This is a genomic window from Agrobacterium sp. LR_9 (assembly GCF_041954855.1).
GTDB classification, from domain to species: Bacteria; Pseudomonadota; Alphaproteobacteria; order Rhizobiales; family Rhizobiaceae; genus Agrobacterium; species Agrobacterium leguminum.
In genome coordinates, this window is the sequence record NZ_JAVAYA010000023.1 from 1 (window position 1) to 56,927 (window position 56,927).

General features: G+C 61.1%; 51 protein-coding genes (1 of these 51 running past the window's edge). 30 read left to right on the top strand and 21 right to left on the bottom strand.

Annotated elements, in window-relative coordinates; all coding sequences use genetic code 11:
• Window positions 1-90: 90 nt before the first annotated feature.
• Complete coding sequence (locus RAC79_RS21055; RefSeq protein WP_374997495.1) at window positions 91-537, top strand: TonB-dependent receptor domain-containing protein; 447 nt, start codon at window positions 91-93, stop codon at window positions 535-537.
• A 37-nt stretch (window positions 538-574) separates the two neighbouring features.
• Here the strand turns inward: RAC79_RS21055 and RAC79_RS21060 are convergent, their stop codons facing one another.
• The 5 genes from RAC79_RS21060 to RAC79_RS21080 all read right to left on the bottom strand — a co-directional run bounded on the left by RAC79_RS21060 (window position 575) and on the right by RAC79_RS21080 (window position 6,424).
• The gene (locus RAC79_RS21060; protein WP_065657638.1) at window positions 575-2,641 is read right to left on the bottom strand and encodes an ATP-dependent helicase; all 2,067 of its coding nucleotides are present in this window, start codon (window positions 2,639-2,641) and stop codon (window positions 575-577) included.
• 292 nt (window positions 2,642-2,933) lie between these two features.
• On the bottom strand, window positions 2,934-3,671 hold the full coding sequence (locus RAC79_RS21065) for an ABC transporter ATP-binding protein (protein ID WP_020809290.1): 738 nt from the start codon (window positions 3,669-3,671) through the stop codon (window positions 2,934-2,936).
• Window positions 3,668-4,513: an ABC transporter ATP-binding protein gene (locus RAC79_RS21070; protein WP_065657639.1), complete on the bottom strand. Its 846-nt coding sequence runs from the start codon at window positions 4,511-4,513 to the stop codon at window positions 3,668-3,670. Before RAC79_RS21070 ends, RAC79_RS21065 begins: the two co-directional genes overlap by 4 nt.
• Window positions 4,500-5,399 carry an ABC transporter permease gene (locus RAC79_RS21075; protein ID WP_020809292.1) on the bottom strand — a complete coding sequence of 300 codons (900 nt, stop codon included), beginning with the start codon at window positions 5,397-5,399 and terminating at the stop codon, window positions 4,500-4,502. Before RAC79_RS21075 ends, RAC79_RS21070 begins: the two co-directional genes overlap by 14 nt.
• Entirely contained in the window at window positions 5,396-6,424 is a 1,029-nt protein-coding gene (locus RAC79_RS21080) for an ABC transporter permease (RefSeq protein WP_003521789.1), read from the bottom strand. Before RAC79_RS21080 ends, RAC79_RS21075 begins: the two co-directional genes overlap by 4 nt.
• A 206-nt stretch (window positions 6,425-6,630) precedes the next feature.
• Between RAC79_RS21080 and RAC79_RS21085 the strand changes: the two genes are divergently transcribed.
• The 9 genes from RAC79_RS21085 (at window position 6,631) to ligD (ending at window position 18,704) form a co-directional block, all read left to right on the top strand.
• Entirely contained in the window at window positions 6,631-7,344 is a 714-nt protein-coding gene (locus RAC79_RS21085) for a FadR/GntR family transcriptional regulator (protein ID WP_003521787.1), read from the top strand.
• 67 nt (window positions 7,345-7,411) lie between these two features.
• Entirely contained in the window at window positions 7,412-8,392 is a 981-nt protein-coding gene (locus RAC79_RS21090; RefSeq protein ID WP_065657640.1) for a mannonate dehydratase, read from the top strand.
• A gap of 126 nt (window positions 8,393-8,518) precedes the next feature.
• Window positions 8,519-10,057, top strand: coding sequence for an ABC transporter substrate-binding protein (locus RAC79_RS21095; protein ID WP_223215586.1), 1,539 nt, complete (start codon window positions 8,519-8,521; stop codon window positions 10,055-10,057).
• 279 nt (window positions 10,058-10,336) lie between these two features.
• Window positions 10,337-11,440 carry a hypothetical protein gene (locus RAC79_RS21100; protein ID WP_065657762.1) on the top strand — a complete coding sequence of 368 codons (1,104 nt, stop codon included), beginning with the start codon at window positions 10,337-10,339 and terminating at the stop codon, window positions 11,438-11,440.
• 189 nt (window positions 11,441-11,629) lie between these two features.
• Window positions 11,630-13,969, top strand: coding sequence for an EAL domain-containing protein (locus RAC79_RS21105; RefSeq protein ID WP_065657641.1), 2,340 nt, complete (start codon window positions 11,630-11,632; stop codon window positions 13,967-13,969).
• A 184-nt stretch (window positions 13,970-14,153) separates the two neighbouring features.
• Complete coding sequence (locus RAC79_RS21110) at window positions 14,154-15,047, top strand: SDR family oxidoreductase (protein ID WP_065657642.1); 894 nt, start codon at window positions 14,154-14,156, stop codon at window positions 15,045-15,047.
• A 43-nt stretch (window positions 15,048-15,090) separates the two neighbouring features.
• Window positions 15,091-15,378: a hypothetical protein gene (locus RAC79_RS21115; RefSeq protein ID WP_065657763.1), complete on the top strand. Its 288-nt coding sequence runs from the start codon at window positions 15,091-15,093 to the stop codon at window positions 15,376-15,378.
• On the top strand, window positions 15,375-16,208 hold the full coding sequence (locus RAC79_RS21120) for a Ku protein (RefSeq protein WP_065657643.1): 834 nt from the start codon (window positions 15,375-15,377) through the stop codon (window positions 16,206-16,208). Before RAC79_RS21115 ends, RAC79_RS21120 begins: the two co-directional genes overlap by 4 nt.
• A gap of 3 nt (window positions 16,209-16,211) precedes the next feature.
• Entirely contained in the window at window positions 16,212-18,704 is a 2,493-nt protein-coding gene (ligD, locus tag RAC79_RS21125; protein ID WP_374997496.1) for a DNA ligase D, read from the top strand.
• A gap of 12 nt (window positions 18,705-18,716) precedes the next feature.
• Here the strand turns inward: ligD and RAC79_RS21130 are convergent, their stop codons facing one another.
• The 3 genes from RAC79_RS21130 to RAC79_RS21140 all read right to left on the bottom strand — a co-directional run bounded on the left by RAC79_RS21130 (window position 18,717) and on the right by RAC79_RS21140 (window position 21,246).
• On the bottom strand, window positions 18,717-19,508 hold the full coding sequence (locus RAC79_RS21130) for a Ku protein (protein WP_174037837.1): 792 nt from the start codon (window positions 19,506-19,508) through the stop codon (window positions 18,717-18,719).
• A gap of 89 nt (window positions 19,509-19,597) precedes the next feature.
• A complete protein-coding gene (locus tag RAC79_RS21135) occupies window positions 19,598-20,602 on the bottom strand; it encodes an inorganic phosphate transporter (RefSeq protein WP_003521775.1) in 1,005 nt (334 codons plus the stop codon).
• On the bottom strand, window positions 20,602-21,246 hold the full coding sequence (locus RAC79_RS21140; protein ID WP_080858014.1) for a DUF47 domain-containing protein: 645 nt from the start codon (window positions 21,244-21,246) through the stop codon (window positions 20,602-20,604). Before RAC79_RS21140 ends, RAC79_RS21135 begins: the two co-directional genes overlap by 1 nt.
• A gap of 113 nt (window positions 21,247-21,359) precedes the next feature.
• Here RAC79_RS21140 and RAC79_RS21145 point away from each other — a divergent pair, with 113 nt between their 5' ends.
• A complete protein-coding gene (locus tag RAC79_RS21145) occupies window positions 21,360-21,902 on the top strand; it encodes an NUDIX hydrolase (protein WP_059758602.1) in 543 nt (180 codons plus the stop codon).
• Between the two features lie 237 nt (window positions 21,903-22,139).
• On the opposite strand, the gene RAC79_RS21150 is transcribed toward RAC79_RS21145, so the two are convergent.
• On the bottom strand, window positions 22,140-25,292 hold the full coding sequence (locus tag RAC79_RS21150; protein WP_374997497.1) for an efflux RND transporter permease subunit: 3,153 nt from the start codon (window positions 25,290-25,292) through the stop codon (window positions 22,140-22,142).
• A gap of 1 nt (window position 25,293) precedes the next feature.
• Window positions 25,294-26,454, bottom strand: coding sequence for an efflux RND transporter periplasmic adaptor subunit (locus RAC79_RS21155; RefSeq protein ID WP_374997498.1), 1,161 nt, complete (start codon window positions 26,452-26,454; stop codon window positions 25,294-25,296).
• A gap of 276 nt (window positions 26,455-26,730) precedes the next feature.
• On the opposite strand from RAC79_RS21155, the gene RAC79_RS21160 reads away from it, so the two are divergent.
• The 3 genes from RAC79_RS21160 (at window position 26,731) to RAC79_RS21170 (ending at window position 29,723) form a co-directional block, all read left to right on the top strand.
• A complete protein-coding gene (locus tag RAC79_RS21160) occupies window positions 26,731-27,405 on the top strand; it encodes a response regulator transcription factor (protein ID WP_125146890.1) in 675 nt (224 codons plus the stop codon).
• A complete protein-coding gene (locus RAC79_RS21165) occupies window positions 27,402-28,736 on the top strand; it encodes a sensor histidine kinase (RefSeq protein WP_374997499.1) in 1,335 nt (444 codons plus the stop codon). Before RAC79_RS21160 ends, RAC79_RS21165 begins: the two co-directional genes overlap by 4 nt.
• A 108-nt stretch (window positions 28,737-28,844) precedes the next feature.
• Window positions 28,845-29,723, top strand: a complete 879-nt coding sequence (locus tag RAC79_RS21170) for a DUF3313 domain-containing protein (protein ID WP_374997500.1) — start codon at window positions 28,845-28,847, stop codon at window positions 29,721-29,723.
• A 2-nt stretch (window positions 29,724-29,725) separates the two neighbouring features.
• On the opposite strand, the gene RAC79_RS21175 is transcribed toward RAC79_RS21170, so the two are convergent.
• The 7 genes from RAC79_RS21175 to RAC79_RS21205 form a co-directional block, all read right to left on the bottom strand.
• On the bottom strand, window positions 29,726-30,598 hold the full coding sequence (locus RAC79_RS21175) for a sugar phosphate isomerase/epimerase (protein WP_338808859.1): 873 nt from the start codon (window positions 30,596-30,598) through the stop codon (window positions 29,726-29,728).
• On the bottom strand, window positions 30,598-31,803 hold the full coding sequence (locus RAC79_RS21180) for an NAD(P)/FAD-dependent oxidoreductase (protein ID WP_374997501.1): 1,206 nt from the start codon (window positions 31,801-31,803) through the stop codon (window positions 30,598-30,600). Before RAC79_RS21180 ends, RAC79_RS21175 begins: the two co-directional genes overlap by 1 nt.
• Before the next feature lie 57 nt (window positions 31,804-31,860).
• The gene (locus tag RAC79_RS21185; RefSeq protein WP_374997502.1) at window positions 31,861-32,805 is read right to left on the bottom strand and encodes a substrate-binding domain-containing protein; all 945 of its coding nucleotides are present in this window, start codon (window positions 32,803-32,805) and stop codon (window positions 31,861-31,863) included.
• A 75-nt stretch (window positions 32,806-32,880) separates the two neighbouring features.
• The gene (locus RAC79_RS21190) at window positions 32,881-33,192 is read right to left on the bottom strand and encodes a MocE family 2Fe-2S type ferredoxin (RefSeq protein WP_020809312.1); all 312 of its coding nucleotides are present in this window, start codon (window positions 33,190-33,192) and stop codon (window positions 32,881-32,883) included.
• Window positions 33,189-34,223 (bottom strand): sterol desaturase family protein, encoded by a 1,035-nt coding sequence (locus tag RAC79_RS21195; protein WP_065657654.1) that lies wholly within the window; start codon window positions 34,221-34,223, stop codon window positions 33,189-33,191. Before RAC79_RS21195 ends, RAC79_RS21190 begins: the two co-directional genes overlap by 4 nt.
• A 171-nt stretch (window positions 34,224-34,394) precedes the next feature.
• Window positions 34,395-35,396, bottom strand: coding sequence for a LacI family DNA-binding transcriptional regulator (locus RAC79_RS21200; protein ID WP_374997503.1), 1,002 nt, complete (start codon window positions 35,394-35,396; stop codon window positions 34,395-34,397).
• Between the two features lie 34 nt (window positions 35,397-35,430).
• Window positions 35,431-36,336, bottom strand: coding sequence for a hydrogen peroxide-inducible genes activator (locus RAC79_RS21205; RefSeq protein ID WP_142846416.1), 906 nt, complete (start codon window positions 36,334-36,336; stop codon window positions 35,431-35,433).
• Window positions 36,337-36,546: 210 nt separating this feature from the next.
• Here RAC79_RS21205 and katG point away from each other — a divergent pair, with 210 nt between their 5' ends.
• Window positions 36,547-38,718, top strand: a complete 2,172-nt coding sequence (gene katG / locus RAC79_RS21210) for a catalase/peroxidase HPI (RefSeq protein WP_374997504.1) — start codon at window positions 36,547-36,549, stop codon at window positions 38,716-38,718.
• Between the two features lie 107 nt (window positions 38,719-38,825).
• Here katG and RAC79_RS21215 read toward each other — a convergent pair whose 3' ends face one another.
• Window positions 38,826-39,002 (bottom strand): hypothetical protein, encoded by a 177-nt coding sequence (locus RAC79_RS21215; RefSeq protein WP_003521762.1) that lies wholly within the window; start codon window positions 39,000-39,002, stop codon window positions 38,826-38,828.
• 219 nt (window positions 39,003-39,221) lie between these two features.
• On the opposite strand from RAC79_RS21215, the gene RAC79_RS21220 reads away from it, so the two are divergent.
• A complete protein-coding gene (locus tag RAC79_RS21220; protein WP_374997505.1) occupies window positions 39,222-40,115 on the top strand; it encodes a helix-turn-helix domain-containing protein in 894 nt (297 codons plus the stop codon).
• 194 nt (window positions 40,116-40,309) lie between these two features.
• On the opposite strand, the gene RAC79_RS21225 is transcribed toward RAC79_RS21220, so the two are convergent.
• Window positions 40,310-42,430, bottom strand: coding sequence for a TonB-dependent siderophore receptor (locus RAC79_RS21225; RefSeq protein WP_374997506.1), 2,121 nt, complete (start codon window positions 42,428-42,430; stop codon window positions 40,310-40,312).
• Window positions 42,431-42,651: 221 nt separating this feature from the next.
• On the opposite strand from RAC79_RS21225, the gene RAC79_RS21230 reads away from it, so the two are divergent.
• The 6 genes from RAC79_RS21230 to RAC79_RS21255 all read left to right on the top strand — a co-directional run bounded on the left by RAC79_RS21230 (window position 42,652) and on the right by RAC79_RS21255 (window position 47,258).
• A complete protein-coding gene (locus RAC79_RS21230; RefSeq protein ID WP_374997507.1) occupies window positions 42,652-43,662 on the top strand; it encodes an iron-siderophore ABC transporter substrate-binding protein in 1,011 nt (336 codons plus the stop codon).
• A 2-nt stretch (window positions 43,663-43,664) separates the two neighbouring features.
• The gene (locus RAC79_RS21235) at window positions 43,665-44,702 is read left to right on the top strand and encodes a FecCD family ABC transporter permease (protein WP_374997519.1); all 1,038 of its coding nucleotides are present in this window, start codon (window positions 43,665-43,667) and stop codon (window positions 44,700-44,702) included.
• Between the two features lie 2 nt (window positions 44,703-44,704).
• Window positions 44,705-45,739 (top strand): FecCD family ABC transporter permease, encoded by a 1,035-nt coding sequence (locus RAC79_RS21240; RefSeq protein ID WP_374997520.1) that lies wholly within the window; start codon window positions 44,705-44,707, stop codon window positions 45,737-45,739.
• On the top strand, window positions 45,736-46,560 hold the full coding sequence (locus RAC79_RS21245; RefSeq protein WP_374997508.1) for an ABC transporter ATP-binding protein: 825 nt from the start codon (window positions 45,736-45,738) through the stop codon (window positions 46,558-46,560). Before RAC79_RS21240 ends, RAC79_RS21245 begins: the two co-directional genes overlap by 4 nt.
• Window positions 46,561-46,621: 61 nt before the next feature.
• Complete coding sequence (locus RAC79_RS21250) at window positions 46,622-46,903, top strand: type II toxin-antitoxin system RelE/ParE family toxin (protein WP_125146192.1); 282 nt, start codon at window positions 46,622-46,624, stop codon at window positions 46,901-46,903.
• A gap of 55 nt (window positions 46,904-46,958) precedes the next feature.
• A complete protein-coding gene (locus RAC79_RS21255) occupies window positions 46,959-47,258 on the top strand; it encodes a HigA family addiction module antitoxin (RefSeq protein WP_174000690.1) in 300 nt (99 codons plus the stop codon).
• 19 nt (window positions 47,259-47,277) lie between these two features.
• Here RAC79_RS21255 and RAC79_RS21260 read toward each other — a convergent pair whose 3' ends face one another.
• Window positions 47,278-48,150 carry a helix-turn-helix transcriptional regulator gene (locus RAC79_RS21260; RefSeq protein WP_374997509.1) on the bottom strand — a complete coding sequence of 291 codons (873 nt, stop codon included), beginning with the start codon at window positions 48,148-48,150 and terminating at the stop codon, window positions 47,278-47,280.
• A gap of 133 nt (window positions 48,151-48,283) precedes the next feature.
• On the opposite strand from RAC79_RS21260, the gene RAC79_RS21265 reads away from it, so the two are divergent.
• The 6 genes from RAC79_RS21265 (at window position 48,284) to RAC79_RS21290 (ending at window position 54,254) form a co-directional block, all read left to right on the top strand.
• The gene (locus RAC79_RS21265) at window positions 48,284-49,498 is read left to right on the top strand and encodes an amino acid ABC transporter substrate-binding protein (RefSeq protein ID WP_374997510.1); all 1,215 of its coding nucleotides are present in this window, start codon (window positions 48,284-48,286) and stop codon (window positions 49,496-49,498) included.
• A 70-nt stretch (window positions 49,499-49,568) separates the two neighbouring features.
• Window positions 49,569-50,441, top strand: coding sequence for a branched-chain amino acid ABC transporter permease (locus tag RAC79_RS21270; protein WP_020811624.1), 873 nt, complete (start codon window positions 49,569-49,571; stop codon window positions 50,439-50,441).
• A complete protein-coding gene (locus RAC79_RS21275; protein ID WP_065657666.1) occupies window positions 50,438-51,346 on the top strand; it encodes a branched-chain amino acid ABC transporter permease in 909 nt (302 codons plus the stop codon). Before RAC79_RS21270 ends, RAC79_RS21275 begins: the two co-directional genes overlap by 4 nt.
• Window positions 51,343-52,071: an ABC transporter ATP-binding protein gene (locus RAC79_RS21280; protein ID WP_374997511.1), complete on the top strand. Its 729-nt coding sequence runs from the start codon at window positions 51,343-51,345 to the stop codon at window positions 52,069-52,071. Before RAC79_RS21275 ends, RAC79_RS21280 begins: the two co-directional genes overlap by 4 nt.
• Complete coding sequence (locus RAC79_RS21285; protein WP_374997512.1) at window positions 52,064-52,786, top strand: ABC transporter ATP-binding protein; 723 nt, start codon at window positions 52,064-52,066, stop codon at window positions 52,784-52,786. Before RAC79_RS21280 ends, RAC79_RS21285 begins: the two co-directional genes overlap by 8 nt.
• Before the next feature lie 16 nt (window positions 52,787-52,802).
• The gene (locus tag RAC79_RS21290) at window positions 52,803-54,254 is read left to right on the top strand and encodes an aldehyde dehydrogenase (protein WP_125146199.1); all 1,452 of its coding nucleotides are present in this window, start codon (window positions 52,803-52,805) and stop codon (window positions 54,252-54,254) included.
• Window positions 54,255-54,284: 30 nt separating this feature from the next.
• Here the strand turns inward: RAC79_RS21290 and RAC79_RS21295 are convergent, their stop codons facing one another.
• Window positions 54,285-55,181 (bottom strand): choline sulfate utilization transcriptional regulator, encoded by an 897-nt coding sequence (locus RAC79_RS21295; protein ID WP_065657670.1) that lies wholly within the window; start codon window positions 55,179-55,181, stop codon window positions 54,285-54,287.
• Window positions 55,182-55,275: 94 nt separating this feature from the next.
• Here RAC79_RS21295 and choX point away from each other — a divergent pair, with 94 nt between their 5' ends.
• Window positions 55,276-56,229, top strand: coding sequence for a choline ABC transporter substrate-binding protein (gene choX, locus RAC79_RS21300; RefSeq protein WP_142846082.1), 954 nt, complete (start codon window positions 55,276-55,278; stop codon window positions 56,227-56,229).
• A gap of 14 nt (window positions 56,230-56,243) precedes the next feature.
• On the top strand, window positions 56,244-56,927 hold the 5' end (the start) of the coding sequence (gene betC, locus RAC79_RS21305) for a choline-sulfatase (RefSeq protein WP_374997513.1). Its footprint extends 831 nt past the window's final position; 684 of the gene's 1,515 nt are visible here — the first part of the coding sequence; its start codon is at window positions 56,244-56,246; its stop codon lies off the right edge, out of view.

A 56,927-nucleotide genomic window follows, 5' to 3' on the forward strand; every position in this document is an offset into this window, starting at 1 on the left:
AGAAAACCCAGGACTCTCCCGAAAACTGGAGGGAGATTGGGTCTCAGGTCAGGCGCTTGTGAGTGATCGCGATCTGGATATGTTCAGCGGATGAGAATCGCTTCGTGCCGGGTCTACCTATTTAGAAGCTCAGGTTTCGTCGCGTCCGGCGATACCGTGGATCCACTCGCGCTTGAGGGTCCCACCTATGCCGGCAAGCGCCTGCCGAATGTGGCGCGCCACACCGGCTCGCTCTTCCTTGCCTACGATGTCGGCGAGGTCGGTCCGAACGGCAATACGCTGCGCGTCGGCGGCGGTGTGCGGGCGGTGGGTGAGCGCGCCGGCATCAACGATAATTCATACAATCTGCCGGGCTATGCGGTCTTCGACGCCTTCGCCACTTACACGCTTCAGTTCGAAAAGCCGGTGACGCTGCAGCTCAATCTGAAGAACATCTTCGACAAGACCTATTACACCTCGTCCATCGGCTCCACCAGCTATGCCAATGCCGTAGGCGAGCCCTTCAATGTCAGCCTGACGGCCAGCGTGAAGTTCTGACATCGCCAGTCATGAGAGCGGGGTGAGCGCCCCGCTTTTACTTCCACATGGCGCGCATCCGCGCACCCACATCAATGCGGATCTGCTGCGCGCTGCGCTCGGAAGCGGCGGCCGACACCAGTGGCCAGGTTGCCGTTTCGAAGAATTGCAGCAATGTCGCCGGGATGAAGCGGGTTCTTGCGGCGTAGACATGCCTGTCGCCCTGCTGGTTCTGCCCGCCGGTGAAGAAACGTTGCGGCGTGATCAGCGCGAGACTGTCCTTGGCGCGCGTCATGGCGACATAGAGCAGCCGGCGTTCTTCCTCCAGTTCCTGGGTGGTGCCGACCCCGAGATCGGAGGGAATGCAGCCGTCGACCACATTCAGGATGAAGACGGAACGCCATTCCTGGCCTTTTGCCGAATGGATGGTGGAGAGGCTGAGATAGTCCTCGTCAAGAAGCGGCACGCCGGCCTGATCGCTGGTGGCGTCCGGCGGATCAAGTGTCAGCTCGGTCAGGAAGCGCTCGCGTGAGGGGTAGCCGCCGGCGATCTGCTCGAGTTGCAGCAAATCGGCCTTGCGGGTGTCCGCATCCTCATGGATGCGTTCCAGATGCGGTTCGTACCACAGCCGCGCCTGCCCGATCTGGCCCGGCCAGTCGTTCGGCGCCTGTCGCAGGCCCACCAGCATTTGCGTGAAGGTTGTCCAGTCGTCGCCGGTCTTCGGCGGCGGCGGAATTTCGGCAAGGGCAAGCAGCGGCTCGGGGTCTGTCGCAATCGCATCGAGAATATTGCCGGCCTTCTTCGGACCGATGCCGGGCAGCATCTGCAGCAGCCGGAAACCGGCGACGCGGTCGCGCGGGTTCTGCGCGAAGCGCAGCACGGCCAGCATGTCCTTCACATGGGCGCTGTCGAGGAATTTCAGGCCGCCGAATTTGACGAAGGGGATGTTGCGGCGGGTCAGTTCCACCTCGAGCGGGCCGCTATGGCTGGAGGTGCGGAACAGCACGGCCTGCTGTTTCAGCGTCATACCGGTTTCGCGGTTGGCGAGAATCTGGTCGATGATGAAATTCGCCTGTTCGGTCTCGTCCTTCACCGTCACGAGTTTCGGGCGATCCAGCGACTGCCGCTCGGTCCAGAGGTTCTTGGTGAACCGCTCGCGCGCCAGATCGATGACGCCGTTGGCGGCCGCAAGGATCGGCTGCGTCGAGCGATAATTGCGGTCAAGCGTGATGATGTCGGCAGCAGGGCTGAAGGAAGCCGGAAAATCGAGGATGTTTCGCACCGTCGCCGCCCGGAAGGAATAGATCGATTGCGCATCGTCACCCACCACGGTCAACCCGCGGCCACCGGGTTTGAGCGCCATCAGCACCGAGGCCTGTAGCCGGTTGGTATCCTGATATTCGTCGACCATCACATGGTCGAAGCGGTTGCCGATATCGTCTGCAAGGACGGGATCGCTGACCATCTGGGCCCAGTAGAGCAGGAGATCGTCGTAATCCAGCACGTTCTGGACCTGCTTGGCCTCCACATAGGCTGCAAACAGTTCCTTAAGTTCGTTCTCCCAGTTGGCGACCCAGGGATAATGCTGGCGCAATATCTCCTTGAGCGGCGTCTGGGAATTTACCACGCGCGAATAGATCGCGAGACACGTACCCTTCGTTGGAAAGCGGCTTTCGGTTTTGGAAAAGCCCAGCTCGTGCCGGGCGAGGTTCATCAGGTCGGCGCTATCCTCGCGGTCGTGGATGGTGAAATCGATGTTGAGCCCGATCTGCTCGGCATAGATGCGCAACAGGCGCGCGCCGATGCCGTGAAACGTGCCGGACCAGGCCAGCGCGTCTGTCATGATTGCCGAATTCGCCCCGATAACGTGTTTGCAGATACGCTCGACCCGTCGCGACATTTCCGTGGCGGCACGTCTGGAAAACGTCATCAGCAGAATGCGGCGGGGATCGGCGCCATTCACAATCAGATGCGCAACACGGTGGGCGAGCGTATTGGTCTTGCCCGAACCGGCCCCGGCGATGATCAGCAGCGGCCCAGCCGTGTGCCCGTCTGCCAGCCCAACGCCATGCTCCACCGCCCTGCGCTGCTGTTCGTTGAGCTTTTCCAGATAGGCAACCGCCATGCCAGCAATCCTTAGATAACCTGCCTGTCCTCACGGGTGAGAACCTTCTTGTTCAGAGATGGCAGTCGTCGGAATGTCCGGCCATTGTCTGCCCTGTCGTCGCAATGATTAGCAAAGACTCAAACAGCAATCCAGAACAAATGCTGAACGCATTGTTCCGGTGGTTTGAACGCAGTCGGTGGTGAAATTTATCGGCCCAAAAGGTCGCCCGCGAAATCCCCGAAATTGCGCCACGGGAGAAGGCGGGGCGGCCGTGGATGGGCCGCCCGGTGTTGCCGTCGGGCGGTGATCGTTACAGGAAACTGCTTTCGAACAGCTCGCCTGAATAGGCCGAATGGGTAACGCCTGCTTCAAGGTCGGCCTTGGTCAGCTCATCGACAAAATCGCCGTTCTGCATGACCAGCACACGGTCGCACATATGGGCGATCACCGCGAGGTCGTGGCTGACGAGAACGAAGGTGAGGTCGCGTTCTTCGCGCTGGTCGGCAAGCAGGTTCAGGATTTCCGCCTGGATGGAGACGTCGAGCGCGGATGTCGGCTCGTCGAGCAGCAGGATCGGCGGTTCGAGGATCAGCGCGCGGGCGATTGCCACGCGCTGGCGCTGGCCACCGGAAAGTTCATGCGGGAAGCGCTCGGCGAAATGTGCGGGCAGGCCCACCTGTTGCAGGGCGGCAGGCACTTTCGACCAGCCATCGCCAAGTCCCATGGCGCGGATCGGTTCGGCGAGCGCCCGGCCGATGCGGTGGCGCGGGTGCAGCGAACCGTAAGGGTCCTGAAACACCATCTGCGCCAGTTTCAGTTCGTCGCGACTGCGGGTCTTGCCAACCGGTTTGCCGTTAAAGCTGATGGAGCCGGTCCAGCCGGCCTCCAGCCCCGCCAGCGACCGCAGCAAGGTCGACTTGCCGCAGCCGCTTTCGCCGACGATGCCGAGCGTTTCACCCCTGTTGACCGTGAGGCTGACGCCGCGCACGACGTGATTGCGGTTTTCCTTCGCGCCATAGACGACGTCGAGCTTGTCTACCGTGATCATCGCATCACCTCCGCATCGATGGCCTGACGGTCCAGCACCTTGAGACGCCGCACCGGATTGCGGGGATCGGGCATCGCCGCGATCAGGCCCCGCGTATAGGGATGTTGCGCATTCTCCAGCTTCGTCAGCGTTTCCACGACGCGCCCGCCATACATTACCAGCACGCGCTCGCAGAAGGCCGCGACCATGCGGATGTCATGGCTGATGAGGATCAGGCCGGAATTATTCTCCCGCACCATCTCGTCCAGAAGCAAAAGCACATCCTTGCGGACGCTGACATCGAGGGCCGAGGTTGGTTCGTCGGCGATGACCAGCTTCGGCTTGGCGAGCAGCATCATGGCGATCATCACGCGCTGGCCCATGCCGCCCGATATCTGGTGCGGATAAAGCGCCATCACGCGGTCGGGATCGTTGATGCGCACTCGCAGCAACATGTCCCGTGCTGCACCTCTCGCTGCCTTTCCGGTCAGCGCCAGATGCAGTTCGGCGGCCTCTGCCACCTGCTTTCCGATGGGCAGCACCGGGTTCAGCGAATAACGCGGGTCCTGCATGATAAGCGCCATTTCGCTGCCGCGGATTGCGCCCATCTGCCGCTCGGATTTTTCGAGCAGCGGCTCGGACAGGAAATCCATCCGCTCCGCTGTCACCGTGGCGCTTTTCGGCAGGAGCCGCATGGCGGCCCGGCCGGTGGTGGATTTTCCCGAGCCGGACTCACCGACGATGCCGACCCTTTCGCGCCCGACATCGAAATTGACGTTGGACACCGCCGGAATGGTGTTGCGGCCGAAACGGACATTGAGGTCGCGGACCGAGAGGATGGGGGAACTATCAGGAACGGGCATGACGCGGATCCAGAAGGTCGCGCAGCGTATCGCCGGCGATGTTGAAGGCAAGGCTCGTCAGCAGGATGGCGATACCGGGCATGACGGCGACCCACCAGTAGTCGAGCATGAACTTGCGGCCGCTGGAGATCATCGCGCCCCATTCCGGCAGCGGCGGCTGGGCTCCGAGACCAAGGAAGCCGAGTGAAGCGGCCGTCAGGATGATGCCGGCCATGTTCAGCGTCAGGCGAACGATGACGGAGGGAATGCACATCGGCGCAATGTACAGAAACAGGATGCGCAGCGGCGAGGCGCCATAGAGACGGGCGGCGGCGACGTAGTCTGTATTGCGCACGACAAGCGCTTCCGCACGGGCAAGACGCGCAATCGGCGGCCATGCCGTCAGCGAGATCGCGATGATCGCCGTGCCGAGGCCGGCGCCCATGGCGGCCGCAAAGGCAAGCGCCAGCACGAGCGAGGGGAAGGACAGGACGATATCGGTCGCGCGCATGAGGATCGCGTCGGTTCGTCCGCCGAAGAAACCGGCCATCACGCCAATGGCAAGGCCGATAGGGCCGACGATGACCGAGACCGACAGTACCGTCTGGATGGTGATGCGGGTGCCGTAAACAAGCCGGCTGAAAATGTCGCGGCCGAATTCGTCGGTTCCGGCCAGATGTGTCCAGCTGGGAGGCTGGAGCGCGTTTTCGAGCGCCTGGCGCGCAGGATCGTAAGGCGCGATGAGCGGTGCGAAAATGGCGACCAGAACCAGAATGGCCAGAATGGCAAAGCCGAACATTCCAAGCGGTTCGTCCGCGAGCTTTCGAAGTGTCCGCGCGGTGGTAGTCGAGATGCGCGACAGGGCGCTGGGACGGTCAACGGTATTGTTGTGCGCGATATCGGTCATCGTGCGGCCTCCCGTGTACGGGGATCGAGCGTGGTGTAGGCCAGATCGGCGAGGAAGTTGAGCAACATGAAAATGAAGCCGATGACGATTGTGGCGGCCAGAATCGCATTCATGTCGCCGATGAGCAGTGCATTCGTCATGTATTGGCCGATGCCGGGCCAGGAGAAGACGATCTCCGTGACCACGGCGCCTTCCAGCAGGTTGCCATAGGAGATCGCCAGCACGGTGATGAGCTGCACGGCGATGTTGGGCAGCACATGGCGGGTTATGGTGCGTGCGGGGCTGACACCCTTGGCCCGTGCCGCGATGACATAATCCTGGCTGAGCTGTTCGAGGGTGAAAGCCCTCGTCATGCGGGTAATATAGGCCATGGCCATATAGGCGAGGATGATCGCCGGCAGGATGATGTGTCCAAGCGCGTTCCAGAAGATTTCCGTCTCGCCCGCAAGGAGGGTGTCGACGAGCATCAATCCCGTCTTCGGCTCAACGAGGCCTTCGTAAAAGACATCGACCCGGCCGGGGCCGGCGACAAGGTTGAGATTCGCGTAGAAAATCACCAGCCCGACGATGCCGAACCAGAAGACCGGTATCGAATGTCCCACCAGCGCAAACACGCGCGCGAACTTGTCGATGAAGGTGTCGCGGAAGAGGGCGGCGGCGAGACCGAGTGGGACGCCGACGACCGTCGAGATGATGATCGCCAGCGTGGCGAGTTCGAAAGTGGCGGGGAAAGCCTGCGCCAGATCGCGGGTAACGGGGTTGCCGGTCAGGATTGCAATGCCGAAATCGCCATGCAGCAGCCCGCGCAGATAGATGAAGAATTGCTGGTAAAGCGGCAGGTCGAGCCCCAGCCGCGCTCGCATGGCCTCATAGGCCTTGGGGTCGGCAAGTTCGCCGACGATTGCCCCGACCGGATCGCTCGGCATGACCCGGCCGATGATGAAGGTGATGCAGAGCAGGATGAAGAGGCTGACAATCAGTTGCAGAAAACGATGTCCAAGCCCGCGCAGTGAGATTTCCGTCATTGCTGGCCGCACTTCCCTGTGAGAACGCCGTCAGCGGCCGAGGCCTTGCGCGCTGCTCGCGGCAGACGCGCAATTCTCCTTTGCAAAAACTCTTGATGGTACTTCATCCCAACTCCTCCCTGAGCTAACATGAAAACATATGATGTGCGGCTATGTCATAATATGAGTAGCGAAGGGATTCGCATTCTGCAAGGGGGAAGAGTGGCATGATGGGCGACAAAGCAAGGCCGCGGGAGAGGCGGGCACAACAGATCATCGATAATCTCAGCGCAGAAATTCGCAGTGGAAAACTGAAAAACGGTGATCAACTTCCTACCGAACCAGAGCTTGAACGCAGCTACGGCGTGAGCCGCACCGTGGTTCGCGAGGCGATCGCGGATTTGCGTTCCGCCGGCTATGTCGTTCCCATCCAGGGCAAGGGTGTTTTCGTCAGCAATGCCAGCGAATGGGCCGGCGTGAAACTGACGCAATCCGAAGTCGGAACCATTGCCGAAACGCTGGAAATGCTGGAGTTCCGGCTTGCGACGGAAGGGGAGGCGGCGGCAATCGCCGCCTATCGCCGCACCGCCCAGCAGGAGGCCGCAATCTCTGCGGCGCATCGGAAAATGGCCCGCGCCATCGATGCGCGTGAAACCACCGTCGATGCCGATTACGAGTTTCACACGGCCATCGCGATCGCCACGAATAACCGCTTTTATCTGGAGGCTCTGCGTCAGTTCGGCTCGCGCTCCATACCGCGCGGGCAGTTCCCGACGCTGCCGGAAACCGGCGATGCGAATTATCTTCGCAAAGTGCAGGCCGAGCACGAGGCAATCCTGCGCGCCATCGTCGAACAGGATCCGGAAGCGGCGCGAAAAGCCATGCGCGAACATATGCTTGCGAGCCAGCGCCGATACAGGTTGCTATCTGAGGCGCAATAGCATCTCGACACTCATCTTATTTCATGCGATGTCATATGATGACTTGCATGGAGAGAGGAGAGAATCGATGTATGTCGGCACCCAGGTTGCTGCGCGCGATGACGAGGATTTTAAGGTTTGGGCGCAGCTCGGCGTCAAAAATATCAACGCGGATCCACCCGGAAAGCCCGCGAGCTGGACTTTCGAAGACTTTGAGCGCCACCGTGACAAGGTCGAAAGCTTTGGCCTCGTTCTCGACATGGTGCAATTGCCGCTGCCGTCACGGCCCATCGAGCAGGCGTCGTATCCCGATATCTTGCTTGCCGGCCCTGATCGCGACCGGCAGATCGATGCCGTCTGCACGATGATAGAGAATATCGCCAGGGCCGGAATCCCTGCTGCGAAATACAATCTCAACCTCATCGGCATTCCGCGCACAGAAATGGAGCGCGGCCGCGGCGGCTCGCTCAATGAAGCCTGGCGCTGGGACAAGGCGGACCATGATGCACCGCCGGGTCTCGCGGGCGTTCTTTCCGAAGACGAGAACTGGGAACGCATCGACTATTTCCTCGAGCGTGTGGTGCCGGTGGCCGAAAGCAACCGCGTGCGCCTGGCATGCCATCCGCATGATCCCTATACCCCGCCGGGCTACAGGGGCGTCACCCGCGTTCTCGGCACGGTCGAAGGGCTGAAGAAATTCGTGCAGATGCGCGAGAGCCCCTATCACGGCCTGAATTTCTGCCAGGGGTCGATCGGCGAAATGCTCGACAATCCGCGCGAGGAAATCGACGACATCATCAGGTGGTTCGGCAGCCGCGACAAGATCTTCAACGTCCATTTCCGCAATATCAGCGGCGGCAAACTCTCCTTCATGGAAACATTCCCCGATGAGGGCGACATGGACATGGTGCGTTCGCTGAAACTCTATCACGAACTCGGCTATCGCTACATGATCATGCCAGACCATGTGCCGACGATTGCCGGGCGCGATGCCGTCGGTGTCGCTTTCGCCTTCTGCTACGGCTACATCGCCGCGCTTATAGAAGCGCTTGATAACAAACATCTTTGACCGTTCTGGCCCGCGACGCCCCGCTGCGTCGCGGGCTTTTTCCCAAACGTGAATTACCGATCTGTAGGAGGAGCAGGTATGAGAAAATCATTGATCCGTCTCGCATTCACCACGGCCCTTGGCGCCATGCTGGTGCAGGCAGCGCCGGCCGTGGCCAAAACACCGAATGACCAGCTTGTCATCGGAACCTCGCTGGCTCAGGTGCTGTCGCTTGATCCGCATCAGGCCACCGAAGGAAAAGCCAACGAAATCATGTCCAACCTCTATGACCGTCTGATTTCGGTCGATGGTTCGGGCAAGGTTTCACCGCAGCTTGCCGAGCGCTGGGAGATAGATGACAAGGGCATCACCTTCCATCTTCGCGAGGCCAATTTCGCCTCGGGCAATCCGGTAACCTCGGCAGATGTCGTCTATTCGCTCAGCCGGCTGTTGAAGATGAACCAGGCGGCCGCAGCCAACCTCAAGCGCGTTGGTTATAATGCCGATAATGTCGACAAGCTGGTGAGCGCGCCGGATGAAAAAACGGTACGCATCGATCTTTCCGGCGAAACGACGTCCGAGCTGCTTCTTTACCGTCTGGCCATGGTCATCGCCAGCGTCGTCGACAGCAAGGAACTCAAGTCGCATGAAAGCAGTGGCGACTGGGGCAATGGCTGGCTGAGAACCAATTCCGCCGGCTCCGGCCCCTTTACGCTCAATCGCTGGTCACCGAATGAGATCATCATTCTCGAGGCCAACAAGAATTATGTGGCCGGCAGCCCGAAAATGCGCCGCGTCATCGTGCGGCATGTGCCGGAAAGCCAGGTGGAGCGCCTGATGCTGGAGCGTGGCGATATCGACATCGCCAGTGCGCTGACGGCTGCCGACCTTGCAACCTTCAACAACAAGGAAGGCTTCCAGATCCAGCGCGTGCCGACGGGCGGCTTTTACGTCCTGTCCATGAATGCCGGCAAGGAACCTTTGTCCAACCCCAAGGTCCGCGAAGCGATTGCCTATGGCATCGACTACAAGGGCATGGAAAAGACCATCATGGGTCCCTATGGCCGGGCGCGCACGGTGCCGGTGCCGGAAAACTTCGAATACGCCATTCCGAGCCCGGACTGGAAGCTCGATGTGGAGAAGGCGAAGGCGCTCCTCAAGGAGGCCGGTTATGAGAACGGCTTCACGCTTAATCTGAAGACGATTGCGCAAACGCCGCGTATCGATCTCGCCACCGCGATCCAGGCCTCACTCAGCCAGATCGGCATCAAGGTCAATATCCAGCAGGGTAACGGTTCGGACGTGATTGCCGCCCACCGCGCGCGGGATTTCGATCTGCTCATTCCGCAGACCGGCGCCTATATGCCGAATGTGCTGGGCTCGATGGAGCAATTCTCCAGCAACCCCGACAATTCGCTGGCCGCCAACAACGCCGGCAATTTCGTCTGGCGCTCGGCCTGGGACATTCCTGAACTGACGGCGCTCACGGCAAAGGCTTCGCTGGAGCCGGACGCCAAGAAGCGTGGAGAAATCTACACCCAGATGCAGGAAATGTTCGTCGCCCAGAAGCCGGCGGTGCTGCCGATGTTCGAGAGGTTCGAGCCGATCGTGCTGAATGCGCGCGTGAAGGATTATGTGGGCCACCCCAGCCAGACGACCCGGCTGGAAAAGGTCACGAAGGATTAAGGGCAAACTATAGTCTTTGGAACCTGCGACGGGCGGTTTTACCGCCCGTTTTTTTATCGGCGGTTAGGTCCGTACCCCTGAAAGCGTCCTCCATGACGCGCCTCCGGCTCTTCGCGGAAACGAAACTAGTCGCAGCAGGTGATTGTCGCACGCCATCCAGTAATTTCAGGGGGTTTTCTCAAGGACTTCATCGGTTTAGACCGACCGATGACTATTCCTTCCATCGGGCGAGAGTCGTGAACTCCGCTCACCCACCTCCCGAAGAATGCGTTGATGACCATGAACCTTGCACAGATAAAACTTCCGTCTCGGCCGCTGAGCCTCAAACGTGGCGTCATTTCAGTGCCGGCAGCCTATTATTTTTCCGTTCCGGTGCTTCTGGTCATCACGGCCGTCATGCTCGTCGCCGAAGGTCCGGGCATATTGCGCGACTATCAGATCAGCAAAGATCCGCTGGAGATTGAAAACGGCGATATCAGCGGTAGCTGCAAGACGCGCAAGGCAATCTTCACGACCTGTGAGGCGGATCTTTCCTATGACCATGCGGGCGTGAGCTACAAGAAGGATGTCGAGGTCATGTTCGTCGATTTCCATTCCGGCGATTATGAAACCGGACTGGTCATCTCCGCGAAGAACCCGGAGCTCGCAACGATTTCGCTGGGCCTCGACATGCTCTGGAACCGCATCATCACACTTGGGGTGTTCGTTGCCCTGCTCGGCTTCGGCAGTTTGGCGATGCTGTTCACGCTTATCCGGGTCCTGCGGGTTCGCCTGGAGCTGCGCAAGCCCGCACCGTTGACCCTCATTCCGGTGGCGCTGACGGCGGTTGCCGAAAAACGCAGCCGTCTCTTCGTCACCTATGCCGATACGGTCAGAGAAGACAAGACCAAGCGGCAGTCCTTCACCCATCTGGAGAGGGGGCGAATCCCGGTCGTCGTTGGCCATAACGGAAAACACGATGTTGCGTTGGCAGTCTGGCACGGCAAGACCGCGCTGCCGGTTCTGCTCGACGACCGGCTGGAGCGGATCGAGCTATCGGAGCAGGAAAGGGCGGAGGCTCTCGCATCGCTTGCCCCGATGCTTGCGAACCAGACACCGGAGGGCGCCTCGGCTCCGGGTGCGACGAGTGCGAAAGGGCCGAGCCTCCTGCGCAGACTGGGGACTTTCGTTGCCATCGTGGCCGTCATCGTCGTCGCGGTTATCGGTTACTGGCTGTGGTACGTCACCAGCGCCCCGTCGCAGTTCAACTCGCCCGGCATGGACCTCAACAACATGATGCCCGCAGCAATTAACGAGTGGGGATGCGCCCGTCTGCAGGAGCGTTTCTCCGATGGCCCGGCGCCTTTCGGATGCGCCGCAGCCGATTATCGAAGCTGGAAATAAACGGCTTTTCCTATAGTCCCGGCCGGGCCGCGCGCGAAAAAGCTTACGGGCTGCCGCGTGCGGCCCGTTCCTTTCTGTACGTTGCAGGACAGATCGTTCCATTTATCAATAGTTGCATTAGAGATTTATAAATAAACCACTCCCATAGTGCCACCGTGAGCGGTTCTTCAGAGGCTGGGAGAGTGCGTCATGTTCACGGTTCTGGAATGCGTTGCCGTACAACACGACCGGGCGGTCGTGCTTCTTGCGGCTGTTATCTGCCTGCTTGGCATGTTTGCTTTTTTTCATCTTTTATTGCGCGCGGAGGAAAGTCCGGCTGGCCGCAAGCCCTATTGGGTGCTGGTTGCCGCCTTTGCCGGAGGGCTCAGCGTCTGGGCCACGCATTTCGTCGCCATGCTCGCCTATAAGGGCGCGGTCCCGATCGGTTATGATTTCGCCTTCACGGCGTTTTCGGCGGTTCTTGCGGTTTTCGGTTTCTGGCTGGCGCTCACCAGCCGTTCGCAGGCCGCTTACAGCCCTGCGATCGCCGGCACGCTGGTCACGCTGTCGGTTGCTGTCATGCATTTCGTCGGCATGGCGGGAATGGATGTCGCCGCCACGATCAGCTATCGGTGGGGGCCGGTGCTGGGTGGTTTTGCGGTTGCCTGGGCGTTTTTTCTGCTGGCCTTTTTCCTTTTTCGCCGCCTCGGCTCCTGGCAGCGCATCGCCGCGCCGGCTGGATCGGCGATTTTCGCGATCTGCGCGCTGCATTTCACGGCCATGTCGGCCACGGTGCTTTCGCCGGATCCTTCCGTATCGGGGCCTGATCCCGACAATGTCGCCCGGCTGATCATGATCTGCGCCATTTCCGGCGTCACGTTCCTGATCCTGTCCACCACTGCTGCGGCTGCTCTTGTGGATCGTTACCTTGTCGATCTCAAGGGTCTTGTGGATGCGACGCTCGATGGTCTCGCCGTCGTTCGCGATGGGCGGATCGTGGAGCTTAACACCCGTTTTGCCGGCCTTCTGGGCCGGGAGGAAGCGTCGCTGGTCGGACAAAACCCCGACGATCTCTTCAAGGCCATCGACGGGCAACCCGCTTATCTGCCGCGCCATGCACCGGTGGAGGCGGTGCACGAGCGTGCCGGCCAGGCGCAAATATTCGAGCTCGGCGTACGCACGATCGAATATCGCGGCCGCCCCTGCGAGGTGATGGCCATTCGTGACCTGACGGAAAAGCGCGAAGCGCAGCGGGAAATCGAATATCTCGCCCGCCACGACGTCCTGACGGGCCTTTCCAACCGCACCATGTTCCAGACCCGTCTTCACCAGCAGATCGAGCATTGCGACGAGGAGGACGAATTCGCGCTGCTGGCGCTCGACCTCGACCGGTTCAAGGCGGTCAACGACATATTCGGCCATGCCGAGGGGGATCGCGTTCTGAAAAAGGTCGCCGCCATTCTCGATGAATGCGCAAGGGCAGGGGATGTGGTCGCCCGTCTCGGCGGCGATGAATTCGTCATCCTGACTACCCGGCACACCAGGGCGGAAGAGGCGCGCCTGCTGGCCGAGACGATCCTTGGCATGTTCGCACTGAAGATGAATGTTGCCAACGATCCGACCTCCGTTGGCGTCAGCATCGGCATCGCCGTCTTCCCGCGGGACGGAAAGGACGATGAAAGCATCATGCACGCCGCCGATCTGGCGCTCTACCGCGCCAAGATGGGCGGGCGCGGCATATTGGCCTTCTACGACCCGGTGATGGACCAGGAGGCGCGCGAACGCCGCCAGCTCGAAACGGATCTGCGGCTTGCCATCAATCGCAACGAGTTGCTGTTGAATTATCAGCCGGTGCTGTCAGTCGAATGCGGCCAGGTCGTGGGATACGAGGCGCTGGTTCGCTGGCAGCACCCGACACGGGGCGTGGTGCCGCCGGATGTCTTCATTCCGATTGCCGAAGAGAGCGGCATCATCATCTCGCTCGGCGAATGGGTGCTGCGCGAGGCCTGTCGTCAGGCGGCCGGCTGGGCGCCGCACCTGAAGATCGCGGTGAACGTTTCGCCATTGCAGTTTTCGCTGGCCAATCTCGGCCATGTCGTCTGCACCGTGCTGATGCAGACCGGGCTTTCGCCCAACCGGCTGGAACTGGAAATCACCGAAGCCGCGCTTCTGAAAGACCGAAAGGCGACATTGATCATCCTCAACCAGTTGAAGGCGCTCGGCGTCGCCATCGTCATGGATGATTTCGGCACGGGTTATTCCTCGCTCAGCAACCTGCAGAGCTTCCCCTTCGACAAGATCAAGATCGACCGCAGCTTCATCGCCGCCATGAGCGACGATGACAATGCCCGCGCCATCGTGCGCGCGGTGATCGGCCTCGGCCGCAGCCTCGATCTGCCGGTGACGGCGGAGGGAATTGAAACGGATGCGCAATACCGCATGGTGGTCGACGAGGGTTGCGCGCAGGCGCAGGGGTACCTCTTCGGCAAACCGGATGCCGCGCCCGCCCAGGTCGTCAGCGCAACCACACGGAAGAAACATTCCGTTTGATAAAAGATGCGGCGGCACAATGGTGTCGTTGCCCTCCTTTCCCATGTCCGATGGAACGAGAGCCAAGGCAGATCGTTAGGTTAGCGTGTGGCGCGTCCATGCCGCTGTCAGCCCGACCGGGCGATATGCATGCTGTGTCAGCGAATGCGCCACGGATGGACATCTATCTATGGGAGAGACCGCGATGACAGACCGCCTCGAGCCACAGGACCCGCGCAGCCAGTATCCGCGCCCGCCTTTTTCGACCCCAACCCAGGAAATGCCGGGTCTGGTAACGAATATGACGCCTTTCCCCGATCATGGCGAAAAAAGCTACAAGGGCACCGGCAAGCTTGCAGGGCGCAAGGCGCTGATAACCGGCGGCGATTCAGGCATTGGCCGTGCGGTGGCCATCGCTTTTGCAAGGGAAGGCGCGGATGTGGCGATCTCCTATCTTCCGGAAGAAGAATCCGACGCGGAGGAAGTCGTGGCGCTCGTCGAGGCGGAAGGCCGCGTGGCGGTCGCGCTGCCCGGCGATATTACCGACGAGGCCTGGTGCCGCGAACTGGTCGAGAAAGCGGCCGGTGATCTCGACGGGCTGGATATTCTGGTTATCAACGCGGCAAGGCAGCAATATCGCGACGATATAGAGGAACTGTCGACGGACGATTTCGACCGCACCATGAAAACCAATCTTTATGCCCTGCACTGGATTGCGCAGGCGGCTGTTCCCCATCTCAAGCCGGGGTCGTCGGTAATCACCACGGCGTCGATACAGGCCTATGAGCCCTCCGCCATCCTGCTGGACTACGCCACGACGAAAGCCGGTATCGTCGCCTATACGAAAGCGCTTGCAAAGCAGCTTATCGAAAAGGGTGTGCGCGCCAATTCCGTCGCTCCCGGCCCGTTCTGGACGGTTCTTCAGCCGAGCGGCGGCCAGCCGGACGAGAAGGTGAAGAATTTCGGCAAGGACAGCGATTTCGGCCGCCCGGGACAGCCGGTGGAACTGGCGCCCGTCTATGTGCTGCTGGCATCGCAGGATGCGAGCTTCATCAATGGCGAGGTTTATGGCGTGACCGGCGGCAGGGGCATTGCCTGAGGCGATGTCCGCCAATGCCGGATGGGCCTTTGAGGATTTCGAGATGAAACGGCAGGCAGAACGTGCAGACAGAAGTTTGAAGAGCTTCGATGTTCGCGACCGGCTGATACTGGCGCTTTATGCGCAGTTGAAAGCGGAGCGTCAGACCCGTGAGGCCATGGAATGGGTTATCCGCAATGGCGGGCTGTCGCCGGAGGTGCTGGAAGCCATGGCGTCCGACCCGGTGCCGGTTCTGGCGGAGGCGGATGTGCCCGCCATCGAGCGCATTCTGGCCAAGGGCCGACGCGGAGACATGTCCTCCCGCAGCGATGACGAGGGACGACGGACATGAACCGGAGAGCGAGCTGGAGGGGCCATCTGAGCTTTGCCGATTTCAACTGCGAAGTCGGTCTTTATTCCGCACTGACCTCGGCGGAGAAAATCTCCTTCAATATCGTCAACCGCAAGACCGGCCACCGCGTCGAGCGGCAATATGTCGATAGCGACACCGGCGAGGCGGTTCTTCGCGACGATCAGGTCAAGGGATACGAACTCGATAATGGCGACCATATCGTCATCGAGGGAGACGAGATTGCGAAGCTGATGCCGGAAAGCGACAAGGTCATCCGCATCAGGCACTTCCTGCCCTGTGACGAGATCGACAAGCTTTATTTCGACAAGTCCTATTATCTCGCGCCGAGCGGGGAGGACGGCGAAGAGGCGCTGACGCTTCTTGCCAGGGCAATGGACGATGAGAATGTCGCAGCTCTCGGCGAAGCGGTGCTTTTCCGCCGCAACCGTGTCCTGCTGATCCGTCCGAGCGGTAAGGCTCTCGTCGCCACGACGCTGAATTTCAGCTACGAGGTCCGTTCGCAGACATCTGTCTTCAAGTCGATCCCCGATATCGAGTTCGATGAGGAAATGCTGGAGCTGGCCGGTCACATCATCGAAAAGCGTGCGGGCACATTTGACCCGGCAGACTATAGCGATCGATATAATGATGCACTCGCAGAACTCGTGAAAGCCAAGATCGAAGGCCGGGAAATCGCCAAGCCGCCGCCGCGCAAGGAAGACAATATCATTGATCTCAAGGAGGCCCTGCGTCGCAGCGCGGGGGCCGAAGCGGGCAGCAGAAAAAGGGCGACGGCAGGGGGCCGGAAGGCCCCGCGGAAAGCGAGCTGATCCATGGGATTGCAGACCTATAACGCCAAGCGCAGTTTCGACAAGACGCCGGAGCCAAAAGGGACGACGGCCGAACAGCAGGGCTCGAGCTTTGTGATACAGAAACACGATGCCCGCCGTCTGCACTATGATTTTCGGCTGGAAATGGACGGCGTGCTGAAAAGCTGGGCGGTGACGCGCGGCCCGAGCCTCGATCCCGAGGACAAGCGCCTTGCCGTACACGTCGAGGACCATCCGCTCAGCTATGGCGATTTCGAGGGCGTCATCCCGAAAGGACAATATGGGGGCGGCACCGTGATCGTCTGGGATCGCGGCACCTGGCAGCCGATCGGCGACGCCCGGAAAGGTTATCGCAAAGGCCATCTGGAATTCGAACTGGACGGCGAAAAGCTCAAAGGCCGATGGCATCTGGTACGCATGCACGGAAAGCCCGGAGAAAGCCGGGAGAACTGGCTGCTTATCAAGGGCGATGACGAGGAGGCGAGGCATAAGGGCGGCGCAGATATTCTCGAAGAACGGCCGGAATCCGTAAAGACCGGGCGCAGTGTCGCGGAAGTTGCAGCCAAACCGAAGGATACATGGAACTCCAAAACGGTATCGAAAAAGACCGTGGCTTCTGCCTCCGGCAGGAAACAGGCGCATGCGCTGCCAAAAGGCGCACGCAAACTGGCCATGCCATCTTTCGTGCCGCCGGCGCTCGCCACGCTCAAGCCGAAACCGCCCAACGGAGATCGCTGGCTGCATGAAATCAAATTCGACGGCTATCGTCTGCAGGCGCGGGTCGATCGGGGCAAAATTCAACTGCTGACCCGCAGCGGGCTGGACTGGACGGAGAAATTCGGCCGGGCCGTGACAGGAGCGCTCAGGGCGCTGCCGGTGGAAACGGTGTTGATCGATGGCGAAATCGTCGTCGAACGGGATAACGGCGCCTCCGACTTCTCCGCCTTGCAGCAGGATCTGAGCGAAGGGCGCAGCGACCGCTTCGTATTTTATGCCTTCGACCTTCTTTACCTCGATGGCAGCGATCTGCGCGGTGCGGCATTGAGCGAGCGAAAGGCGCTGCTCGAAAAGTTGCTGCCGGCGGGTGACCCTCATCTGCGTTACAGCCAGCATTTTGAGGAAAGCGGCGCGCTTGTTCTGGACCATGCCTGTCGGCTCAGCCTCGAGGGTGTCATTTCCAAAGTCAGGAACAGCAAATATGTTTCGGGCCGCAAGGGCGAATGGGTAAAATCCAAATGCTCGATGCGACAGGAATTCGTCATCGGCGGTTATACCGTCTCCTCGACATCCGACCACGCGATCGGATCGCTGGCGCTCGGCGTTTATGAAAATGGCAAGCTGCGCCATGTCGGCCGTGTCGGGACAGGTTATACGGGTGAAGTGGCGGAGATGCTGCTCGGCCGGCTGAAGCCGCTTGAGCGCAAGGAAAGCCCGTTCGGTGAGAAACTCACCGCGCTTGCCCGCCGCGATCTTCATTTCGTCAAGCCGGAACTGGTGGCGGAAGTGGAGTTTCGTGCATGGTCTGGAGATGGCAATCTGCGTCACGCCTCCTTCCGGGGGTTGCGCGAAGATAAGCCCGCAGCAGAAATCGAACGCGAGGAGAAGGCCGTGTCCGATACCCAGGCGCCGCAATCGAAGATCAAGTTCACCCATCCGGACCGGCTTTATTGGCCGGAGGACGGCGTGACGAAGGAGGGGCTTGCCGACTATTATGCGCAGGTCTGGCGGCACATGGCGCCCTTTGTCGTTAACCGGCCGCTGGCATTGTTGCGCTGCCCGGAGGGCATAGAGGGGCAGCGATTCTTCCAGAAACACGCCTGGCGCGGCATCAACAAGGCCGTCGAGCAAATCAAGGATCCCAAGGACAAGGGCGGAGAACCGCTGATCCGCATCACCGATTTTGATGGCCTGATGGCGCTCGTGCAATCCGCCGCGCTCGAAATCCACCCATGGGGCGCGACCACTGCCAATTGGGAAAAGCCGGACATGATCACCATGGATATCGACCCCGGCGAGGATGTGGCATGGGAAGAGGTGATCGAAGCGGCGCTGGAGCTGAAGCGGCGTTTCGAAGAAGCCGGGCTTGCCGCTTTCGTCAAGACCTCCGGCGGCAAGGGGTTGCATGTTGTCGCACCCTTGAAGCCGCAGGCGGGCTGGGCTCCGGTCAAGGCCTTCGCCAAGGCCATGGCGGCGGATATGTCGAAGGCCGAGCCTGAGAAATATCTCTCCGTCGCCACCAAGGCGAAACGGCAGGGCCGCATTTTCATCGACTATCTGCGCAATGGCAGGGGCAATACGGCGGTTGCGGCCTATTCGACCCGTGCCCGGCCGGGAGCCGCCATTTCAGCACCGCTCGAATGGTCGGAACTCACTGCCGAGATCGGCCCGGCCCATTTCACCGTCAACAATATCGGAGCGCGTCTTTCCGCGCTGAAAAAAGACCCTTGGGATGGATTTTTTGCCGCTGCCGAGCCGCTTCCGAAAAAGTCCCGCTGAAGGCGTCGAGCCTCAGCTTCTCTTTTCGGAAGCAAGGCTTTTCTTCAGGGCGTCCATGATGTTGATGACATTGCCCCCGGCGCGGGCCTTCGTGCCGGTTTTCTTTTTCGAGGAGGAGACCTCGTCGCCCTTGGTCTTCAGCAGGGACTTGATCTTCTTCTGAATGGGGTCCTGCACCAAAGCCGGTTTCCAACCCGTCACCTGTTTGCCGATGCGTTTTTCCATGGCGTCCAGCAGCGGCCGGTCGATTTTCATCTTCGGCTCCAGCGCGTCAATGCTTTCGCGCACCTCTTCGCCATAATGCAGCGTCCACAGGATGATGCCTTTCCCCGACGGTTCGAGGAGCACAGCCCTTTCGCGACGGTAGATTACGAGGCGCGCAATACCGAAAACATCGTTCACCTTCATGGCTTCGCGAATGACGCTGAAGGCTTCGGTGCCGATCTTGTCTTCCGGGCGCAGAAAATGCGGACGGTCGTACCAGATCCAGTCGATCGATCCTTTTGGCACGAAGGTCTTGATATCGATCGTGCGGGTGCTTTCCAGCGCTACCGCATCGATCTCGTCATCCTCCAGAATAATGTAATCGTCCTCGGCGCGGGGAAAACCTTTTACCTGGTTTTTGGCGGCGACCGGTCGGTGGGTGATGCTGTCGACATAACGGCTTTCGACGCGATTGCCGGTTTTGCGATTGAGGATGTGGAAGGTGTATTTGTTGCCTTCCGTCGTCGCGGGTGTCAGCGAGACGGAGGCCGTCACCAGCGACAGCTTGAGATAACCCTTCCAGAAAACCTGCCGTGCCATGTCCGCGATCCGCATTGGTCCCCCGGAACAACAGCCACGGGGTGGCTTTTGTTCCGGGAGGAGCGGCAAATCGGGGCAGGGATGGAGCGTCAGCCGAACAGCGACGTCAGCCCGTAAACCGCGGCGGAGATCAGCGCAGCCGCCGGCATGGTCACGATCCAGGCGATGACGATATTGCCGGCAAGGCCCCAGCGCACCGCCGAGACGCGGCGGGCAGCGCCGACACCGACGATGGCGCCGGTGATCGTGTGGGTGGTGGAGACCGGAATGCCGAGCCATGTTGCACCGAACAGCGTCAGCGCACCGCCGGTTTCGGCGCAGAAACCCTGCATCGGGTTCAGCCGGGTGATCTTCGATCCCATCGTATGGACGATGCGCCAGCCGCCGAACAGCGTGCCGAGCGCCATGGCCGACTGGCAGGAAATCACCACCCAGAAGGGCACGTAGAAGCTCTCGCCCAGATGTCCCTGGCTGAAGAGCAGCACGGCAATGATGCCCATGGTCTTCTGCGCGTCGTTGCCGCCGTGTCCCAGCGAATAAAGCGAGGCGGAGATGAACTGCATCACGCGGAAGGTGCGGTCTACGGCAAAGGGCGTCTGCCGCACGAACAGCCAGGAGACGGTGAGCACCAGAAGCAGGGCGAGGAAGAAGCCGATGGCTGGCGACATGAAGATGGCGCCCACGGTTTTCAGCAGGCCCGACCAGACGATGGAATTGAAACCCACCTTCGCAAATCCAGCACCGACGAGCCCGCCGATCAGCGCGTGCGACGAGCTGGAGGGAATGCCGAAAATCCAGGTGACGATGTTCCAGACGATGGCGCCGATCAGCGCCGCGAAGATCACCTGCGGCGATACGATGGCCGGATCGATGATGCCGGTGCCGAGCGTTTCGGCCACATGCAGGCCGAAGAACAGGAAGGCGATGAAGTTGAAGAAGGCCGCCCAGGCGACCGCATATTGCGGGCGCAGCACACGGGTGGAGACGATGGTGGCGATGGAATTGGCGGCATCGTGCAGACCGTTCAGAAAATCGAAGAACAGCGCGATGGCGATAAGGCCGATTAGCAGCGGCAGGGCAAGTGCGACATCCATCAGACGTTCTCGATAACGATGCCGCTGATCTCGTTGGCCACATCCTCGAAGCGGTCGACGACCTTTTCGAGTTCGCCGTAGATCTCGCTGCCGATCATATAGGCCATGGCATTGCCGCTTGCGCCGTGGCGGCGGAAGAGGTCCTTGAGACCCAGATCGTGAAGTTCGTCGGAGCGGCCTTCAACGCGGGTCACCTCTTCGGAGATGGATGACAGGCGATGCGCATTCGTGCCGACCTTGTTGAGAAGCGGAATGGCTTCCGCGATGAGGCCGGCGGCGCGCACGATCTCATGACCCATTTCCTTCATCAGCGGATCGAATTCCGTTTGCTCGAAAAGACGGATGGTCTTGACTGTCTTGTGCATCATGTCGATGGCGTCATCCATCGACTGGATGAGATCCTTGATGTCGCCGCGGTCGAAGGGGGTGATGAAGCTGCGCCTGACGGCGAGCAGCACCTCGCGGGTGATGTCGTCCGCCTGATGTTCGAGGGCGACGATAAGGTCGCAGTTCTTCTCGACGTCGATGCCGCTCAAAAGTTGGTCAAGGGCCTCGGCCGCTTTGATGACGGTTTCGGAATGTTTGCTGAACATGTCGAAGAAACGGTCCTCGCGCGGCATCAGCTTGCGAAAAATACTCATCATGCGAATTGGCCCTCAATGGCGCTTTATTAGTTGTGGGGGGTGATTGTCATAAAACTGTCATAAATGCACGCGGGGCATTGATGCAACCCGGAAAATCAGCACTATCAACGGATATGAAACCCACCAAGAAAAGCCGGAAAACCCGCCCGGCTCGTGCACTGACATTGCTCCAGCAGCTTGCTGCGGTTCCGGAAAAGCTCTTCACCGGCGCTTTCCGGCAGCAATATGCCGCGCTCTGCTTCCGTTATGCCGGCAACGGCGAGGATGTCGAAATCCTCCTCGTCACGTCTCGTACCAGCGGACGCTGGATCATTCCGCGGGGCTGGCCGATGAAACGCAAGAAGCCGCACGAGGCGGCGGCAATCGAGGCGTGGGAGGAGGCCGGCGTGCGGGGCCGGGTGAAAAAGAATGCGGTTGGCCGCTATACCTATCTCAAGATGCTAGACAATGGCGATGTCGTTCCCTGCATGGTCGATGTGTTCCAGATAGAGGTGACGGAGGCGGAAACCAGTTTCAAGGAACGCGGGGAACGCCTGCTGGAATGGGTGCGCCCGGATGAGGCGGCAAGGCGCGTTCGCGATATCGAACTGAAGTCGCTTCTTGTCGATTTTCGTCCGAAGGGCAAAAAGAAGCGTCAGGGCAGCGAGAGGCCGTAACAGCACCCGTCCGGCATCCGCTGCTGTGCCCAGGACTGTAATGCCGCCGCAATGGGCGATCTCCAACCTTGCCTGATGATTGTCGTCAGGTGCCGTTGCATGAAACCATGTCGTCTCGCTCTCCGCTTTTTATTGCATTATCTCCATCCCATCATCGTCCTCGCCGTGCTTCTGGCGGGGCCAGCCGCCATTCTCCTGCTGAGATGACGGCAGTCCTTTGGATGCAAACCGGCCTTTTCAGGCCGGCTGCTTCTGGGAAGGTTGCGCCTGATGGTTCGAATGCCCCGTTCCGTCCGGCGCTTTCGGCAACAGGCGGGTAAAACGCCTGACGATGCTGTCTATATAGGACAGGATGGTCGGCACCACGATCAGGGTCAGCAGCGTGGAACTGATGAGGCCGCCAACCACCGCATGGGCCATCGGCGCACGCTGCGCGCCACCGCCGCCGACGGCGAGACCGAGCGGGATCATGCCGAAGATCATCGCGAGCGTCGTCATGATGATCGGGCGGAAGCGGATGACGCCAGCATTTTCCAGCGCCTCGTTCAGCGAAAGCCCACGCCGCCGCTCGCGATTGGCGAAATCGACCAGAAGGATGCCGTTCTTGGTCACGAGGCCCATCAGCATGATGAAGCCGATCAGCGAGAACATGTTGATCGTGCTGCCGGCCACCATCAGCCCGATGAGGACGCCGACAAGCGAAAGCGGCAGGGACGCCATGATGGCTAGCGGTTGCATGAAGCTGCCGAATTGCGAGGCGAGCACGATGTAGATGAAGATGACGGCCATGGTAAGCGCCGTGACCATGTGGCCGATGGTCTCCTGCATGGTTTCGGCGTCACCGCCGAAGCGGATGCGATAGCCGTTCGGCAGGTCACGACCGGCGGTCAGGCCCTGCAACGTCTCCGTCACCTCGCCAAGCGTGCGGCCGGCGATATTGGCCGAAACCAGTATCTCGCGGCGATTGTCGATACGGCGGATTTCGGCGAGGGCCGGCATGACGCCGATATCGGCGACTTGGTCGAGACGCACCATCAGCGGCGCGCCGTTCGCGGCCGTGCGGCCGGTTGCGATCATCAATTCACCGAGACCTGCCGCGTCGGACCGCCGCTCGACGGGCAGGCGGATGACGATATCGTAGCTGTTGCCGTCCGCATCCGTCCATTTCGACACATCCTCGCCGCCGATGAGGGGGGAAAGCGCTGCGGCAAGATCGGAGCGGGCAATGCCGAGATCGCTCGCCGCCGCGGGCTTCAGACGGACCGAAAGAATGGAGGTCACATCTTTGGCGCTGGAGGTCACATCCACGAGGCCGGGGATTTTCTTTATGTCTTCGACCAGACCGGTGGCGATTTTTTCGAGGACCGCCCGATCGTCGCCGAGGATGCTGAGCTGCACCGGGCTTTCGCCGCCGCCAAAGCCATTCTGCAGGATCGTGACCTCTATGCCCGGTATGGCTGACAGGCGTTTGCGAACCGGTTCGGCAAGGGAGAGTGGAGTCCGGCTCCGCATGTCGAGCGGCACCAGCCCCACCAATATGGCGGCCCGATGCTTGCCGGCGGCGCCGCCGGTATTGACGGTGGAATAGAGCGTCTCGACTTCCGGAAATTCCTTCAGGGCCTTCTCGACCTGCCGCACCTTCGTTGTCGTATAGTCCAGCGAGGAGCCGACCGGCGCGGTAATATTGACCTGAAAGCGGCCCTCATCGGCATTCGGAACGAATTCCGTGCCGACCAGCGGCACCATGAACAGGCTGCCGATAAAGATGCCCGACGTGACTAGCAGGGTGACGAGCCGATGCCGCAGGGTCCAGCCGATTGCCTGGCGATATTGCCCGGCCATCCATTCGAAGCCGTGGTCGAAACGGGCGATCAGGCGGCCCACCTGCCCGCGCTTCGCATCGGGCTGGGCGTCCGGATCGTACCAGACGCTGGACAGCATCGGGTCGAGCGTGAAGGCGACGAAGAGCGAAATCAGGACGGCGGCGGAAACGGTGACGCCGAATTCGTAGAAAAACCGGCCGACAATGCCGTCCATGAAGGCGACCGGCAGGAAGACTGCCACGATTGTCGCCGTTGTCGCGATTACCGCAAGCCCGATTTCATTGGTGCCGTCGAGGGCCGCACGCAGGTGGGATTTGCCCATGTGAAGATGGCGGGTGATGTTTTCGCGCACCACGATGGCGTCATCCACCAGAATGCCGATGGAAAGCGTCAGCGCCAGCAGGCTGAGCGTATTGAGCGTGAAGCCGAGGAAATGGATCACCGCGAGCGTGCCGATTATTGCGATTGGCAATGTCAGCCCGGTAATAACCGTGCTGCGCCAGGAGTTTAGAAACAGGAAGACGATGGCGACGGCGAGCGCCGCACCTTCTATCAGCGTCGTCCGTACCTGACTGACGGATTCGCGGATCGGTATCGATGAATCCGTGACGACGCGCAATTGCACGTTCTGCGAGGCAAGCTCGGCATTGAGCGCATCGAGGCGCTTCCTCACATCCGTCGCGACCTGAACCGTATTGGCGTCCTGAACCTTGACGATGTCGATCGCCAGTGCCGTCTGGCCATTATAGAGGGCGCGGTTTTCGGCATCGGCCGCTCCTTCGGAAAGTGTGGCGACATCGCGAAGCGGAATGGCCGCGCCGCCGCGCCTTGCCACGACCATATCCAGCAGCGCCTGCGGCTCCTCGATACGCCCCTGCACCTGGATCGTGCGTTCGGAGACGGGATCGACGACGCTTCCGGCCGGGCTGTTGCCGTTGCCGGTGCGCAGCGCATTCACCACCTCGTTGATGCCGATCCCGAGGGCGCGCATGCGCGTCTCGTCGATTGTCACATCGATCTGCCGTTTGCGCGCGCCGACCAGCGTTGCCTGGCCGACGCCGGCAACCGTTGTCAACTGCCGCACCACCTTCTGGTCGGCAAGGCTGGTAAGGGCGGGCACATCGAGCGATGTCGAACTGATCGCTACGGAAAGGATCGGCTCGGCGGCGGGATCGAACCTCGATATGACAGGCTTTTTGGCGTCTTCCGGAAAATTCGCCTCGATGGCGGCGATCTTGTCACGCACCTCCTGCGCGGCGGCTGAACTGCGGACCTCGAGCTTGAATTTCGCGACGACGACGGAGCGCCCCTCATAAGAGGTGGAGGTGACCTCATCGAGACCGCCAATGGCGTTCAGCGCATCCTCGACCGGGCGTGTCACCTCGGTTTCCACCGTCTCCGGCGTGGCACCGGGATAAGAGGTGACGACCACCACCACGGGAACGTCGACATTGGGATATTGGTCCAGCCCAAGCCGTTGCAGGGAGAAGGCGCCCATAACCAGAAGCGCCACCATCATCATGGTGGCGAAAACGGGATGGGTAACGGATATGCGGGTCAAGAACATTTCAGCCTGCCTTGTCGACGGTGACGGCCATATCGGACCGCAATTGTGGAAGCGGCGCGGTCAGGATGGTCTCGCCATCCTTCAACCCGGCGGCAATCTCGATCAGGTTGCCGCCGTTCCAGCGCGCTCCCACCGTGACTGTCTGGCGGCGAAGATGGCCGTCCTGCACCTTGAGCACATGATAACCGGCCTCATCCTTGCGCAGCGCGATGGCGGGAACGACGAGCGCATCGTTTTTCTCGCGCAGCAGAATCGATCCGCTGGCGAACATTCCGCCCCACAGCCGGCCGTCACGATTGGCAAGCCGCAGATAGACGGCGATGAAGCGGGTGCCGTCTTCGGCAACCGGGCTGATGCGGTCGACCGTGCCTTTGACGATCTGGCCGCCAAGGCCGTCAATTTCCAGTTCCGCCGTCTGGCCGAGGGCGACGCGCGGAACATCGCGCGTCGCGACAAGAACCTTCGCCTCCAGCACGCTGGTATCGACCAGCGTGAGAAGCTCGCCATCCGCACCGACACGCGATCCCGCCTCGGCAAGCCGCCGGGTGACGGTGCCGCCGAAGGGCGCGCGGATTTCGGCATTGCGAAGGGCGAGGCGTGCAATATCCGCCTGCGCCGAGAGGCTCTGGAGCCTTGCCGTCTTCACCGCCACATCGCTTTTCGCCTTGTCGAGCTGTTCTGCCGAAGCGATGTTTTTCAGCGCAAGCTGTTCGGTTCTCGTCAGGGCCTGCATTGCCAGCATCAGCTCGGCCTCGGCCGCATCCCGGTCGCTCTGCCGCAGCAAAAGCGTCGATTGCAGCTCGTCGGTTTCGAAACGCACGAGCAGCTCGCCCGCCTGTACCGCGTCTCCGTCGCGGACATTCATCTCGACGATCTTGCCGGCTTCACGGGCGCGGATCACCACACGGGTGATGGGCTGAAGTTCGCCGCTGATGCCAAGCCGCTCCACCATCGGGCGCGTGCCGATCTTCGCCGTTTCGGTCGCCGTCAGTTCGAACGGAGTGCCTGCCGGGCTCATCGCGGCAGTCTCGACGAGCCCGTTCACGATGCCTTTGACACGCTCATTCGCATCGACACTGCCGCGCGCCGGATCGAGAGCGGTGACAACGAGAACGCCACCTGCAAGCGCGATCCCCGCCTTGATGGTTCTCTTCACCCACATGCTGAAATCCTTTCCATACCGGTACCGCCGCTCAGGCGGTTACATTGCCTCTCTTGAGGCGTATGGCATCTGGATAGGTGTCCATAATTGCAGCAGCATTACCCTTGCGAACGCAGCTGCTTAAACAGCAGGGTCTGATGTTCCATCGCCCTGATTTCATGCCTTTTCGGAGTGGAAACGGACATGCACGGGGTTGGAAATGCTCAGGTGTCTTCTTTGCCGCAATACTGCCGCAACCTTTCTGGCAGACAAGGGAATGCGAAGGGACGGTGACGCATGAGACTCCTGTTGATCGAAGACGAAAAGGCAATGGCGGATGCGCTGACGGCGACGCTCGGCAGGCAGGGCATCGTCATCGACCATACGATGTGGCTCGGCGATGCGATGGAACTGACGCGCCAGCATGTCTATGACGCCATTCTGCTTGATCGCCGCCTGCCGGACGGGGAGGGACTTGCCTTCATTCCGCAGCTGCGCCATGCCGGCATCGACACGCCGATCATTCTTTTGACGGCATTGAACGAACCGGAAGACCGCATCGCCGGACTGGATGGCGGCGCCGACGACTATCTCGGCAAGCCGTTTCTCGTCGGTGAGCTGCTGGCGCGGGTGCGTGCGGTTCTGAGACGGCCGGCAAACCTTGCGCCGGCCGAAATCACCGCCGGCCGCATCGTTATCGATCCGCTCCATCTCAGCGTCACGATCAATTCCGCTCCCTTCGATCTGCCAAGGCGCGAGCTTGCGATTCTCGTTGCGCTGGCGAAACGCAAGGGCAAATCCGTGCTGCGTTCCACGCTTGAGGCGGCCGTCTACAATTACGAGGAAGAGATCCAGTCCAATGCGCTCGACGCGCATATATCGCGGCTGCGAAAACGCCTGTTCGATGCCTCCGCAGGCGTTGGCGTCCATAATATTCGCGGCATCGGTTATCTGTTGAAGGAAGAGGCATGAAAGCGCAGGCTACCTCCAACTCGTCCTTGTGGTGGAAGTTGAGCTGGCAGCTCAGCGTCGTCGTCTCCGCCATGATTGCCGTGGTCATCATCGGCCTCTGCTTTTATGGCATGACAATGCTTTCGCCCAATATTGCGCTGTGGGACGACCTGTCGGCAACACTCGATGAGTCGCTTTCGCTCGATCCGCAAAAAGGATTGGTCGTTACCAATGGCCCGGCATTGCAGGCCCTGAAGGCGGAGAACTCAACGCTCTGGTTCGTGGCTTCCACGCTGGACGGGCGGGTGGCGAGCTATGGCGCCGTGCCTGCCGTTTATGAGGAATTGTCGCCGTATCTGAATTTGCTGACGGATGCCGATATTCGCGGAGGAAAGGGCGTCTCCGAGGTCGCCCTGGTTGAAAGCATGGAGACGAAGTTGGGTTCCGTCAGGGTCATGTTCGGCGGAACCACGCATATGAGGGGGCAGTTTTTGGCGCTCCTTGCCGGAACCTACAAGATTTACGTTCCCCTCCTGGCTGTCATCTTGCCTGCCGTGTTCTTCTCGGTTCCCCGCATCGTGCGCGAGGCGCTTGCCGGCCTCAATTCCGTCGTCAAAAAGGCTCCCGAGATCGACCCGCGCCGGCCGGGCTCGAAGCTTCCGGTCGAGGATGTGCCGCGGGAGGTGGTGCCCCTGATCCTTGCCTTCAACGGCATCCTCGAACGGCTTGAAGAGCAGTTTCGGGCGCGGCAGCGTTTTCTCATCGATGCGGCACATGAGCTGAGAACGCCGATTGCGATCATGCAGACCCGAATAGAGGGCCTGCCCGGGCCCGAGCAGCAACGCCTGATGGAGGATGTCGCGCGGCTTGGGGAAACCACGGAACAGCTTCTCGCCTTCGAAAGAAACGATCAGGTGAACGACCGGCGCGAAACGCTGGACCTCGTCGAGACGGCGCGCACTGTCGTTGCCGATCTGGCCCCGCTCGCGCTTGCGGCGGGCTACGATATCTCCTTCGAAACGCAGGTCGCGCGATATGAAATACTGGGCAACCCGTTCACCTTGCCGCGCGCCATCAGCAACATCGTGCGCAACGCCATCGACCATGGCGGAAACAGGGGGATGATCCACGTCTCGATTCTCGCCAGTGGCGAGATCGCGGTTTCCGATGAGGGACAGGGGATAGCCGAAGATCAGCGGGAGCGGATTTTCGAGCCCTTTTATCGCGTTACGCCGCGCAGCACTGGGGCCGGCCTTGGCCTCAGCCTCGTCAAGCAGATCGTCGCCAACCATAACGGGCGAATCTTTCTGGACAGCAGCGCCTTCGGGAGCACCTTCCGGTTACGTTTCTGATCCTGCGTTGCGCGCGCTTTCAGGGGCGGGCAATTGTAATGTTGCCGCAATTTTCACTGTCGTACCGTGTGGGGCACAGGATCAACCATGCCAACTGGAGTACGTGCAGTGAAACAACAGTGTAGTCTGTTTGCCCGGGCTTCCGGCGACAGGGCCTCCCGCGGTCGCGGCGTCGCCTTCGCCACCTTGCCCTTTGCCATCATCATGTCCGGCTGCACGTCTGTGCCGCTCAAGGAAGGCGGTACGCTGACCTCCTATGCGCAACTCAGCCCGGTCAAGGGCAAGTTCACCAAATCGCGCACCTTCGTGGACGCTAACGGACTGGCCGGGGTCAAGACCGTCGCCATCGTGCCGACCACCTTCTCCTTTGCGGCCTCTTCACGGGTCACATCGGAAAAGGACCGTGTCCTTGTTTCGAATGCGCTGGATCGTGCCATCTGCGTGGCGCTCAGCGATAAATACCGGATTGCCGCGCTGGGCCAGCCGGCGGACATGACGGTGCGCACGGTCATCACCGATCTGGTGCCGACCGACAAGACCATGGCCGGGGTATCGACAGCCGTGACGCTCAGCAGCGGCTTCGTCCTGCCGGTCAGCGTGCCGCGTCTTCCATTCGGGCTTGGCGGCCTCGCCGTCGAGGCGGAGGCGGTGGACAGCACCGGCGTCCAGCGCGCCGCAGCCGTCTGGTCCAAGGGCGCGAATTCCATCACGGGCAACGCCCGCGTCTCGGAAATCGGAGATGCCTACGAGCTTGCCGCCGATTTCTCCAATTACTTCTCGCGCATTCTGGTGACAGGCAAGGTTTCGGACGGGCTGAACCTCTCTATCCCCTCCGGCCATCGAATCCGGTCCGCCCTGGGTGGAAAACCGAAATATGTCGAATGCGATGCCTATGGCCGGTCGCGCGGCCTGCAGGGCATGGTGGCCGACAAGTTCGGTGCGCCACCCGAATGGACCGACAGATCCGCAAAGGCCGCGTCGCGATAACATCAGCGGTTGATATGCGAGACGGTCGCGATCCCGCTCGCAGAATGAGCGGTTTGCGCCCATAGCGTTTGCGCCATCGTCTTGAGTTGCAGCGATTCCACCCATCTGTCGGTGGAATCGCTGCCGTCCCGGCCGGTGATGGCATAGGGGCTGGGGCCGAGTTCACAGGTGAAGACCAGCTCACCATTATCTGGCGCAAGCGATCGCCAGTGGCGGAATCCATAGTCCCACCAGTTCAGAAACAGATCGACCCATGGGCGGTGATGGGCGAAGGAAATCTCGATCTGGATTTGCTCGCAGGAGCCGATCCGTCCGTGAAAGGCCTGCGCATTGCGAAGGATGCGGCGGATCTGCCGCTGGCTTTCATCTTCGACTGGAAAGGCGAATTCGCGGGCAACGAGATAGTGGGACAGATCGGCCAGCAGCGGCAGTTCGGGCCGCCGTTCCAGAAGGTCGAGCGTGAACAGGAGATCGCTGGTCATCCGGTTGCGATGGGTTTCGATGAAGACGGGAACGCCCGCCTCTTCGGCAAGCCGCATCCAGCCGTCGAGAAGCGGCAGGCAATCTTCCACCCGGCGCGGACGGATATCCGCCTGAAGATCGATATGGCTGACGGGAAACTCCTGCGCCAGCGCCAACGTGTGGCGCAGATCCTCGATACTGCGCGGAAAGCAGACACCTTCAATCCGAAGGCCCGTGCCACGGATCGCGCTGTTGAGACGCAACACATCTGCACGGTCGGTATAATGCGCGCTGACGCCATCGAAACCGGCTGCGGCGATCCGGGCTATGTTTTCCTCAAGGCCGGGTTTATGGCTGTCGCCGGAGAGCCTTTCCATGGCCCACAGCGATTGAAAGACGAGCAGCTTCTGCATCAGGCCGCCCGTGCGCTTTTCAGCAATGATTTGAGATTGACGCCGGGGTCGGCAAGAGCCGACGGATCGGGATTGATGCCGGCGACGATCAGCATCTCGGCCAGTTTGATGTCTCTGGCGACGCTGTTGCCGACGCCCAGCCCGGCGGCGGCGACAAGGCGGCCGTCCTGAAGGTAGAATTCCAGTTCGCCATCGCCCAGCGGTCGGGTGACGCTCTGATGCTCCGGCTGCGGCAGGCCCGCGACCTGAAGGCCGAGATCATATTGATCCGACCAGAACCAAGGTAGGGCGGCGAAGGCCTCGTTTGCGCCAAGAATGTTATGCGCTGCGACCTCCGCCTGGCTGCGGGCATTGCGCCAGCTTTCAAACCGGATATGTCCGCCGGCGGCTTGCGAGACGGCCGCGCAATCGCCCGCCGCGAAGATATGGGGATCGCTGGTGCGCAGGAAAGCATCGGTCAGAATGCCGTTTCCGGTCGCAAGCCCAGCCGTTTGCGCCAATGCGACATTGGGCAGGACGCCGATGGCGGAGACGACTATATCGGCCGGTACGCGCGCGCCTTCGGTAAGCAAAACTGCTTCCGGCGTGATTTCCGAAACGCCCTTTCCCAGATGGAAATTCACGCCCTCTTCGAGATGGCGCTTGTGTATCCTTTCGGCAAAACGCGGGGGAACCGCACGGCCGAGCGGCCGTGTTGCGGCCTCGATAATGTTGACCGCAAGCCCCTTGCCGCGCAGAACCGCCGCAAGTTCCATTCCGATCAGCCCGCCGCCGATGATCGCAATCCGGGCGCCGCTATTTGTGCGGGAGAAAATCGCCTGCGCATCCGCGTGGGTGCGGAAATCCAGCGCCAGCCCCGCGCCGGGGCATGTTAATTTTCGCGGATGTGCCCCGGTTGCAAGCAGCAGCCTGTCATAGCCGAGCGCCCGCCCGTCATCAAGCGTCACAATGCGGTCTTTCACATCGATCCGGGTCGCCGATACGCCCTGACGATAGGAGATGCGGGCAGCCTCCAGTGCTCCGTCGCCGCAGATGGGTTTCATCCGCACCGCCCCTTCGAGCGGTTTGGAGAGCGGGGGCCGTTCATAGGGTGGGTGCGGCTCCGTGCCGACCAGCGTGACGTTGCCTGCAAAGCCCGCTTCGCGCAGCGCAAAGGCGGCACGTGTGCCCGCCTCGCCGGCGCCGATGATGACGATTGCGTCCATGGTATCTCCGTGAGAAGGGACCGGCGCGCTTTTCAGGGTGCACCGGCTGGGGGAGGATCAGTTTCGGCTGGCGTAGTCGGTCATGTTCTTCCGCGTCACCAGTTCGAACGGAACCATGACCTGTTTGTCGACCGGCGTGCCGCGTATCAGGGCGACGGCGGCATCGAGCGCGCTTGTCGATTGCCCCTTGGCGTTCTGGAACACCGTGGCGTCGAGATCGTCAGCGGCCATGGAGGCGAGACCGTCCGGCGTGGCGTCGATGCCGATGACGATCACATCGTCCGTCGAAACGCTGGCCGCCTTCAGCGCCTGAACCGCGCCGATCGCCATCTCGTCATTATTGGCGAAGACGACGTCGATGGGCCGGCCGGCGGTGATCCAGTTGGTCGTCATGTCCATGGCGGTTGTCCGTGTCCAGGCGGCCGATTGCTCGTCGGCGATGGTGACGGCCTTGCAGTCGCCGGATGTGAGCGCCTGCTTGAAGGACGAGGTCCGGTCACGCGATGCCTGATGGGCGAGATCGCCCATCAATATATAGGCCTGCGCGTCGGCGGCCTTTCCCTTCTCCTTGAGCAGCGAACAGGCCGCTTCGCCGGCCAGCCGCCCCGCATCGGTTTCCCGTGAGCCGACATAGGCCTGCTTTTCCGGCAGTTTGGCGACATTGTCCGGTTCGAGATTGAGGTAGACCAGCGGAATGCCCGCCTTGGCTGCGGCATCGCTGATGCCGGGTGCGGCCGAGGTGTCTGCCAGCGTCACGATGATCGCGTCGACGTTTGCGGCGATGAAATTATTGACCTGGTTGAGCTGCTTGGAAATATCGGCCTGCGCGTCCTCGACCTGGATCTTGACGCCGTCGATCTCAGACGCCCGGGCGCCAAGCCCTTCGCGCAGCAGGGTCTGGAAATTATTGTCGAAGCTCTGCATTGAAACGCCGATGGTCTCGGCCGATGCCGTGCCGGCGAAAAGGACCGCCAGAGCGGCCATGGTACAGATGGATTTCATGTTTGTCCTCCCTTGGGGCGCCGGGCCGCCCGGGTGCATTCCGGAGGCCCTTTCGGGCCTGCTCGAAAGCCCGGCCTAGCCGATGGTGATGCGTACTTCGCCGTCCACCACCTGCGCCGGATAGGTCTTCAGGTTTTCGCAGGCGGGCAGCCGCAGCGCCTCGCCGGTGCGATAATCGAAGGCGCCGGAATGCTTGGGACATTCCACCTCGAAATCCATCACCAGCCCTTCGGCGAGATGGATGGCCTCATGGGTGCAGAGGCCGGCTGTGCAATAAACGCTGTCATCCGGACCGCGGTAGATCGCATAGGTGCGTCCGGCGTGGTCGAAGCGGATCGCGCCTTCCTGTTCGATGTCTTCCAGTTTGCAGGCTGAAACCCAGTTCATTCGGCTGCCTCCCCGATGGTGTTGCGCGCCTTGCGGGCCGCGAGTTTTTCTTTGCGTTTGCGATAGCGTTCCTGCATGCGGGCTTCTCCCTCGGCCGAGCCGTCGTGCCAGGTGCCGAACCACCTATCGAGCGGGATGAGGGCGTCGCCGTAATTCACCTCGAAATATTTGTGGTGGAGGTAATGCGCATAGGCATGGCTATCGACCAGCTTGTCCTCGCCGATCTCAACCTTGTCGAAGCCGACATGGCCGGGGATCGCGCCGAAACCCGCATAATGCAGCTGGTAAAGCATGAGGACCGGGTTGGACGGCAGGACCAGGTGATAAAAGGCGGTGCCGAAATAAAGCAGATGCTCGACCGGATGCATGGATAGCGACGACCAGGGCGACGGGTTCACCGAATTGTGGTGGACGGAATGCACCCATTTATAAAGCAGCGGCGTGTGGATGAGCCGGTGAATGCAGAAGAAGTGAAATTCGTGGATGATCGGCACAACGAGCGCCACGGCTGCGAGCGTCCATGGATTTTCGGCAAAGCTGAGCCATGGCGCATAACCATTGGCATAGGCCCACAACATCGCCACTTCGATGGCGGTCCAGATCGTCACGCCGGAAAGGAAGGTGCGCAGGATGTTGTCGAGGTTCTGGCTCTCGAACCAGAAGGCCTTGCTCTTCTGTTCGGCGGGAAATTTGCCGTTATATTTGAAGCGGTTTTCCTGCCGCTTCAGAATATAGAGATGGAGTTCGAAACCGCCGTAGAAGAGAAAGACGCAGACCGCATTGACCGCATAAAGCCAGGCGATCCAGCCGAAGCCGAGCGTGGCCATGGTTTCGACGGGCGGAATGACAAAGGCCCAGTAGCCGACTGCAGAAAGCGCGAAGATCGCATTCCACGGAAAAAAATAATGCGGGAGCCACTTCAGCACCGCCACGAAGCGCGGCGGAAAGGCAAAGAGCGGTGCTGTTTCCACCGGCTGGTGGGGCGCCCAGTCGCCGCGCTTGTTACGCGTTCCATATTTCAGATCGTCCATAGCGCTCTCCTTCGGACGATCGCTCCCGATGCGCCCGCGCAAGTTTTCACGATGAAGAAGGGCGTTTACACGCCATGGCCGCCGGCACTCTCGCGCTCTGCGGCTTTCCTCCCTGAAGAGAAATTAGCAGGGCGGGCGGTGAACGCCGAAGCCTTCGTTGATCAAATCAGATCAAAGGCTTTCGGCGGTGATGGTGACGAAGCGAATGGGCGCGTTATCGGGCTCAATATCGGTGAGACCGATCCGGCGAAGGACGAGATCCAGCGCCCGGCGGGCCTGCGCCTCGGGGGCCTGATCGAGCACGATATCCATGATGCCGTCATTCAGCGCCTTGCGCGTATAATCGGTCAATTCATGGCCGACGAAGAATATCTCGCCGCCGCGCGGATGCCGGCGAAGAACGTCGATCAGGGCGGCATTCGCGCCGCCGGCATTATAGAGTCCGGCCATGTCGGGATAGAGATCGAGCGCCATGCGCAGGGCCTCGGCGCCGTAATATTCGTCGTCGCGGGTAAAGCCCAGCCATTCGAAGCGATGTTCACCGGGATGATCTCGGAAGTAATCGGAAAAGCCGCCGATACGGTCGCGGTGGACCTGATAGATCGGATGGCAGAGCGCGATGACCGGGCCGGGCTGGCGCGCCATGCGGGTGATGAAATGCGCCGCCGTCCGTCCCGCCGCGCCATTGTCGATGCCGATGAATTCGCCCTTTTCCGCCGAAGCGCGCGTGACGACATGCACGACCGGCACGCCGCGCGCCACCGCCGCCTCGACGGCGGCGCTAACCGCCGGGCTGCTCGGACTGGCGAGGATAAGGCCCGCGCGCGCCTCTGCGGCGGCGGTGATGCGGCTCGCCAGCTCGTCCGGCTTCATCTCTTCGGCGAAGCTGCGGTGGACAACGACGAGAGGGTCGAGCGTTGCCGCAATTCTTTCGAAGGCCTTGGAAAGCCGCCGGTAAAAGGTGGTGTCCGGGCGTACCATCAGCACTTCTATGCGCAAGAAGCCTCGGTGGGTCTCCGGCAGGGTGCGCGGATAATCCAGTGTGCGTGCGGCAAGAACGACCTTTTCCACGAGTTCGGCACGAACGCCGCCGCGCCCGTTTAGCACCCGCTCGACCGTGGCGGTTCCAACGCCTGCGAGGCGGGCGATATCGCGGTAATTCGGCCTGCTCACATTCGCTTTCCTGATATTGATGTGTCTTTCGTCTTCAAGACAGACCGAGTTTCTGAAGGCCGCATTCGCGGACGATTTCGGCGATATGGCTGAACTGCGCCGAGAGCGGATTGCTCTTGCGCCACACGATGCCGATGGTGCGCGACGGGCGCGGTTCCGCTAGCCGGAACACCGAGACCGTGGATTGCCGTGTCTCCATATCGACGGCCATCTGCGGAATGAGCGTGACGCCGATGCCGGCGCCGACCATCTGCACGAGGGTGGAGAGCGAGGAGCCTTCCATCAGGACGCGCGGCGGCGCATTGGTCGTGCTGCAGAAGGAAAGCGCCTGATTGCGGAAACAATGGCCTTCTTCCAGCAGCAGCAGGCGCATTTCGCCCAGCTTGTCGGCGCTCGGCACCGGCATGCCCGCATCCTCCATCGGCCGCACCAGAATGAATTCCTCCGAAAACAGCGGAACCTCCTCCAGCGCCGGTTCCGAGACGGGCAGGGCGACGATCGCCATGTCGAGCCGGGCTTCGAGAAGGTCTTCGATGAGCTTCTGTGTCACCGCCTCGCGCGGGCGTGCTTCCAGTCCGGGATAATGCCGGGTCAGCGTCTTGATCACCTGCGGCAAAAGATAGGGCGCGACGGTGGGAATGACACCGATGCGCAGGCGACCGCTGAGAGGGCCGTGCCCCGCACGCGCCAGATCCTGCAACTCGTCCACCGAACGCAATATCGAGCGGGTGCGTTCGGCGAATTCCTCGCCAAGCGCGGTCAGCCTGATCTGGCGGCTGCCGCGTTCGACGAGCGGCGCACCGATCAATTCCTCCAGTTCCCGGATCTGCAAAGATAGTGCAGGTTGGGAAATCGCGCACACCTCCGCCGCCCGACCGAAATGACCGATCTTGGCCAGAGCGTCGAAATAACGGAGATGTTTCATGGAGAGCGCAATCATAAGCTCAGCATATCGCAGCCTTTAGAATATACAATTGGAAATTATGGAACCCGGCTGTTAGTCATCTTCATGACAGAAAGAAGCTGTAGCTGTGAGAGGTTACCAGCGTCGCTGCACGGTTTTCCCATGACCTGCCGCTGGCTCTGGCTCTAACGCTGCACATGTCGAATTGATTATTTCGTTTAATTGCTAAACCCATCGGAGGGCGAAATGGACGCAACTTCAAAACCGGCTGGCAAGTGTCCTGTCATGCATGGAGGCAATACGGCCTCGGGTAAATCGGTAACCGAATGGTGGCCGAATGCGCTGAACCTCGACATCCTGCACCAGCACGACACCAAGACCAATCCGCTCGGCACCTCCTTCAACTATCGTGACGCCCTGAAGACGCTCGATGTCGAAGCGTTGAAAGCCGATCTGCGCGCGCTGATGACCGACAGCCAGGACTGGTGGCCGGCGGACTGGGGCAGCTATGTGGGCATGATGGCGCGCGTTACCTGGCATGCGGCGGGTTCTTACCGCGTGACTGACGGCCGCGGCGGCGCCAACACCGGCAACCAGCGTTTTGCGCCGCTCAATTCCTGGCCGGACAACGTGAACACCGACAAGGGCCGCCGCCTCCTGTGGCCGATCAAAAAGAAATACGGCAACAAGATTTCCTGGGCAGACCTGATCGCGCTCGCCGGCACCATTGCCTATGACGTCGCCGGTCTGAAGACCTTCGGCTTTGCTTTCGGCCGCGAAGATATCTGGGCTCCGGAAAAGGACACCTATTGGGGTGACGAAAAGGAATGGCTGGCGCCGAGCGACGGCCGTTACGGCGACGTGACCAAGCCCGCGACGCTGGAAAACCCGCTCGCTGCCGTGCAGATGGGCCTCATCTACGTCAACCCGGAAGGCGTGAACGGCAAGTCCGATCCGCTGGCGACGGCGGCGCAGATGCGCGAAACCTTCGCCCGCATGGGCATGGATGACGAGGAAACCGTCGCTCTCACCGCCGGCGGCCATACCATCGGCAAATCGCATGGCAATGGCAGCGCCGCCAACCTCAGCCCCGATCCGGAAGCAGCAGGCCCGGAATTTCAGGGTCTCGGCTGGATCAACACCAAGGGCCGCGGCATCGGTCGCGACACCGTGGTATCCGGCATCGAGGGCGCGTGGACGAGCGAGCCGACCAAGTGGGACAACGGTTTCTTCGATATGCTGTTCAAGCATGAGTGGACTTTGACGCACAGCCCCGCCGGTGCATCGCAATGGGCGCCGATCACCATTGCCGAGGAAGACAAGCCTGTCGACGTCGAGGATGCCTCGATCCGCACCATTCCGATGATGACCGATGCCGACATGGCCCTGAAGGTCGACCCGATCTACCGCGAGATTTCGCTGAAGTTCAAGGACGATCAGGACCATTTCTCCGAGGTCTTTGCCCGCGCCTGGTTCAAGCTGACCCACCGCGACATGGGGCCGAAGTCCCGTTATTTCGGCCCGGACGTTCCGGCGGAAGACCTGATCTGGCAGGATCCCATCCCCGCAGGCTCCACCAGCTACGATGTCGCCGCCGTCAAGGCGAAGATCGCGGCTTCCGGTCTTTCCGTTGCCGATCTGGTCTCGACAGCCTGGGACAGCGCCCGCACCTTCCGCGGTTCGGACAAGCGCGGCGGCGCCAATGGCGCGCGCATCCGCCTTGCACCGCAGAAGGACTGGGAAGGCAATGAGCCCGCCCGTCTGTCCCGCGTGCTTTCGGTTCTGGAACCGATTGCCCGTGAAACCGGCGCAAGCATTGCGGATGTGATCGTTCTGGCCGGCAATTACGGTGTGGAGCAGGCGGCGAAAGCGGCCGGCTTAGACATTGCCGTGCCTTTCGCGGCCGGCCGTGGCGATGCTTCCGCCGAGCAGACGGATGCTGACAGCTTTGCCCCACTTGAGCCGCTCGCGGATGGTTTCCGCAACTGGGTCAAGAAGGACTATGTCGTCAGCCCCGAAGAACTGCTTCTGGACCGCGCGCAGCTGCTCGGCCTGACCGCGCCGGAACTCACCGTCCTCATCGGCGGTCTGCGCGTCATCGGCGCCAATTATGCCGGTACGGCGCATGGCGTGTTTACCGACAAGCCCGGCGCGCTGACGACGGACTTCTTCACGACGCTGACGGACATGGCCTATTCCTGGGTCCCGACCGGCAACAACCTCTATGAGATTCGTGACCGCAAGACCGGGGCAGCCAAGTACACGGCGACCCGCGTGGACCTCGTCATCGGTTCGAACTCCATCCTGCGCGCCTATGCGGAAGTTTATGCGCAGGACGACAGCAGGGAGAAATTCGTGCGTGATTTCGTCGCCGCCTGGACCAAGGTGATGAACGCCGACCGTTTCGACCTTCTGTAAGCAAAGGCCGACTTTTTATTGATGATGCACCTCCCTGAGCGATCAGGGAGGTGTTTTCCTATTTGTAGATTGACGAAGACGCATCGGCGACCGCTCGATCCGGCATGCTATCGCCGGTCGGAAGCCGCAACTGGTTTGCCGGATGAAGATTTTTCCGCCTTTGCGGAGGGAGCTTTGCCGCTTTTTTCGTTTTCGTGCGCATCCGGCCCGGCCACGATAACGCCTCGGCCCTTTTCTTCGCGTTTCTTGTCGGCGAAGTTGCCCGGTTCCTTTTTGCTGTCCATTGATGAATCTCCCGTGTTGCGTTCCTGTCAGGAGTTCAACGGACGTTTCGCTCAGAGGTTCCAGAGCTGTCGCGTCAGCGAATGTTTCTCTTTATAATGATCTTTGCTATTAACATGAATTGATAAGTCATGTTATTGGGGCTGAAGCGCGATGACTGGCGCGGCGCGCCCGTCTTTCCATACGCTCACCCCAGACCCGACAACCGGACGGTACCCGCATTGAGTTTCTGGCATTCCATGACCTGGCACACGGAAGGGATCAGCGTCACTGCGCCGGTGAAATGGCGCCAGTTGGACGGGCTGGTCAGTGCTTTCTGGGAAGCGGAAAGCCAGATGGGAGCGAAGGGTTACTATCTGGCCGCCGATCCGCGCATCATGATCTTTTTCAACGATGTCTCCTCGCGCATCAGCATGTCCAACCGCAATGGCGAGTTCACCAACCATTCGCGGCCGATGACACGGGCGGTTTATGTGCCGGCCGGCGTGCCGATGTGGACGAGCAGCAGCGCCACGCATCGGTTCTCGCATCTCAACCTGCATATTCACAAGGACCGCCTGTTGCGTTTCCTGTCACCTTCGGTGGGCAGTTCGGCGGCGATGACGGCGCTGCGCCGTCCCGTCGAGATACAGGATATCGGCTCGGTGGAAACCCTTGCCGGCCTGCTGGTCGATGAGCTAGCTGAACCCTCGAAACATGCTGTCTATGCGGAAAGCCTCGTCGGCAGCATCGTTGCCGGCCTGCTGGATATTCCCGGCTCTTCGCCGGAGCAGGTCAATGGCAGGCTGACGCAGGCGCAGTTGAACAAGCTTCTTGCCCAGGTCGAAAAGCGTGGCGACGACCGTATGACGGTTGCCGAGATGGCCGATATTGTCGGGCTTTCGGAAAGCTGGTTCGCTACCGTATTTCGCCAGACCACCGGCAAGACGCCGCTGCAATGGCAATTGGAGCGGCGCATCAATGCCGCCCAGAAACTTCTGCTGGAAGGCGATCTGACGGTGGCCGATATCGCCGCCCAGCTCGGCTTTTCCGATCAGGCCCATCTGACCAAGGCTTTCCGCCAGTCCGTGGGAAACACACCCGCCGCCTGGCGACGGCTGCACAGGCTGCTTTGAGGCTGGGTGAGGTCGATGCGCAGTGTTTTGGTGAGGCCGCAAACCTCACCTTTCCTCATCATCGGGCTTGTCCCGAGGATCTGCGACCTTCAGACTTGATGAGGCGTGGTTAGATTCTCGGGACGAGCCCGAGGATGACGTGGTGCATTAGGGAAATTATTCAATATATTGAAAAATATTGCTAATATCGATTTTCACCATGTCTTTCGCAAAGTTACGGAAAACGCCCGGCCGGGATTGTAAAAGTCAGCGCCGAACCCGCCATAAGAGACGTGTTTTTCGTTAAAGATGTTGGAAACGTTGACGTCCAGCGAGGCGGTTTCCTGAATCTTGTAGCTGAACGCCGCATCCACGGTCACGCTGCTTCCGGTTTCGACCTTGTTGGCATTGTCGAAATAATAAGCGCCCGTATAGCGACCGCCGAGACCGAAGGTCATGTCACCGAAATGGTCGTTGCCCGCAAGCGTGTAGTTGACCCACAGCGAGGCCTGATGCTCGGGCACGAATTGCGGCCGGTTGCCAACGTTACCGCCGGTGCCGTTTTCAGTGATTTCCGCGTCGAGATAGGAATAGGCCGCCGTCAGGCTGAGATCGTCGGTCACTTCCGCCTTGGCTTCGAGATCGAGACCGCGCACACGCACCTCGCCGATGGTCGTCGGCAGGCTGGTGATCGGGCTGGTGACGGTGATGTTGTTCTTCTTCAGATCGTAGATCGACGCGGTGAACAGGGCCGGGAAAGCGTCCGGACGATATTTCACGCCGAGTTCGATCTGTTCGCCGCGTTCGGGCTCTACCGTCAGACCAGATGCCGGCACCACCGACTCGGCGTAGCTGATATAGGGCGCGATTTCATTGGTGACCTTGTAGGACACGCCGATACGCTTGGTCAGTTCGCTGATGTCGCCGCTCGCCGTCGTGCCGTTCAGCCGGTTGGTCTGGTCGGTGTCGATCCAGTCGTTGCGCAGGCCGGCGCTGACGATCAGCCTGTCGAAGAAGGTCAGGTCCTGTTGCAGGTAGATCGCTCTAGTCTTCTGGTCGGTCAGCGAGTTGGAGAAGAGCGGCACCGTGGAGGGGGCGCCGGTATAGACCGGGTTCGTCCAGTTTATGCTCGGCGCAGCGCCGAAGTAGTTTTTGCTGCCGGAGGTGTAGTCATTGTAGAAGACGCCGACGAGGCTGCGGCTTTCGACATTTTCAAACCGCGTATCGTATTGCAGGCGCGTGTCGACCAGGAAGTTTTCGGTCTCGGTGTCGTTGCCGAAATAGGACCGGTTGGCGATTGTCGAACCGTTGGTCGGCGTGGACGAGATGTAAGCATAACCGAAGTCCGTATTCGCCTTGCTGTAGCGGGCGTTGGAACTCAGCGTCAGGCCGGAGCCGAAATCGTGGTCGAACATCACGCTCAGCGAATTGCGGTTTGTGCCGCGATAATTGTAGTCCGGTTCGCCGAAGAAACGGCTCCGGTCGAAATGCGAGCCGACGGGATGGCCGCCGCCGCCCGGAACGCCATCCTTGTTGAGATGATCGTAAACTACGGTAAGGCTGGTGACGTCCGTGGGACGCCATGTCAGGCCGCCCATGAAGAATTTCTCGTCGTCGCGGGAATAGTCATATTCCGCATCGGCATTTCTGAGCTTGCCGGTCAGGCGATAGGACAGCGTGTCGTCGCTGGTGATGTTGTCCCCGAAATCGAAGCCGGTTTCGGCGCGGCCATAGGAGCCGCCGGTGACATAGGCTTCACCGAAACGGGTGCGTTTCGGCACCTTGGTGGAGTAATTCACCGAGCCGCCGGGATCTGAGACGCCAAAGGTGGTGGAATTGCCGCCCTTCAGCACTTCAACACGCTCATAGGCATAGGTTTCCTCGCGCAGCGCGCCGAAGGGACGGCCAAGCGTCAACCCGTCGCGATAGGTATAAGCGTCGAAACCGCGAATCTTGAAATAGTCGAACCGGTCGTCGGAGCCGTAAAAATCCGTGGTTACACCGGCGGTATATTGCAGCGCTTCTTCCACGCTCTGCACGCCGCGCTGCTGCATTTCCTTGGCGGTGATGACGGAGACCGAGGCCGGTGTGTCGAGAATATCGGTCGCCATCTTGCTGCCACTCGTCGTGCGGTTGGCGACGATGGACTTCTGGTCATTGTCACCGCTTTCGATGGTGATCCGTTCCAGAACCGTGCTGCTGTTCGTGGTGGCAGCCTCCTGCGCCAGCAAGGGGCCGGGCAGGGTGGCGACAAGCGCCGTGCAGGCAAGCAGCGCCGCATCCTGATAACGACGTCGCGCGGTTTTGCGGTGTCTGCCTTCGGTTTCGATATTCATTGGTAGGTTCCAGAAGTTGATGCCCCGATCGCCGCTTCCACGGCCCACTCTCGAAGCGCCCAATAACTTGAGAAAGTTTGTCCGGTATTGTAACTTTTTGCGGTTTTGTACAAAACCCCGGAAATTTCACCGCTGTTGCGACGGCATTTCTTGCCTGGGCTTGACGGAGGCAATTGAAGCTGAGAGTTCAAGTCCACTTTTGAACTTTTGAGAGCTCGCCAATGCTTCGCCCGTTTCGCTGCGTCCTGCCGGTATTTGTGCTTTTCCTGTCGCTGATCGCGCCGAATATGGCCTCGGCGGAGGAGACGACCAGCTATCCCGTCGTCATCAAACATGCTTTCGGCACGACCACGATTGCGAAGAAACCGCAGCGGGTCGCGACTGTCGCTTGGGCCAACCATGAGGTGCCGCTGGCGCTCGGCATAGTGCCCGTCGGTTTTGCGGCGGCCAATTTCGGCGATGATGATGGCGACGGCCTGCTGCCATGGGTGGCAAAGCGGCTCACCGAACTCGAACCGGCAAAGCCTGTGCTGTTCGACGAGGGCGACGGCATCGATTTCGAGGCCGTGGCGGCGACGCAGCCGGATGTCATCCTTGCCGCCTATTCAGGCCTCAGCCAGTCCGACTACGATACGCTGAGCCAGATCGCCCCTGTCGTTGCCTATCCCGTTTCTCCCTGGGCGACGGACTGGCGCGAGATGATCCGGCTGAATAGCGCCGGCCTTGGCATGGTTGCGGAAGGTGAGGCGCTCATCAAACGCATCGAGGGCGAGATCGCGCAGGTCGTTGCCGGCCGCCCGCAGCTGAAGGGCAAGTCGGCCATGTTCGTCACCCATCTCGACGCCACCAATCTCAGCGTCGTCAATTTCTATACGGCCAATGACACCAGGGTGAAGTTCTTCGCCGATCTTGGGCTTGCCTCGCCGAAAAGCGTCGTGGAAGCCACGAAGCCGGGGCAATTCGCCGCCGGCGTCAGCGCCGAACGTGTGGATGCCTTCGACGATGTCGATATCGTCGTGACCTATGGCAGTGAGCCGCTGCTGAACGCCATGCGGGCCGATCCGCTTCTCGCCCGCATGCCGGCCGTTGCCAACGATGCCATCGTCATGCTGGGCCGCGACCCGCTCGGCACCGCCTCCAATCCCACGCCGCTGTCGATTTCGTGGGTGTTGAAGGACTATGCCGATCTTCTGGCAAAGGCCGCCGACAAATCCTCCGGGAAATCGCAGTGACGATGTCTGGACCCGGCAAAGCGACGGCCGTGCTGCTCGCTGGACGCTCCAACCGCGTGCGAACGGCTTGGCTCGGCGCGGTGCTGGCGTTTCTCGCGCTGCTTTGTGCGCTGTCCGTTGCCATCGGCACGCGTGACGTTTCTTTTGCGGATATTGTTGGCGGGCTCAGCGGCCGCGTCGAGACGGTTGCCGAGGCGGCGGTTGCCGTACGTTTGCCGCGCACGCTGCTTGCCCTGCTTGCCGGGGCCGCACTCGGGCTGGCCGGGGCCATCATGCAGGGTGTCACGCGCAATCCGCTTGCCGATCCCGGCATTCTCGGTGTGAACATGGGGGCGTCGCTTGCCGTCGTCATCGGCATTGTGTGGTTCGGCATCGCCTCGGCTCAGGCCTTCATCATGGTCGCAATTGCCGGGGCGGGGGTATCAGCGGTTTTCGTTTATGTTGTCGGCTCGCTCGGGCGAGGCGGGGCGACCCCGCTGAAACTCGCACTTGCGGGCGCCGCCACCTCCGTCGCCTTTTCCTCACTCGTCATCGCCGTCGTTCTGCCGCGCAGCGATATTGCCGGCGGCATCCGCTCCTGGCAGATCGGCGGCGTCGGCGGGGCGACTTTCGAGCGAATCGAGACCGTGCTGCCCTTTCTGGCCACCGGCTTCATCGTCAGCCTGCTTTCGGCGCGCAAGCTGAATTCTCTGGCGCTTGGAGATGAACTCGCCGCCGGGCTTGGCGAGAATGTTGCGGTCGCCCGAGCCGTGGCCTCCTGCGGCGCCATCCTGCTCTGCGGTGCGGCCACCGCCATTTGCGGGCCGATCGGTTTTGTCGGGCTGGTGGTGCCGCATCTCTGCCGTCTGCTCGTCGGTGTGGACAATCGCTGGCTTTTGCCGTTTTCCGCGCTCGGCGGCGCCTGCCTGCTGCTTGCCGCCGATATTGTCGGGCGCATCGTGGCGCGGCCGTCGGAACTCGATGTCGGCATTGTCACCGCCCTTGTCGGCGCGCCTTTCTTCATCTGGATTGTCAGACGCCAGAGGGTGCGTGAATTGTGACCATGTATGCTCCCGTCATCGAAAATCTCGTCTTCAATCGCCATGCCCGCCAGCGCCGGCGTCGCCTTGTCATCGCCGCCCTGTCGGCGCTTCTGATTGCCGCTTTCGCAACGACGCTGATGCTCGGGCAATCCTTCACGCCGCCCGGTGATGTCGTTCGTGTTCTGCTGGGGCAGGACATTGCCGGGGTAACCTTCACCGTCGGGCAGTTGCGCCTGCCGCGTGCGCTGCTGTCGATTCTGGCAGGCCTGAGCTTCGGGCTTGGCGGCGTCGCCTTCCAGATCATGCTGCGCAACCCGCTCGCCAGCCCCGATATTATCGGCATTAGTTCCGGGGCGAGCGCGGCGGCCGTTTTTGCCATCGTCGTCCTGCAGATGAACGGGCCGCTGGTCTCGGTCTTCGCCGTCGCGGCCGGTCTTGGCGTCGCGCTCCTCGTCTATCTCCTGTCCTTCCGCAACGGCGTGGCCGGAACGCGGCTGATCCTTGTCGGCATCGGCGTATCAGCCATGCTGGAAAGCTTCATCGCCTATATCCTCTCCGTCGCGCCAGCATGGACGCTGCAGGAGGCGATGCGCTGGCTGACCGGCAGCGTCAACGGCGCGAAAATCGCGCAACTGCTGCCGCTCCTCCTCGCGCTCATCCTTTTCGGCGGCCTGCTCCTCAGCCGTGCGCGTGATCTGGAAGCGTTGAGACTGGGGGACGACGCTGCCGCAGCGCTTGGCGTGCGGGTGGGGCGAACGCGCATCATCGTCATCATCGCCGCCGTTGGCATGATCGCCTTTGCAACGGCGGTCTCGGGTCCAATCGCGTTTGTCGCTTTCCTCTCCGGGCCGATTGCGGCGCGCATTGTCGGCAGCAACGGCTCGCTGCTCCTTCCTGCGGCGCTGGTTGGGGCGGCGCTGGTGCTGGTTGGCGATTATTGCGGCCAGTTCCTGTTGCCGGGCCGTTACCCGGTCGGCGTCGTTACCGGCGCGCTCGGTGCACCCTATCTGATTTACCTTATCGTGCGGGTCAACCGCAGCGGAGGCTCGTTATGACCGGCCACTCCCTTTCCGTGAACGGCCTGTCGGCCGGCTATGGCGAAAACCTCATCATCGACGGGCTGGATCTCACCGTTCCGCGCGGGAAGATCACGGTCATCGTCGGCGCCAATGCCTGCGGCAAGTCCACCCTGCTGCGCAGCATGTCGCGGCTCATTGCGCCGCGCGCCGGTCAGGTTCTGCTCGATGGAAAATCGATCCATCGTCTTCCCTCGCGCGACCTCGCACGGCGCATGGGCCTTTTGCCGCAATCGCCGATAGCGCCGGAGGGCATTGTGGTTGCCGATCTGGTCAGCCGTGGCCGGCACCCGCATCATGGCCTGTTCGCCCGCTGGTCGCGACAGGACGACGAGGCCGTCGCCGCAGCCCTTGTCGCCACCGATACGGTGGAACTGGCCGAGCGGCCGGTGGACGAGCTTTCCGGCGGCCAGCGGCAACGCGTCTGGATCGCCATGGCGCTCGCCCAGCAGACAGACATATTGCTGCTGGATGAACCGACCACCTTCCTCGATATCAGCCATCAGGTCGAGGTGCTGGACCTTCTGACCGATCTCAACCACGCCCGGGAGACCACCATCGTCATGGTGCTGCACGACCTCAATCTCGCAGCCCGTTATGCCGATCATCTCGTCGCCATGAGGGACGGGAAGCTGCATGTCTTCGGCACGCCGGAGGACGTATTGACGGAGGAGAATGTCCGCCACGTCTTCGGCATCGAAAGCCGGGTCATCGAAGATCCGACCTCGGGCAAACCGATGATGCTGCCGATCGGGCGGCACCGAACGGTGGCGGGGGTGGCAATAGGCGTATCTCTTTAAGATACGGTCCTGTTGACTTCTGTGCGTATCTGTTTATGATACCAACATCACGAGGCCAGCAATGATCCGTTCTTTCAAAAACAAGCTGACCGCATCGATTGACGACGGATCTGTGAAGAAGGGCTTTCCCGCCGATCTCGTACGCCGCGCCCAGCAGCTGCTCACGATCCTGGATGCGGCGACCACGGTAGAAGACCTTCGCTCACCGCCCGGCAATCGTTTGGAAAAGCTGTCCGGCGATCGTGAGGGCCAATATTCGATCCGGATCAACAAGCAGTGGCGCATCTGCTTCGTCTGGATGGAAGCAGGGCCGGAAAGCGTGGAAATAACCGACTATCACTAGTCTGGAATTCTCGTGGAGAGGCTCATGAAAAATCGGCCAAGGAGGGCCAGCGAGCATGACAATCAGTAAATCGCCTCCGATCCATCCGGGCGAAATCCTGCGGGAACTCTATCTTGAGCCGCTGGGGATGTCGGCTTACGCTCTTGCAAGGCACCTCAATGTTCCGCGCACCCGCATAGAACGGATTGCGGGAGAGAAACTTGGTATCACCGCCGACACCGCCTTGCGCCTTGCAAAGTTTTTCAAGACCACGCCGGAATATTGGCTGAACTTGCAGAACGCCTTTGACATTAAGGCGGCGGCTGTGAGGCTGGAAGCGGAACTTGCCAATATCAAGGAACTGGAAGCGGCCTAATTCTCAGCCGCCCGTCAGGTCACGGCCAGGCCGCATAAGACGGCGGCGGCACGTTCTGCATTCGCGTTGCCGTTCTCCTAAACCGGCCGGGAGACGTGCCTTCGTTGCGGGTGAAAAAGCGATTGAAATAACCGGGGTCCTGAAATCCTAATCGGAACGCGATTTCAGCGACTTGCAGCGATGAGTTCAGAAGAAGGTCACGCGCTTCGGACAGCAGTTCCCGGTGAATATAGGCCTGCGGCGAAAGCCCCGTCGCCTTGCGCACCGCAAATCCCAGCCGTTCGCGGTTGACGCCGAGCTGCCTTGCATAATCTTCCACGCCCCATTGATCGCGTTTGTGCTGGCTGACCACCAGCACGAAACGCTCGGTGAGGCTGCCGGGCGTTGAGACGGCCGCGGCAATATCGGCTATGGCGTGCTGGCAGATGCGAATGAGGGTGACGGAGAGCAGGCTGGCGATGATCGTGTCCGAACCGGTTGTCGCGCGGACATTTTCGCTGGCGATGGTCTCGAGATAACCCGCGAGTTCCTGCCGGTCTTTCTCCGCCGGCGCCTGCGTCAGAACACGCTGCAATATATTGCGCACGGCGCTTGCGCTCGTGCCGGTGGGCATCGCATGGGCAAGCCCGATTTCGCTCGTCCTCAGCAGCGATCCACGGCTTCCGGCAGTCAGCCGCAGACGGCCGGCGGGGCCGATGGGCAACCAGACGAGCCCCGGTGCTGGGACAGGCAGCGTCTTTTCGCCCTGTATGATTTCCGCTTCCCCGGCCGACAGGAGAAGCAGATGGGCACTATCCGATTCCAGCCGGAACTCGGAGATGCGCAGCGTCGAGGCGAGGGTGCGCGCCGTGATCTCCACGCGATTGCCGGCAATCTGGCTATGCATCGCCATTCGGCCTCCAAAAGTACAATAATGCGCTACACTAGTGCATTTTATATGCGGCTGTCATTGCTAAACTTTGATCAGCGCAGGGAAAGCCTTGAGGAGAACGGCAACCCCGATAAGGCGCTTTGGGAGGAACATCATGAATAATCTGAAGCGCAGAACGCTGTTCTGCCTGCTGTCCGGTGCTGCCTTGTCGGCGGTATCTTTCGGTCACGCCATTGCGCAGGACCGTACCTCGGTGAAGATCGGTTATGCCGTTTCAAAAAGCGGCGCCAATGCCACGGGTGCTGGCATAACCACCATTCCGAACTACAAATTATGGGTGAAAGAGGTTAACGATGCCGGCGGCCTGACCCTGCCGGATGGCACGCGCCTACCGGTGGAAGTAGTGGAATATGACGACCGATCCTCGGCCGAGGATGCCGTGCGGTTCACCGAGCGTCTGGCGAGCCAGGATAAGGTCGATTTCATCCTGCCGCCCTGGGGCACGGGCTTCAATCTGGCTGTTGCGCCGCTTTACGACCGTTTCGGTTATCCACAACTGGCCGTGACCGGCGTTACCGACAAGGCGCCCGATTTCGCGGCGCGCTGGAAAAAGAGCTTCTGGATGCTCGGCGGTGGTCATGACTATGCCAATGCACTGGCCGATGTCTTGAAAGCCGCACGCGAGGCCGGCCAGATCAACGATAAGGTCGCGGTGATTTCCGTGGCCGACGGTTTCGGCATCGATCTCATCAAGGCCGCGCGGCCGGCGCTGAAGGAAGCGGGTTTCACGCTTGCCTATGACAAGACCTATCCGGTCGGCACGTCCGATTTCGCAGCACTTGTGAACGAGGCGGCGGCGAGCGGTGCGGACAGCTTCATCGCCTTTTCCTATCCGCCCGATAGTTTTGCGGTGACGAAACAGGCGCAGACGGCGAAGTTCAACCCGAAGGTCCTTTATGTCGGCGTCGGCGGTGCTTTCCCGATCTTCCCGAAGGTTTCCGATGGCAAGCAGGAGGGCGTGATCAGCATCGGCGGCGTCGATGGCAGCAGCGACAAGATCGAGGATTATTTCAAGCGCCACGAAGCCTTCATCGGCACCAAGCCAGACAGCTGGGCAAGCGCCATCACCTATGCGAGCCTTGAAATGCTGGCCCAGTCCGTTCAACGCGTTGGCCTCGACAAGGCGGCGGTGGCAAATGAACTTTCGACGGGAAGCTTCGACACCGTCATCGGCCCGGTCAAGCTTGAAGACAACCAGCTTCGCCAGCTCTGGTGGGCGGGGCAATGGCAGGGCGACCGTTTCGTGGCGATTGCGCCCGCAGACCGCGCAGGCGCGGCCAAGCCGGTCATTCCGAAGCCGCAATGGTGAGCCTTTGCCGGCCGGGGTCGTGAATCCCGGCCGGAAGGCTTCGGCCATCTTCCATACTGGAGACATTCCCTTGTTTTTATCCACCCTCATCTTCGGCTTGATGCTGGGAGGGACCTATGCGCTGATCGCGCTTGGACTTTCGCTGCAATATGGCATTGCCCGCATCATGAACCTTGCCTATGGCGAGGTGTTGATTGCGGCTGCCTTCATCACCTTCGTGCTGTTTTCCAGCTATGGCCTGTCGCCGCTCTGGTCGCTCTTCATCATCGTGCCGCTCGGTTACGCCCTGTCTTTCGTGATCTACCGGGTCATGATGCGGCCGCTGGTGCGCCGTTCGGGCGGCTCCGGCCGTCTGGAAGTCGATTCCATTCTGGCGACCTTCGGGCTGCTCTTCGTTATCCAGGGCATTATGCTCGTGGCGTTCGGCGGCAACTACCATTCCTATTCCTATCTATCCGATGGCGTCGACATCTTCGGCACGACGGTGGCGCTGAACCGGCTCCTGTCCTTCGGCCTGTCGGTCGCGATCGGTGGCGGGCTTTATCTGGCGCTCACCCACAGCCGCTGGGGCCTCAACCTGCGGGCGGTGGCGCTGGCGCCCAAATCTGCGCCGCTGGTTGGCATTGATGTGAACCGTGTGGCCTCAATTGGCTTTGCGCTTGGCGGCGCACTCGCCGTGGCAGGCGGGGTGATGATTTCGATGTACCAGACCTTTTCCGCCTCCTATGGCGTGGTCTTCACCATGAAGGCGCTTGTCGTCGTCATCATGGGCGGTGTCGGCAATCTGCTTGGCGCGCTGGTGGCCGGCCTGCTGCTCGGTCTCGTGGAAACCTTCGTGCTCGTTTATGTCGATCCCGGCCTCACGCTTGCCGCCACCTATCTGCTCTTTCTCGTGGTGCTGCTCTGGCGTCCGGAAGGCATCTTCGCAAGGAGGGGCAAATGATCCCGCTTCTCATCGGCCTTGCCACAGCCGCGCTGCTGGCGCTTTCCCCTTTCTTCTTCGATGCCTATGGCGTCGGCGTCATCATCGGCCTTCTCGGTTATGCGACGCTTGCCTCCGCCTGGGCGATGTTCTCCGGCCCGACGCGCTATATTTCGCTCGCCACCGTCGCCTTCTTCGGTGTCGGGGCCTATACGGTTGCGGTGCTGAGCGAGGTTTTGCCCTGGCCGCTGGTGCTCCTGTGCGCGGCCCTTGTCGGCGCGGCGCTGGCGCTTGTTGTCGGGCTTTCCACGCTGCGCGTCGCCGGCATTTATTTCGTGATCTTTTCCTTTGGCCTTGCCGAACTCATCCGCCAGCTCATCACCTGGTATGAGGTGAATGTGACCGGCACGCTCGGGCGTTACATCTTCCTGCCGCTGGAGCCGCAACACGTACTCTGGCAATTGCTGGCGCTGGCTGTCATCACCCTCCTGCTGGCAATCCTGATCGACCGCAGCAAGCTCGGACTGGCGCTGAAGGCAATCGGTGACGACGAGGTCGTGGCCGCCCATGCGGGCATTAATCTCGCCCGCACCAAGCTGACGCTCTTCGTGCTGTCGGCCACGATCATCACGCTGGTCGGCGCCATTCAGGCCCCGCGCTGGGTCTATATCGAGCCGGCCATCGTGTTTAATCCTCAGGTCTCGTTCCTCACCGTCATCATGGCCCTGCTTGGCGGAGCCACACGCCGCTGGGGACCCATTCTCGGTGCGGTGCCGCTGTTCCTGCTGTTCGAGTGGCTGGGCGCGAACTTCCCCAACCATTTTTCCATCATCCTCGGCGCTCTCTTCATCCTCATTGTCTTCGTGCTGCCGGATGGCGTGCTGGCGGCGCTGGAGAAATCGCGCAAAAAGGAGAAAGCCGCATGAGCGCCGTTCTCGAAATCATCGATATCCGCAAGACCTTTGGCGGGCTGAAGGCGGTGGATGGCCTTGGCCTCACCATCGAGGCCGGCGAGGTCGTCGGGCTGCTCGGCCCGAACGGTTCCGGCAAGACGACGCTGATGAACCTGATCTCGGGGGCGCTGAAGCCCACTGAAGGGTCGATCCGGCTCAAAGGGCAGGAGATTGCAGGCCGGCGGCCGGATGTGATTGCACGCGCCGGCGTGGCGCGCACCTTCCAGCTTGTGCGGCTTTTGCCTTCACTTTCCCTGCTCGAAAACGTTGCCGTATCGGCCATGTTCGGCCCGCAGCGGCTTTCACGCCCCGAGGCGGAGAAGGTCGCGCGCGCCTGCCTCGAAAGAATAGGCCTTGCCGGGCGGGAAACCATACCGGCCGGCGATCTAACCTATATCGACCAGAAACGCCTTGAACTGGCGCGTGCGCTGGCGGGCGAACCGAAGCTTCTGCTTCTCGATGAATGGCTTGCGGGCCTCAACCCCACGGAGCTGCAGGAAGGAATAGCGCTGATCCGGCGGCTGGCGTCCGAGGGTACGACGATCCTGCTGGTGGAACATATCATGGCCGCCGTGCGCGCGCTTTGCCCGCGCTCCGTGGTCATGGCCGCCGGTCGCAAGATCGCTGACGGGCCGACGGCAACGGTGCTTGACGATCCGCAGGTCATTTCCGCCTATCTGGGAGCGGCACATGCTTGAAATAGATGCGCTGACAATCCGTTACGGCAAACATCTCGCGGTTGACGGCATATCGCTCAATGTCGCCAAGGGCGAAACGGTGGTGCTGCTTGGCGCCAATGGAGCCGGCAAGTCGTCGTTGCTGAAAGCGGTCGGCGGCATGGTGGCTCCGGCCTCCGGAGACGTGCGCGTCAACGGTTCGTCGCTTGCCGCTGTCCCCGCCCATCAGATCGTGGAGCGGGGCGTGGCATTGGTGCCGGAGGGACGCGGAATTTTCGCGGCGCTGACGGTGGAGGACAATCTCCGTCTCGGGGCCAATCCCCGCCATGCCCGCTCAGCGGAAAAGACGACACGGGAGCATATTTTCTCGCTGTTTCCCCGCCTTGCCGAGCGGCGGCAGCAGCTTGCCGGCACCATGTCCGGCGGCGAACAGCAGATGGTCGCCATTGGGCGGGCGCTGATGTCGGCCCCGGATTATCTGTTGCTGGACGAGCCGAGCCTTGGCCTTGCGCCCATCGTCACGCAGGAGCTTTTTGCCGCTTTGGCGGAGATCAAGAAGAGCGGCCTTTCCATTCTGCTCGTGGAGCAGAACGTGCGCGAAAGCCTCTCACTTGCCGATCGCGGATATTTGCTGGAAGCAGGGCGGATTGTCGGGGCAGGCACGGCTGCGGCCCTGTCCGCCGATCCCGCCGTGCAACGGGCGTTTCTTGGCGGCACCACCGCCGCCATTGTCTGAATTCAGGAGGAAGACCATGCAGACAGTCAATCTTTTCATCGGCGGCGACCATTGCCCGGCCACAAGCGGCAAGCGTTTCGAACGCAGCAACCCCATCACCGGCGATGTGGCGACGAGTGCTGCGGCGGCAACGGTGGAGGACGCCACCCGGGCAGCCGATGCCGCGGCGGCCGCTTTCCCGGTCTGGTCGGCAACGCCGCCCGGTGAACGCCGCCGCCTGCTTCTGGCTGCCGCGCAGGCGCTTCTCGCCGCCGGGCCTGACATTACCCAGGCGATGAAGGAAGAAATCGGCGCAACCGATGCCTGGGCCGGTTTCAACGTCAAACTGGCAAGCGACATGCTGGTAGAGGCGGCAAGCCTGACGACCCAGATCAAGGGAGAGGTCATCCCTTCCAACCGTCCCGGAACCATGGCGATGGCGCTGCGCCAGCCCGCCGGTGTCGTGCTGTCCATCGCGCCGTGGAACGCGCCGGTCATTCTCGGCGTGCGCTCCATCGCCACGCCGCTCGCCTGCGGCAATACGGTTGTCATGAAGACCTCGGAACTGTGCCCGCGCACCCATGCGCTGATCATTGAAGCCGTCGCTTCGGCGGGTTTGCCCAAGGGCGTGCTCAACGCCGTCTCCAATGCGCCCGAAGATGCGGCAAAGATCGTCGATACGCTTATCGCACACCCCGCCGTCAGACGCGTGAATTTCACCGGCTCGACCCGCGTTGGCCGGGTGATTGCCGAAACGGCCGGCCGTTATCTGAAACCCGCTTTGCTGGAGCTTGGCGGCAAGGCGCCGTTCATCGTGCTTGATGACGCCGATATCGATGCGGCTGTCGCGGCTGCCGCTTTCGGCGCTTATATGAACCAGGGCCAGATCTGCATGTCGACGGAGCGCATCATCGTGCTCGACAGCGTCGCCGATGCATTTGTGGAGGCCTTCGCCAAGAAAGCTTCGAGCCTTACTGCTGGCGATCCGCGTGAAGGCAAAACACCGCTCGGCTCGCTGGTCAGTGCGGAGGCGACATCCCGCATTCGGTCGTTGGTGGATGACGCTGTCTCCAAGGGCGCTCGGCAGGTTGCCGGTGGCGGCGGCAACGGCACGATGCTCGATGCGATTGCCGTCGATGGCGTCACTCCCGCCATGCGGCTCTATGCGGAGGAAAGTTTCGGTCCTGTCGTCTCCATCATCAGGGCCGGCAGCATCGATGAGGCGGTGAGCATCGCAAACGAAACCGAGTTCGGTCTTTCCGCCGCGATTTTCGGCAGGGATCAGGCACGGGCGCTTGCCATTGCCGCCCGCATCGAAAGCGGCATATGTCACATCAACGGCCCCACCGTTCACGATGAGGCGCAGATGCCCTTCGGCGGGGTCAAGGCTTCCGGTTACGGCCGCTTCGGCGGTACGGCGGGCATTGCGGAATTCACCGAGCTACGCTGGGTCACGCTGCAGGACGGGCCGCTGCATTTTCCGATCTGAACAGGAAACGGTACAGGGTGGCGGGCGGCGTCATCGCCGCTCGTCGATCAGCCAGCCGGTGAGTTTCCTCACCGCGCTGTCGCTGCTTTTCGGCCGCATCAGCCAGTAGCCGCGTCCCGGTGCGTCAAGGCTTGGGCCTGCCGTCACCAGCACGCCGGCCTCAAGCAACGGATCGACCAGTCCCGCCCAGCCGAGCGCGAAACCCTGTTCGCCGATGGTTGCCTGCACCACCATGGTGTAATTGTTGAAGCTGATGTCGCCGCCATCATGCTCGGCACCGCGATGCACGCCAAAATGCTTGAAATAGGAAGGCCAGTCGAACCAATGCGCCTGCGAGGTATTTTCGAGGTGGATGAGCTTCCGCCGCGAAAAATCCGCAACGGTTGCGGGTGCCGGTGTCCCGGCCAGCAGGGCAGGCGAGCAGACCGGCGTGACCTTTTCCGAAAGCAGCAATACCGCCCCGTCGCCCGCCTCCTGCCGCGTTCCGAAAATAATCATCACGTCGCTATCGTGTTTGCCCTGGCCGAGCGGGTCCTGCGTTGCGACGATCTGGATATTGATGTCAGGATTGAGCGCGCGAAAACCATGCATTCTCGGGATGAGCCACAGGGACGAGAAGGCATAGTCCGTGTGCAGGCGGATGGTCTGGCGCTCCTCCGTCCGGCGCAGCTGCTGTGCGAGAAGGTCGATGGCGTCGACATTGCGCGAGACGATCTCGAACAGCCGCTGGCCTTCGGCCGTGAGTTCGATGCCGCGATGTTTGCGCCGGATGAGGGTTACACCCAGCTCATCCTCCAGCCTGCGGATCTGATAGCTGACCGCAGGCTGCGTCAGCCGCAGGGATGATGCCGCCGCCGTCAGGCTGCCGCGGCGGGCAACCTCGGTGAAAATGCGCATCCATCCCAGATCGAGCGGCCTGTCTGACATTAAAATTCCTTATATCAACCATCGAAAAATACCCGCTTCACAGGCAAAAGCAACGTGGTGTTCAATAAACTGGATTGATAAAAGGGGAGCCGCAATGAAAACCATTTCTCATCTGCATCGCATCGCCGCCGGTCTCTTTCTGTCCGTGGCGGCCTTCTCCACCCCGCTTCAGGCGGCCGATGACGCGGCCTGCAAGACGATCCGTCTCAGCGATCCCGGCTGGACCGACATTACTGCCACCAACGGCGTCGCTTCCGTTTTGCTCGATGCGCTGGGTTATGAGGCTGACGTCAAGACGCTGTCGGTGCCGATCGGGTATCAGGCGATGAAGAATGGCGAAATCGACGTTTTCCTCGGCAACTGGATGCCGGCGCAGAAATCCTTCGTGGACGATCTGAACGCCGCCAAGGCGGCCGAGGTGATGACGAAGAACCTTGAAGGCGCGAAGTTTACGCTGGCAGTGCCTTCTTACATGGCGGAAAAGGGCGTCAAGGATTTCGCCGACCTCGCCAAACATGCCGATGAATTCGAAAGCAAGATTTATGGCATCGAGCCGGGTGCCCCGGCCAACCAGAATATACAGAAGATCATCGACGCCAATGATTTCGGCCTGAAGGGCTGGCAGCTCGTCGAATCCGGCGAGCAGGCGATGCTGGCGCAGGTGGAGCGGGCGGGCAGGGACAAGAAGGCCGTGGTCTTCCTCGCCTGGGCGCCGCATCCGATGAATGAGAAGATCGATATCGCCTATCTCTCTGGCGGCGACGCCTATTTCGGTCCGAATTTCGGCGGCGCGGAAGTCTATACGCTCGCCCGCACCGGCTGGCCGCAGCAATGCCCGAATGCGGCGACGCTGTTCAAGAACCTGAAATTCGATATCGGCATGGAAAACAGCCTGATGGGCTCCATTCTCGGTGGGGAGGATTCGAAAGCAGCGGCAGCGGCATGGCTGAAGGCCAATCCGAAAGCGCTGGATGGCTGGCTGCAGGGCGTTACCACGCTGGATGGCAAGCCGGGTGCGGACGCTGTCAAAGGCAAGCTTGGTCTCTAAGCCGGAAAGTGGAAATGCCGCGTCCCAATATCCTGATCCTGATGGCCGACCAGTTCAACGGGACGTTTTTTCCCGATGGTCCGGCCGATTTTCTCCACGCACCCCATCTGAAAGCCTTGGCGGAGCGGTCTGTCCGCTTCGCCAACACCTATACGGCAAGCCCGCTCTGCGCGCCGGCCCGCGCCTCCTTCATGTCCGGGCAATTGCCCAGCCGCACGCGGGTTTACGATAATGCCGCCGAATTTGCTTCCGATATTCCGACCTATGCCCACCACCTGCGGGCGGCGGGTTATTACACCGGCCTCTCGGGAAAGATGCATTTCGTCGGCCCGGACCAGCTGCACGGCTTCGAGGAGCGTTTGACGACGGATATCTATCCAGCCGATTTCGGCTGGACGCCTGATTACACGAAGCCCAGCGAGCGCATCGACTGGTGGTATCACAATCTCGGTTCGGTCACCGGCGCAGGCGTCGCCGAAATCACCAACCAGATGGAATATGACGACGAGGTGGCCTATCACGCCACCCGCAAGCTCTACGACCTGTCGCGCCGCCTCGATGACCGGCCGTGGTGCCTGACGGTCAGCTTCACCCACCCGCACGACCCCTATGTGGCGCGGCGCAAATTCTGGGACCTCTATGCGGATTGCCCGGCGCTCGACCCGCAGACACCGGCGATTGCTTTCGAGGGGCAGGAC

Excerpts from the sequence above, each read along its gene's own strand:
- ligD (WP_374997496.1), top strand. The coding sequence starts at position 16,212 with ATGGGATTGCAGACCTATAACGCCAAGCGCAGTTTCGACAAGACGCCG.
- RAC79_RS21120 (WP_065657643.1), top strand. The coding sequence starts at position 15,375 with ATGAACCGGAGAGCGAGCTGGAGGGGCCATCTGAGCTTTGCCGATTTC.
- RAC79_RS21140 (WP_080858014.1), bottom strand. The coding sequence starts at position 21,246 with ATGATGAGTATTTTTCGCAAGCTGATGCCGCGCGAGGACCGTTTCTTC.
- choX (WP_142846082.1), top strand. The coding sequence starts at position 55,276 with ATGAAAACCATTTCTCATCTGCATCGCATCGCCGCCGGTCTCTTTCTG.
- RAC79_RS21190 (WP_020809312.1), bottom strand. The coding sequence starts at position 33,192 with ATGAACTGGGTTTCAGCCTGCAAACTGGAAGACATCGAACAGGAAGGC.
- RAC79_RS21285 (WP_374997512.1), top strand. The coding sequence starts at position 52,064 with ATGCTTGAAATAGATGCGCTGACAATCCGTTACGGCAAACATCTCGCG.
- RAC79_RS21165 (WP_374997499.1), top strand. The coding sequence starts at position 27,402 with ATGAAAGCGCAGGCTACCTCCAACTCGTCCTTGTGGTGGAAGTTGAGC.
- RAC79_RS21115 (WP_065657763.1), top strand. The coding sequence starts at position 15,091 with ATGAAACGGCAGGCAGAACGTGCAGACAGAAGTTTGAAGAGCTTCGAT.
- RAC79_RS21105 (WP_065657641.1), top strand. The coding sequence starts at position 11,630 with ATGTTCACGGTTCTGGAATGCGTTGCCGTACAACACGACCGGGCGGTC.
- RAC79_RS21280 (WP_374997511.1), top strand. The coding sequence starts at position 51,343 with ATGAGCGCCGTTCTCGAAATCATCGATATCCGCAAGACCTTTGGCGGG.
- RAC79_RS21065 (WP_020809290.1), bottom strand. The coding sequence starts at position 3,671 with ATGATCACGGTAGACAAGCTCGACGTCGTCTATGGCGCGAAGGAAAAC.
- RAC79_RS21260 (WP_374997509.1), bottom strand. The coding sequence starts at position 48,150 with ATGGCGATGCATAGCCAGATTGCCGGCAATCGCGTGGAGATCACGGCG.
- RAC79_RS21160 (WP_125146890.1), top strand. The coding sequence starts at position 26,731 with ATGAGACTCCTGTTGATCGAAGACGAAAAGGCAATGGCGGATGCGCTG.
- RAC79_RS21180 (WP_374997501.1), bottom strand. The coding sequence starts at position 31,803 with ATGGACGCAATCGTCATCATCGGCGCCGGCGAGGCGGGCACACGTGCC.
- RAC79_RS21240 (WP_374997520.1), top strand. The coding sequence starts at position 44,705 with ATGTATGCTCCCGTCATCGAAAATCTCGTCTTCAATCGCCATGCCCGC.
- RAC79_RS21075 (WP_020809292.1), bottom strand. The coding sequence starts at position 5,399 with ATGACCGATATCGCGCACAACAATACCGTTGACCGTCCCAGCGCCCTG.
- RAC79_RS21060 (WP_065657638.1), bottom strand. The coding sequence starts at position 2,641 with ATGGCGGTTGCCTATCTGGAAAAGCTCAACGAACAGCAGCGCAGGGCG.
- RAC79_RS21225 (WP_374997506.1), bottom strand. The coding sequence starts at position 42,430 with ATGAATATCGAAACCGAAGGCAGACACCGCAAAACCGCGCGACGTCGT.
- RAC79_RS21275 (WP_065657666.1), top strand. The coding sequence starts at position 50,438 with ATGATCCCGCTTCTCATCGGCCTTGCCACAGCCGCGCTGCTGGCGCTT.
- RAC79_RS21080 (WP_003521789.1), bottom strand. The coding sequence starts at position 6,424 with ATGACGGAAATCTCACTGCGCGGGCTTGGACATCGTTTTCTGCAACTG.
- RAC79_RS21235 (WP_374997519.1), top strand. The coding sequence starts at position 43,665 with ATGTCTGGACCCGGCAAAGCGACGGCCGTGCTGCTCGCTGGACGCTCC.
- RAC79_RS21245 (WP_374997508.1), top strand. The coding sequence starts at position 45,736 with ATGACCGGCCACTCCCTTTCCGTGAACGGCCTGTCGGCCGGCTATGGC.
- RAC79_RS21090 (WP_065657640.1), top strand. The coding sequence starts at position 7,412 with ATGTATGTCGGCACCCAGGTTGCTGCGCGCGATGACGAGGATTTTAAG.
- RAC79_RS21250 (WP_125146192.1), top strand. The coding sequence starts at position 46,622 with ATGATCCGTTCTTTCAAAAACAAGCTGACCGCATCGATTGACGACGGA.
- RAC79_RS21055 (WP_374997495.1), top strand. The coding sequence starts at position 91 with ATGAGAATCGCTTCGTGCCGGGTCTACCTATTTAGAAGCTCAGGTTTC.
- RAC79_RS21135 (WP_003521775.1), bottom strand. The coding sequence starts at position 20,602 with ATGGATGTCGCACTTGCCCTGCCGCTGCTAATCGGCCTTATCGCCATC.
- RAC79_RS21265 (WP_374997510.1), top strand. The coding sequence starts at position 48,284 with ATGAATAATCTGAAGCGCAGAACGCTGTTCTGCCTGCTGTCCGGTGCT.
- RAC79_RS21150 (WP_374997497.1), bottom strand. The coding sequence starts at position 25,292 with ATGTTCTTGACCCGCATATCCGTTACCCATCCCGTTTTCGCCACCATG.
- RAC79_RS21085 (WP_003521787.1), top strand. The coding sequence starts at position 6,631 with ATGATGGGCGACAAAGCAAGGCCGCGGGAGAGGCGGGCACAACAGATC.
- RAC79_RS21145 (WP_059758602.1), top strand. The coding sequence starts at position 21,360 with ATGAAACCCACCAAGAAAAGCCGGAAAACCCGCCCGGCTCGTGCACTG.
- RAC79_RS21195 (WP_065657654.1), bottom strand. The coding sequence starts at position 34,223 with ATGGACGATCTGAAATATGGAACGCGTAACAAGCGCGGCGACTGGGCG.
- RAC79_RS21130 (WP_174037837.1), bottom strand. The coding sequence starts at position 19,508 with ATGGCACGGCAGGTTTTCTGGAAGGGTTATCTCAAGCTGTCGCTGGTG.
- RAC79_RS21070 (WP_065657639.1), bottom strand. The coding sequence starts at position 4,513 with ATGCCCGTTCCTGATAGTTCCCCCATCCTCTCGGTCCGCGACCTCAAT.
- RAC79_RS21155 (WP_374997498.1), bottom strand. The coding sequence starts at position 26,454 with ATGTGGGTGAAGAGAACCATCAAGGCGGGGATCGCGCTTGCAGGTGGC.
- katG (WP_374997504.1), top strand. The coding sequence starts at position 36,547 with ATGGACGCAACTTCAAAACCGGCTGGCAAGTGTCCTGTCATGCATGGA.
- RAC79_RS21110 (WP_065657642.1), top strand. The coding sequence starts at position 14,154 with ATGACAGACCGCCTCGAGCCACAGGACCCGCGCAGCCAGTATCCGCGC.
- RAC79_RS21175 (WP_338808859.1), bottom strand. The coding sequence starts at position 30,598 with ATGCAGAAGCTGCTCGTCTTTCAATCGCTGTGGGCCATGGAAAGGCTC.
- RAC79_RS21290 (WP_125146199.1), top strand. The coding sequence starts at position 52,803 with ATGCAGACAGTCAATCTTTTCATCGGCGGCGACCATTGCCCGGCCACA.
- RAC79_RS21255 (WP_174000690.1), top strand. The coding sequence starts at position 46,959 with ATGACAATCAGTAAATCGCCTCCGATCCATCCGGGCGAAATCCTGCGG.
- RAC79_RS21295 (WP_065657670.1), bottom strand. The coding sequence starts at position 55,181 with ATGTCAGACAGGCCGCTCGATCTGGGATGGATGCGCATTTTCACCGAG.
- RAC79_RS21100 (WP_065657762.1), top strand. The coding sequence starts at position 10,337 with ATGAACCTTGCACAGATAAAACTTCCGTCTCGGCCGCTGAGCCTCAAA.
- RAC79_RS21185 (WP_374997502.1), bottom strand. The coding sequence starts at position 32,805 with ATGAAATCCATCTGTACCATGGCCGCTCTGGCGGTCCTTTTCGCCGGC.
- RAC79_RS21230 (WP_374997507.1), top strand. The coding sequence starts at position 42,652 with ATGCTTCGCCCGTTTCGCTGCGTCCTGCCGGTATTTGTGCTTTTCCTG.
- RAC79_RS21215 (WP_003521762.1), bottom strand. The coding sequence starts at position 39,002 with ATGGACAGCAAAAAGGAACCGGGCAACTTCGCCGACAAGAAACGCGAA.
- RAC79_RS21205 (WP_142846416.1), bottom strand. The coding sequence starts at position 36,336 with ATGATTGCGCTCTCCATGAAACATCTCCGTTATTTCGACGCTCTGGCC.
- RAC79_RS21095 (WP_223215586.1), top strand. The coding sequence starts at position 8,519 with ATGCTGGTGCAGGCAGCGCCGGCCGTGGCCAAAACACCGAATGACCAG.